The sequence below is a fragment of the Pedobacter sp. B4419 genome, assembly GCF_059693725.1.
Genome location: NZ_JCASSL010000001.1, coordinates 2,710,562 through 2,768,232, shown reverse-complemented (window position 1 = coordinate 2,768,232; position 57,671 = coordinate 2,710,562). Strand labels below are relative to the sequence as shown.

The following is a 57,671-nucleotide window of genomic DNA, read 5'->3' as shown; positions in this document are numbered from 1 at the left end:
GGTAATTCCCATCAAATCGTAACGCTTAAACTGGGGTTTCATCCGTTTGAGAAAGTCGGTATAGTTTCTTGTCTCTTTTGGGCTCCACAACATTTCGCTCAAGGCATCAAGGCGCGGAAAGAGCATGTATTCCGCTTTCGCAGGGTTGGCAATGTACTCTGACCACAAATTGCCCTGTGCGCCCCAAATATAAGGGGTTTGGCTTGAGCTAAGCACTGCCGGCACCGGTTCGTAATTATAAACGGTTTCTAAAGGCAGGTATTTGTTGGCCGCTAAACTGTCTTCCTGCAAAAACTGCTTATGGTTAAAATAGAGTTTTTCTTCAGTTGTCATAATTACTTTATGGCTTTCTTTAGCAGCGGCTATTCCGCCTTTTTCGCCACGCCAGCTCATTACAATGGCATTAGGGGCCAAACCACCATCTAAAATCTCGTCCCAGCCGATAATGGTTTTGCCTTTGCTGTTTACAAATTTTTCTATGCGGTGAATGAAATAACTCTGCAAGGCACTTTCGTCTTTCAGGTTATGGTCTTTCATGATCTGTTGCGCCACATCAGAACTTCTCCACCAAACTTTCGAACCCTCATCTCCACCAATGTGCACATAAGTAGAGGGGAAGAGAGCCATCACTTCGGCCAAAACGTCTTCCAAAAACTGGAAGGTTTTTTCTGTAGGTTGCAGCACATTGTTGTATTTGTTCATCATGCCCCAGGTTTGTGCAACTTCGTATTTTTTGTTGGGTTCGGTTCCCAATTCTGGATAAGCAGCCAAAAGCGCCATGCTATGCGCCGGCATTTCGATTTCTGGAATAATGGTTACATATCGCTTGGCTGCATAGGCTATTACCTCCTTGATCTGCTCCTGCGTGTAAAAACCACCGTGACGGATTCCATCGGTTTTGATGATCGCATCTTTCGGTGTGATCTTGATTTCTTTAGGCAATACCTCATATTTGATGCCTTCATTGCCCTTGCCTGGCCATAAACCAACGATGCTTCCATCTCTCCAGGCGCCAATTTCGGTTAGTTTGGGATACTTTTTGATCTCGATCCTCCAGCCATGGTCATCGGTTAAATGCCAATGGAAATAATTCATTTTGTGCATGGCAAGGTAATCGATGTATTTTTTGATGAAAGCGATATCAAAAAAGTGGCGGCTCACATCCAGGTGCATGCCTCGATAATCGAAGCGGGGGTAATCTGTAATCGTAAGTGCAGGGACTTTAATTTCACCAGCTTTGGTTGGTAATAATTGGATCAACGTTTGCACTCCATAGAAAACAGCAGCTTCAGAATTTCCTGTAATGGTAACCCCTTTGCTATTTACATCGAGCAGGTAGGTGTCTTTTTGGGAGCCTAATTTTTGGTCTAAAATCAAATTAATTACATTTTCCTTTGGGTGCAGATCAGAAGTGACGAGATAAAGCTTAAAGTACTTCTGAAGATAATCGTCCAAAAAAATTGAAGCATCCATTATCGATGGACTGTTATAGGTAATTTTAGAATTGGCATTGATCAGATAAGGTTTGCCTGAAAGTTTCAGATTGGTTGAAACCGGCTTGGGAATGATATTGATTTCTTGGGCTCCAAGCTTTAAAGAGAATAGGGTTAACAATAAAATGATTGCTTGTTTCATAGTTTTACTTCTTGCTTAATACTTCTAATGCTTTTTTCAGGTAGAGATCGTTGGTTTTGGTGCTCTCTTTAGCTTCGACCTTAAACTTGGGTGTTAGGCCTTTTCCGATTTCGCTGTATTCGTTTTGTAGGCGATCAATCGTGTTGCCCTCGGTAAGTACTATAAAAGCCCCATCGACCAATTTGTGTTCCTGGTTTCCAGAAGTTAGGCCAGCGGTATTTTCTCCTACAAAGCTCACGTTTTGTTGTCCTGCAAATGCAATGGCTGCAAATTCGCCAGAACTGGCGGTTCCCTTATTGATTAATATGGCAATGGGTTGTTTGATGGCCTTAAGTTCGAGTTTGGTGAGGTTAAAACGGTGCATCACGGTGTTGTTTTCGTATAGCTTTCCCTTTTTATAACCAAAATAGGTGAGCTTGCCTGTGGCATCTTTCATTCCTATTACCTTGGTATGGTCCAGAAATGGCGATATGGCCGCGTACATTGGGTAAAACATGCCGCCTTCGTTATCGCGGATATCGATGATCCATCCCTTTGGCTTTCTCTGTTGCAGTTTGGCTACTTTAAGGTAAAAAGTATTGATGTATTCGTTCCAGTCGCTAAAATTGTAAGAGGCTATTGCCGGAAGCGAGATATAGGCGTAATGATTGGCTAAAAAAGCAGTATCTATTACTGGAAACTTTTGGCCGGTTGCCCTGTAACCCAATAAATAAGCCTTTACCATTTCTGGCGGGAAGAATTTAGAATGTGCATCCTTTAACTGGGCCATCGCATTTTTGATGATCGGGTAGGTAGTCCTAATGGTTTTGGCATTTTTGGCTTCGGCCAAGGCGGTGGCATAAACTTTATCCCAGTCTACCTGGGCTTTATTAACCGAACGGGTTTTCATTAATTCTAGGGCATCCAGCACATAGGTTTTGATGCTATCGGCCTGCGCAAAAGATGTTGAGACGGAAAAGAAAAGAACAAAAAATAGTAGGGCGATTGGTTTCTTCATTACAGGTGGTAATTAATTTGGATGGCCTAATATACGCTTAAATCGGAATTAGTATAACGTATTGCGTACAACGTATGGCGTTTTAAGCAAATCCGGATATGAATTCCGCTGCAATCCGGGCTATTTAAATGGGTTTGTTCAAGAGACTTGGTACATTAGCTTATTGTTCATTGGTACCGAACGCAAGACGTTTATCGTCAACCCAGTGCAAAAAAAAAATCCCGATAACTTTCGCTATCGGGATCATATAAATTAAGCTGTTAAAAACTATTTAGATTTGTTTTTGCTTTCTTCGCCTTCCATTTGCTCTTTTAATTGAGCCAATACGCTAAGATCGCCTAAAGTAGATTTCTCTACAGAATCTTTTACTTTTTTAACTGCAGTGCTAGCTGCTTTTGCTTCTTTTTTCTTGCTTGCTCTTTCTTCGGCAACTGCCTCAGCTTTAGCCTCTTCCCAGATACGGGCATGAGAAACAACGATACGTTTGGCATCTTTGTTAAACTCAATGATTTTGAAGTCATTGGTTTCGTCAGCTTTGATTACAGAACCGTCTTCTTTAGCCATGTGTTTGGTAGGTACGAAACCTTCAACACCGTAAGGCAAAGCAATAACAGCACCTTTATCAGTTACTTTAACTACAGTACCTTGGTGAATTGAATCTAGGGTAAAGATAGTTTCGAAAGTATCCCATGGGTTTTCTTCCAATTGTTTGTGGCCTAAGCTCAACTTGCGGTTATCAACATCAAGTTCTAAAACAACTACGTCTAAAGTATCGCCAACTTTGGTGAACTCGTTAGGGTGGTTGATTTTTTTAGACCAAGAAAGATCAGAAATGTGGATCAAACCATCAATTCCTTCTTCAATCTCAACGAACACGCCGAAGTTAGTCATGTTTTTAACAACAGCTTTGTGTTTGCTTCCGATTGGATATCTTTCAGCAACATTTTGCCAAGGATCTTGGGTCAATTGTTTGATACCTAAGCTCATTTTGCGCTCGTCTCTGTCTAAAGTCAAAACTTCAGCTTCGATCTCATCGCCAACTTTCAAGAATTCTTGAGGCGAACGTAGGTTTTGCGACCAGCTCATTTCTGAAACGTGGATCAAACCTTCAACACCTGGAATGATTTCTAAGAAAGCACCGTAATCAGCTACAGTAACAATTTTTCCTTTAACTTTTGAACCAACGGTTAAGTTAGTGTCAAGGTTCTCCCAAGGATGTGGAGTTAATTGTTTCAAGCCTAAAGCAATACGTTTTTTCTCGTCATCGAAATCTAAAACAACAACGTTGATTTTTTGATCCAATGCCAATACTTCTTTCGGATGCTCTATGCGGCCCCAAGAAATATCAGTGATGTGCAATAAGCCGTCTACGCCGCCCAAATCGATAAACACACCGAAGTCGGTGATGTTTTTAACAGTACCTTCCAATACTTGTCCTTTTTCCAATTTAGAAACGATTTCAACTTTTTGGCTTTCTAGATCGTCTTCAATTAACACTTTGTGAGAAACAACTACGTTTTTAAACTCGTGGTTAATTTTAACAACTTTGAATTCCATTGTTTTACCCACGTAGATATCGTAATCGCGGATAGGTTTGATGTCGATTTGAGAACCTGGCAAGAACGCCTCAACTCCCATAATGTCGACAATTAAGCCACCTTTAGTACGGCTTTTTACGAAACCATTGATAATGGTGTCATTGTCAAGCGCAGCGTTGATGGTTTCCCAAGAACGTTGAGTTTTAGCTCTCTTACGAGATAGGATCAATTGACCATTCGCATCTTCCGGAGCTTCTACGAATACATCAACTGAATCGCCGATTTTCAAATCCGGCATGTCACGGAACTCTGAAGTAGATACCAAACCGTCTGATTTAAAACCAACGTTTAATACTACGTCTTTGTTGTTGATAGAAACAACAGTACCGCTAATGATTTCACCTTGGGTGATTTGGTTGAAAGTATCGGTATACATGTCTTCAAACTTTTTACGGTCTTCGGCATTGTAGTTACCAAATACTTTATCGTCTGCATCCCAGTCAAAATCTTGATCTGGTGTAGCCAACGATGATTTGATTTGTTCGATCGATACTGAATCAGCTTCTGATTCGATCGTCTCTTTTTCGGTCAGACGTGCGTCTGCACCTTGCAATTCGGCTGTTTTAGCCTCTAGTTCTTTTTCTGCTACTTGTTTTTTAGCCATTAATTAATTATCTCCTTTGTTCCCTATTTAGGGATTGCAAAGGTAGAAATTTCTTTTTTAAAAGAAAAGATTTTTTTAATAAATGTTGCTGATTTTTAACGCATTGGCCTATCGGTTCATTAGCTTATTCGCTGATTAGGCATGAGTCAATGGTCCATTGTTCTATTGCTGAATTGTTAAACCTGTTCAATTGTAAACTGAAAACTGGCACTGTTCAAAGATTTTGTCTTTGCAAGGAGAAACGATGAAGCACGCTGATTGATCAATTCATCTTCTATTTTTCATTCATCGCAATGGGATTGCTTCGCAGGCCCGCAATGACGATTTTTGAATTATAGGTTTTAAGCCAGCCCTTTCCATCTTCCATTTTACCTCTTCCACTATACCCGTCGAGAGAGATGATTGCTTCGCAGGCTCGCAATGACGAATTGAACTTTGCACTATCGACTATGGACTTCCGACCCCGGACTTCTGACTCCGGACTTCCGACTAAAACTACCAACTTCCGCCTGCACCGCCACCACCGCTGCTGCCACCGCCCCAGCTGCCACTGCTGCTGGAAGAAGAACTGCCTGAAGAAGAACTGCTGCTGCTTGATGATGAACTTTCGCGCACCAGCATGGCCAAGGTAATCCATCTTATAAATTCCTCATGCTTACAGTTTGTGCACCTCTTCAGTTCTTTGGCTTGGCCCTCGCTTGAGTAGGTGGCCTTTTTAACCGTGATCTCTTTCGGTTCGCTAAAAGTTTTGAAGTGGCATTCCGGACATTCGCTAAAATGGTCATATTCTTCGGCTGGCCATTGCTTAATGATGTGCTCTTTCTTGTCCTCGCTTTCCCAGATGTCGTAATCGTAAACTTTGCTCAATTCTTCATTGCGTTGGCCTTTTGTTAAAAAAGGACTGCCTTCTACATTCACATCACGGTCAACACGGGTCATTGGCTTGTTTTTACTGTCTTTAATAGGAGTAAAGCGGTCTACCGAACTACTTCGCATCCGCAAGTGTTTAAACCACATGATCAAGATCAGCGGAGAAAAAGGCAGCATCCACCAGTTTTTCCATTGGAAGGACCTGGCTGCATCCATGAAATTTTTGTCGTCGTTGTGCAGTTTTCTCAAATTGCCCAGTTGGTAGGTATAGCTGAAAAAGAATACAATGGCAAAGACAATATATAGGATTAGTGGCGCATCTTTCCATCCTAATTTATTGAAGAAGCCCAAGCTCCCTGCAAAAATGAAGATGAATACCAAGGCAATAACTATAAAAAAACTACTTACGCAACCTTTGATAAAGATCGAATCGTAGCTTGTTTTCTTTTTCTTGTCTTCGGCATTTAATTTGGGTGCCTGCCTGTTCAATAGCCTAAATACGATAAAGAACAGCAATACCACCAATACAGAATAGAGCAGATTGAATTTCCAGCTGTTCTCTTTTTTCTTTTCCTGGCTAACCAGCGATTGGATTTCGCTTCTGCTGCGGTCGTCGGTAAGTACATTATACACGGTATTAACGGCATTGAGAATGCCTTCGCTGTACTGGCCTTCCTTAAATGCAGGAACCAAGGCCTTTTCTCCAATACGCTTGAGGGTTACATCGGGCAGCAGGCCTTCTACGCCATAGCCGCTAATGAAACGGTATTTTCGCCTATCGATAGAAATAAAGAGCAATAAGCCGTTGTTGCTTCCCTTTTTGCCAATTCCCCATTTATTGAATAAGGCTGTAGCAAATTCGACATCTTCTTCATCTTCCTTGAAATTGCCCACCACAACCACGGCCATTTCTACCTTGGTCTGCTTTTCGAGCTTAATCAGCAACCTGTTCAGGCTGTCGATATTGCCAACATAGCCTTCGGGATCGCTTACGAAATAATCTTGGCCGTTCTTTTTGGGGTCTGGGATTTCGTCTAACGTATAATATTTTTGGGCAAAAGTGGTTAGGGCAAGTACAAAAAGTAAAACAGAAAGACTTAATTTTTTCATTGTGATCTTAGTTTATGGGCGCTGGCAACTGAACCTAGCCCTCTTTCTTCAGTTTTTCTACCATTTGGTTCAGTTTTTTTTGGTCTTTGGCATAAGGTGCCAAGTCGAACAGTTTTACGGTTCTGAACTCGATAGGGTGGCTCTCGCTTTGCAGTGAAATGTAGCCCGAAGTTAGGCGCTTGCCATCTTCTTTTGCCTTGGGATCGAAATTGGAAACATTGCCGCCACCGACTTGGGGTTTGGTGTATTCGAGCACTACTTCCTTATCGATGATATGTTGAATCAAAGAATCGCCTAAAACCAAAAACTCTGCAGTTACCCATTGGTCGCCATGGTAGGTTTTCGATTTGGAATCCAGGCAATGTGGCGTAAATAACTTATCTTGATAATAGATAGTGGTACCTGGTGTACAAACATTGCTGGTGTGACGTTCATGCTCGCCGTCGCCACCTAAAATCTGCCCTTCGATAGAAATGGGAAAATCCTGGTCTTTCAGCATGGTTTCTGGCGCTTGGCAGTGAAGCATTGCGCCACTGTTTCTCAAAGCCCAACCCGCACCGCCTTTGGCCTGTTCGCCTACAAAGCGATATTCTACCTTTAATAGGTAATAGGAGTAAGGTTTTTTATAGAAGATGTGGCCATACTGATCGTCAAAATTGCTATAGCCATCATAGCTCACTTTCATCAAGCCGTCTTCAACCCTAAAGGTATTGGCAAAATTGTCGTTAAGTTCGTGTTTGGAGATTTTTACTTTCCAGTCTTTAAGGTCTTTGCCATTAAACAGATTGATCCAGCCTTTTTGGGCCTGTACAGTTAAGCCACCTAGCATCAAGGCGAATAAGGCAATTGATTTTAAATAGGTCGATTTCATAAAAAATAGATAAACTGACCTAAAATAGGAAATTATTTGATAACCTCAGAAAATGCCAGAGTTGTTGGGTGAAATGATTACTTAGGCAAAAATGGTTCAACCTTTTCTAAGGCAAAAGCTAATTGTTCTTCCTGCGTAAGTTCGGTATTGTCGAGAATGATGGCATCTTCGGCTCTGGTTAGCGGACTTTCCACACGAGTGGTGTCGGCATAATCGCGGTGGGCCAGGTTTTCGAAAACTTCTTCCAGTGTGGTCGTCGTATCGCCTTTAGATAAGAGTTCTTTATACCTGCGTTCGGCCCTGATTTTAGGATCGGCGGTCATGAAAAACTTGACCTGGGCATCTTCAAAAACGGCTGTACCTATATCACGGCCATCCATTACAATGTTTTTAGACTTGCCCATGCGCTGTTGCTGCATTACCATATCGTGGCGTACCTGCTTGTTGGCCGAAACCTCGCTTACTTTTTCTGAAACGGGCATCTGCCTGATTTCATCAGAAACTTCTTCGCCGTTTAATAAAATGTGGGATTCGTAATCTCGAGAATGGAAATTGAGTTCGATGTGCTGCAATGCATCTTTTACGGCTGCTTGGTTGTTTTCATCAATCTGGTTACGGATAAAGAACAAGGTAACTGCCCTGTACATGGCGCCACTGTCTATATAAATGAAACCTAATTTTTTAGCCAAGGCTTTTGCCAAAGTACTTTTGCCGCAAGATGAATAGCCATCAATTGCTATAACCAGATTTTTTCTCATGCAGTGCAAAGTTAATGTTTTATAGGAGATATGAAAAGTTAGAAATGAGATTGGTGTACCAGTATTAAGTATCGGGTATCGAGAATCAAGAATCAAGTATCAAGTATCAAGACCATGAAATAAGAACAATTACGAAAGGCTTGGAATACAGTTGACGCAAGAATTGCTAATTTTGCCACATGGGACCTCTAAAAGAAGAGCTGATTAAGGAAGTAGTTGTTAAAACCTCGCGCAGTGGGGGCAAAGGCGGACAAAACGTAAATAAGGTTTCGAGCAAAGTAGAGCTGGTGTTTAACATTGCCATGAGTACGCTTTTTACCGACGAGCAGAAAGCATTGCTCCAAGAGCGTTTGGCTTCGAGATTAGATACGGAAGGCAACTTACATATCGTATCGCAGGAAGACCGGAGTCAGCTCCTTAACAAACAACGTGCGCTTATCAAATTAGACAGTTTGCTGGCGAAATCTTTATTGGTGCAAAAAAAACGCAGGCCCACCAAGATCCCGAAATCGGTTATCGAAAAAAGACTGCAAAATAAATCTGCCAAATCGGAGAAGAAGCAAAATAGAAAATCTCCTGACTATTAAGGGTTTAGTTGGTTATTGACATTCTGTTAGCTGTCTTTTCGCGCAATTGTTTGTGAAATAGGTGTTTACGGCCAACAGTTTTTGATATAACTGGCATTGAAATTGTCAAAAATCGATACACAAATAAAACACACAAATGAAAAAAGTTATCCTATCACTAGCAGTTATTGCTATGCTTGCTTCATGCAAGAAGAAAAATCCTGTCGAAGTTCCTCCTGAACCGGAAAAAGTAGAATTGGCCACAGATATAAATGTCTATATTTCCGGCTTCATTAGATTTACCGATCCATCCCCACAGGGAAGTGGTATTTATAATTTTTTAGGCTATGGTTATGATGTGACCGATAAGTACAATAGCCAAAACGCTGTAAGACTAAAAGTTATTGATGTATCTTCTTTTGCTGCGGCCAATCCTACTAGATTTGACCTGGGTAGGTCTTCGGCAGCTTACTCCATTAATAAAACCGCTACGGACGCTGCAGATTTGTCAAGCCAACTCTCTAACGATTTTGCTGCCACAAAAGGCTTAAAACTTTTTAGAAATACAGTTAGAGCTGGTTTTAATATAGACAATGCTTTTAATCAGAAATATGTTTACGGATATTACTCGAGAGTTATTGAGCAAAAAAGGGTAAAAATTAACTACAATGTAAGTAATGGCTATCTGAGCAGTATCTTTGAAAGAGATTTGGTTGCTTTAGATCCAGCCTCATTGGTTCAGAAGCATGGTACACATGTTTTACAGGATATTATGCTTGGCGCTAGCTTCAATGTCATTTATCAGGCCTCGACAACTGGAAAGGATAGGAAGAAAATAAGCGCTGCAGGTTTGAGGTATACCCTTAGCAAAGGCTTTGGGCTTTTTACCGGAGAATTGGATCCAATAGACTTAGTAGCTTTAAACGCTAATAAAGGGGCTACTATTTATTATGAAGCTACCGGTGGCGATTTGTCAAAACTACCATGGAATTCACGTTTGCGAATACCTTTCTTCTTTATTAACGATTGGCATTCGAGTGCAACAGAAGACAAAGCGAAATTGGTCCGTATTGCCGAAAATGGTCTTATTCCATTAGAAGATTTTATTACAGATGTGCAGAAAAAAGCAGCAGTAAAAGAATACATTTCCCAATATATTCAAGAGCACGAAACTAAGCTTCAAAATTAGCGTCGTATAAAAAGGTATACCACAAAAGGCAATTGAAAAATTGCCTTTTGTGGAGTATTGATTAAGGCTTGATTTCGATTCTAGTTCCGATCTTTACGGCATTGGCCAGTTCATCTACCTCTACATTTGTTAGCGCAATGCAGCCATTGGTCCAGTCAGAAAATCTTTGGAATTTTCCGATAAAGCCTAGCTTGTTTCTAAGTCCATGTATTTTGATGTCGCCACCTGCTGATTGGCCCATGGCCTTGGCCTTAGCTTTGTCAAGCTCATTGGGATAGGAGATGCCCAAATTGTTATGGTAGCCGCTTTTCGGATTTTTGGCATTGATCAAATAAACGCCTTCAGGAGTTTTTTCATCCCCCTCAATTACTTTATGTCCCACCGGGCTATCGCCTAACGAAATTTGATAGGTTTTTAGCAAACGTCCGTTTGAGTAGGCCAATAATTGCCTTTTTGATTTATTGACAAGAATATAATCAATGTTGCTCCCTTTAGGCAATCTTTGCTCAGGGTATAGGTTGTAAATAATTCCGATAATGACCAACAGGAAAACAACGATCAAACCCGATTTTGCTATTTTCTTTCCCATTGTCGATAGGTTTAATTGAACCTGTAGAACATCGAAATCGTACCATACTGGTGAGCCTTAGCTACGCTCTTGATCTCTTTCGATTTAAATAAAACGCTATAGTCGATGGTAAAACGTGGCGAACTGAAATTCACACCTAACTGTTGGGCAAACACCATGCGCTTTACGCCGAAAGTTACCGGACTATCATCGTTAAACACGCTTCCTTGCACGGTTGCATCATAAGCCACAAAATTAAGCTGGGGCTTGGCATAAAAGAAGAATTCGTTTTTAGTCAGTTTTTCTGTTTTGCCATTGTTGCCAATCACCGAATTGGTAGAGGCCGAGTTAAAAAGCTGATTGATTTTTCCAGCTCTGAACACTACTCCTGCACCCGCTCCGCTAAAGGTTGTTCCTAAATTGGCATAGCCCTCTACTGAAAAATCAGTGTGTTTATCGGCTGCACGATGCAACAATTGTGTATACTGCGCCGAAAGATTAACGGCCATTTCATTTTTGATCTGGTATTGCCAGCCGTCAATTTCATAAAAGCCAACAATTTTATGCAAAAGCTCCTGCGCCTCTTCGCCCAAGGCATTTGGACCAACAGTACCCACTTCAATACCAGCTTTTAAAATACGCTCGTTTTTGTAAAAGAGATTAACGTTTCCGCCAGCATATAAATAACCTGCAAAAGGACGGTCTTGTGTGGCCGGATCTGGTCTGTAACCCGATACCGGATTGTACATTTTCTGTCCCGCACTAATCTCGTAGGTTAGTTTTTCTAATTTACCTCCGAGTTTTTGCTGGTCTACGGCATGGCGAAAATAGATGAACAGTCCGTTGGTATAATAACGGTCTTGCCCATAAAAAAGATAGGCATCGTTATCGCTTTTAAAACCAAATTCGTTTTTGTACGATTGTGCAAAGGCACCCACAGTAAAGGCCATAAGGAGCGTTAATGCCAGAGAGAACTTTAATTTCATTAGTTCGAATTACTTGAAGCGATTTTTTTAACGGTTAAATCCTGCGCATTTTTCACCTTGTCTTTGGTCAATGCAATTTCAATAACGTCTTTCATTTCGCTAACATAATGAAATTTAAGGTCTTTAATATAATCTTCCTTGATCTCTAAAATATCCTTGCGATTCGATTGGCAAAGGATAATCTCTTTAATATTGGCTCTCTTGGCTGCCAAAATCTTTTCTTTGATACCGCCAACTGGCAAAACTTTCCCCCTAAGGGTAATCTCGCCGGTCATGGCCAAGTTAGATTTTACCTTGCGCTGGGTAAATGCCGATGTTAAGGCCGTCAGCATGGTAATACCTGCCGATGGACCGTCTTTAGGCGTAGCGCCCGCAGGTACGTGCACGTGTACATCGTATTGGTCAAACAAGTCATTTTCAATATTGAACAGATTGGCATGTGCCCTAAGATAAGCCAAGGCAATAATGGCAGATTCTTTCATCACGTCGCCCAAGTTTCCGGTTAAGGTTAGCTTTCCTTTTCCTGGACTTAAACTGGCCTCGATAAACAAAATATCGCCTCCAACTTGGGTCCAGGCTAATCCGGTAACTACACCAGCCACCTCATTGCCTTCGTAAAGATCCTTATCGTAAATCGGTGCGCCCAAAATACGCTCTACATCACCCAAATGCAAAACAGGTTCATAGCTTTCTTCCATGGCTATTTTAGTGGCAATGCCACGTACCAAAGAGCCTATTTTCTTTTCTAGGCCACGTACCCCGCTTTCTCGTGTGTAATCTTCAATTACTTTCTCAATCAACGCGCTTTTAAGCGTAATATCCTTGTTTTTTAAGCCATGGAGTTCCTTTTGCTTTGGCAATAAGTATTTCTTGGCAATTTCTATTTTCTCCTCGATGGTATAACCGTTTACTTCGATAATTTCCATACGGTCTAATAGGGCAGGCTGTATCGAACTTAAAGAATTGGCCGTAGCAATAAACAGTACGTTAGAAAGATCGTAATCGGTTTCTACATAATGATCATTAAAAGCATTGTTTTGTTCAGGGTCTAATACTTCTAGCAATGCTGATGAAGGATCGCCCCTAAAATCAGAACCTACCTTATCTATTTCATCCAATACAAAAACGGGGTTTGCGGCACCCGCTTTTTTAATCGACTGGATAATACGGCCAGGCATGGCACCGATATAGGTTTTACGATGGCCACGGATTTCGGCTTCATCCCTAACGCCTCCTAAGGCCATCCGTACATATTTACGGTTCAAGGCTTTGGCAATCGATTTGCCCAAAGAGGTTTTACCAACTCCCGGAGGGCCAACTAAGCATAAAATAGGGGCTTTCATGTCCCTTTTTAGCTTTAATACGGCTAAATATTCAACAATACGCTGCTTTACTTTTTCTAAACCAAAATGGTCTTTGTCTAAAATGCGTTGCGCACGTTTAAGGTCGAAATTGTCTTTTGTAAAATCGTTCCAAGGCAGGTCAAGCAACAATTCCAAGTAGTTCATCTGAATGGAATAATCGGGTGCTGCTGGATTCATGCGACCTAATTTTTCCAATTCCTTGCCAAAATGCTCGGCAACGGCCTTGGCCCATTTTTTCTTTCTGCCCCGGGTTTGCAAAGCCTCGTACTCCATATCTGAGGAGTTGCCACCCAATTCTTCCTGGATGGTTTTTAACTGCTGGTTTAAAAAATAATCGCGTTGCTGCTTGTCGAGGTCGGTACGTACTTTAGATTGGATCTGGTTTTTAAGCTCCAACATCTGTAGTTCAGTTGTAAGAAGCTCCATTACCATTTCTGCACGTTTGCGCAGGTTGCCCATTTCGAGCATTTTCTGCTTGTCGGCCACATCTGCATTCATGTTCGATGAGATGAAGTTGATCAAGAAAGAAGTGCTTTCTATATTTTTAAGCGCAATGCCTGCTTCGCTAGGAATATTTGGAGAAAGCTGGATGATTTGAGAAGACATTTCCCTAATCGAAGCCACCAGATTTTTAAATTCTTTATCGTTTTTGTGCTTGGTTTCGGCGAATTTTGCAATAATTACCTTGATATAAGGTTCTGATTGCACTTCTTCTACCAATTGAAAGCGTTGCTTGCCTTGTATAATTACGGTGGTATTGCCATCTGGCATCTGCAGCATTTTGATAATTTGTGCTACGGTACCTACGGTGTTCAGCTGTTCAAAAGTAGGGTCTTCTATCGAAACATCGCGTTGCGAAACCACACCGATTACTTTGTCGCCTTTATAGGCTTCTTTAATCAGTTTGATTGATTTGTCCCTGCCTACGGTAATCGGAATTACCACGCCCGGAAACAAAACTGTGTTTCTCAATGGCAGGATCGGCAGGATTTCTGGCGTTTCTTCATTGTTCATGTCGTCTTCGTCTTGTTGAGACATCAACGGAAAGAACTCTGTATCTTCGTTTATGATGGGTAGTGCTTGACTAAAATCGAATTGATCTTGTTTGCTCATTAAATAAGGCCTTTAACTATATAAAACGACAAAGTGACAGCATGCCGTTAAAAAAATATTAATTTTATGTTACAGGGTATATTTTCAACTCTTGTGCCAAAAAGGTAAATCGCTAAATTGCCTGTTAAAAAGTCAGCATTAAAAAAATTAGCAGACTTATCATATTTCAACTAAATTAGCGTTTACCTTAATATTTGCAAATGATATAAATTTGTATTTAATTGCCCTATTCATACTATTAACTACTAAAACAAATATTCTTCTTTTACGGAGAGGTTTGTAATTTTAACTTAAATAACAACGCTTAATGACTTATTTTAAAAGAACGGTTTTTTTTCTTTTTGTGCTCACCAGGGTTTCTGCCTCATTTGCACAGGGCAATTACGAAAATATGGGCAGGCAGGCCTTTATGAAAAGTGATTTTAAAGGAGCAATTGCCCAGCTTGAAAAAATCGACAATAACGAAGGCAATTCTAGTGTTTTAAAGATGTTGGGCTATTCTTATTTCCAATGTGGGGATTATGAAAAAGCAACCGAAGCCTATAGCCGTTTGATTACATTGAAGCCGAACGATTATTCATCTTATTACTACAGGGGCAAAGCGAGATTAAACATCGCCAATGCGCCAAAAGAATCCCTAAATTCTATGCGCGAAAACTTTTATGTTACCGCAATCAAGGATTTTACAAAAGCCATAGAAATTAACGGCGAAGACGATCCGCAAATTTTGCAAAATAGAGGGATTGCCTATAAAGATTATGCCATCTTCAAATCTTACAAGATTAAAAAGGCCCCTGAAAAAACAGCTTGTATTGCCCAGTTTAACAATGCCATTGCCGATTTTCAGAAAGTACTTACCGTACAGCCTTTGAGAAAAGATATCATTTCTTTGATCGATTACGTAAAGGCACAGATTTCTAGCTTGAAATAAACAGACCTTAAAGCAATAAAAAAAGCTCCCGATCAAATCGGGAGCTTTTTTTATTTGAATTTTCCGGTAATCTGGTACCGTTTTTCATCCATGAGTTTAATGTGCTGTACTTTTTTGATTTGGTACAAACTATCTGGGTAATAGCTGAGGCTATCGTTAGAAGTATAAAGATCGTTGGTATTGGTTACAAAAATCCTGATCATCGATACTTTAGCTCCGTTATAGCTTACTTCTAGCTTTTTGATAGGTATTTTGTTGCTTTGGCTGGTGTAAGTTTGGATATGATTAGCGGTATCCAAGGTAAAAGCGCCGCGCCAAGAAGCCTTATTGATATCGGCCTGCATAAAAAGATCGAATTCTTTTTCCCAGTTCTCGATTTTAACTTCCCTTGTTTCGCTTTTACCGTTTACCACCACGGTCTTGTTTACGAGTGGCTGTGCCTTTGCCAACCTGCCAGCTTCTTGCTTAAAATAACCCGACAGGTCAAAATAGGCTTTGGCATTTACCTTTTCCTGTTCTTTTAAGGTACAGGAAGCTAAAGCCAATAAAAAGCAACCAAAAATCAATCTTTTCATCTAGTTAAATATGTCTTTAGTGATATGAAGCCCTGCCTGCAGGTATCATTATACTAAACAGTTGCCTGTCATTACTTCTGGAATAGCGATTCCCATCATTTTAAGGATAGTAGGAGCAATATCACCCAATTTGCCATCTGCAATGCTGTGATAGTCTTCATCTATCAAAATACAAGGCACCAAATTGGTAGTATGTGCAGTATTTACAGAACCGTCTTGGTTAATCATATATTCAGAATTGCCATGGTCGGCCAAGATGATAAACGAATAGCCATTCGCCAAACCTGTTTCTACCACTTTTGATGCACAATAATCGGCTGTTTCTACCGCTTTTACTACAGCCTCAAAAACTCCGGTATGTCCAACCATATCGGGGTTGGCAAAGTTAAGGCATACAAAATCAGGCCATCCGCTTGCCAGTTCCTCATTAATGGCTTCGGTAATGCCGGCCGCGCTCATTTCTGGCTGCAGGTCGTAAGTAGCCACTTTTGGCGATGGAATTAAAATGCGTTTCTCGTTTTCGAATTCTTTTTCCCGGCCACCCGAAAAGAAAAAAGTTACATGTGGGTATTTTTCGGTTTCGGCAATGCGGATCTGGTTTTTATGGTTGGCTTCAAGTACTTCGCCCAAGGTATTGGACAAATCGTCTTTGGTAAAAACAACTTTTACGCCTTCAAAGCTTTCATCGTAGGTCGTCATGGTTACGTAGTACAATGGCAGTTTGTGCATTCCAAAATCAGGAAAGTCTTTTTGGCTCAGCGCCAAAGTAATTTCGCGGCCTCTATCTGTTCTGTAATTGAAGCAGATTACCACATCGCCAGGCTGAATGGTAGCTACCGGCGTACCATCGGGATGCGTGATGACCACTGGTTTTACAAATTCGTCGGTAATGCTGTTCTCGTAAGATCTTTTTATGGCTTCTTCGGCATTTCCAGCTTTCTCGCCAATTCCATTTACCATTACATCATAGGCGAGTTTTACCCTTTCCCAACGGTTGTCCCTGTCCATGGCATAGTAGCGGCCTACTACGCTAGCAAGTTGACCAGCCGAAGTTTTCAGATGCTCATCCAGGCTAGAAATAAAGCCAAGTCCAGAATTAGGGTCGGTATCCCTGCCATCTAAAAAAGCATGGATGAAAACATCCTTTAGTCCTTTTTCATTAGCTGCATCGCATAAGGCTTTGAGGTGGTTAATATGAGCGTGCACACCGCCATCAGAAACGAGTCCGATAAAGTGTACAGCTTTGTGGTTTTGTTTGGCATAATCGAAAGCGTTGACCAATACTTCGTTGTTGTGTAAAGTTCTATCGGTAATGGCCTTGTTGATGCGGCCCAGCTCTTGGTAAACCACTCTTCCGGCACCTAGGTTCATGTGGCCAACTTCAGAGTTGCCCATTTGTCCGGCAGGCAAGCCAACGGCTTCGCCAGAGGCTTCAAGTTTTGAGTTTGGATATTTTTTTAGGACAGAATCGAAGAACGGTGTATTGGCGGCATAGGCGGCATCAGATTTATCTTTTTTTCCATAGCCCCAACCATCTAAAATAAGAAGTACTACTTTTTTTGCTTTCATTATTTGAAATTATATGTTTAAACAACAATATTTGCAGGATTAAGTTGTTTGTTGATCCATTTATATTTACAAATATAAGCCTAATGATGCCTTTAAATGAAAGTTTTTACACTTTATGGTTTAATAAATGGCATAATTTTAGCTTGTAATTTACTGTTTGATATCACACATGATGAAACCTTTACTTGCGTTTTTGATGCTGCTGTTGCATTTTCCCACGAATCAGGCTTTTCAAGCCGATATTGTTGACGATTTATCTGCAAATTTCAGGGCAGGAAACTCAAAAGAAATCGCCAAAAATTTTGCTTCGTCTATAGAACTAATCATTATAGATCAGGAAGATGTATATAACAAAGCACAAGCCGAGCAGATCTTAAAAGATTTTTTTGTAAAGAACCCGCCTAACCGCACAACCGTTATCCATCGCTTAAGCAATAACCCCAATTACCGTTTGGGCATTCTTTCCCTAAACACCAAAAACGGCAAGTTTAGGGTTACCATTACCCTTAAAAAATCGGGTAATAATTTTTTAATCAGCGAGTTAAGGATAGAGCCGGATAAAGAATAGCATTTAACCCAAAAAATGCTAATTTTGTAACAAAAAAAGCCTTGGATAAACAATTAATTGATCTATTTATCAAAAATGCCATTGCCGAAGATGTTGGCGATGGAGATCATACCTCACTTTCTACCATACCAGCCGGAACACAAGGGAAGGCCAAGTTAATTGTTAAAGAAGACGGTGTTTTGGCCGGTGTTGAGCTTGCCCTCGGAATCTTCAGCCAAATCGATCCGGCATTGCAGGTAGAGCTCTTTTTAAAAGACGGCGACTCTGTTAAACAAGGTGATATCGCTTTTACTGTTGCCGGAAGTACCCATTCCATTTTGCTGGCCGAGCGCCTGGTACTCAACTGCATGCAGCGCATGAGTGGCATCGCCACCAAAACCAATCGCATCGTAAGTTTGCTTAAACCTTATAAAACCAAAATTCTGGATACACGCAAAACCACTCCAGGCATGCGCTATCTAGAAAAATGGGCAGTGAAGATAGGTGGCGGGGTAAACCATCGCATAGGTTTATATGATATGATCCTGATTAAAGACAACCATGTTGATTATGCAGGTGGAATTGCCAATGCAATTGAGGCGGCAAACAGCTATTTGGCAGCCCAAAATAAGCAGCTCGATATAGAAATAGAAGTGAGAAACCTAGCCGAGCTGAAACAGGTATTGGCTACAGGCAAAGTCAATCGCATTATGTTGGATAATTTTGAGCCAGCCTTACTTAAAGAGGCGGTTCAATTGATCAATGGCCGTTTTATTACTGAGGCATCGGGTGGTATTGTTGAAGACAATGTAGCCGAATATGCGGCTTGTGGCGTTGATTATATTTCGATGGGCGCGCTTACCCATTCGGTAAAAAGCCTTGATTTGAGTTTAAAAGCATTCTAAGACCAAATTCTGCCCACGTGAATCTGAATTTTTTAGTATAATTGTAGGTCATGATTTCGATCTATTCCATTTCCGCACTAATATTTGCCTACCTTCTGGGATCTATACCAACAGCAGTTTGGTTGGGCCAGGCTTTTTATGGCGTTGATGTGCGCGAATACGGAAGTGGCAATGCAGGTGCAACCAATACGTTTAGGGTTTTGGGCAAAAAGCCTGGTATTGCCGTTATGCTTATCGATATTTTTAAGGGCTATACAGCTACACAACTTGCCCATTTTATCGGACTATCCGTTACGGGGCCGCATAATTCTACCCAATTTGTAAACTATCAATTAGCCTTGGGCGTAATTGCCGTTATGGGCCATCTGTTCCCGATATTTGCAGGGTTTAGGGGCGGAAAGGGAGTAGCCACACTTTTTGGAATGGTTTTGGCTGTTAACTTTCAGGCGGCTATGCTTTGCGTTATTGTTTTTGTAGTGGTTTTATTGATCAGTAAATACGTTTCCCTTAGTTCTATCTGTGCAGGCTTTGCCTTTCCGATCGGGATAGTGTTTATATTTCACTCTTCAATTAAATCAGAAGTACTTTATGGAATTTGCGTGTGCATCCTTATTTTGGTTACGCATCAAAAAAATCTCGAAAGGCTACTCAAGGGCAAGGAATCAAAGGTTTACCTTTTCAAAAAGAAGCAAGCTTAAAAGCATCGCCGAACGAAACTATTATTGCCTTTAATTGTTAAGGGAAATGGTTAGGAACAAAAACTAAAAACTTTAAAAACTGATGGGCCCTTAGCCCAGATTATACTCATTATAGATGAAAAAATTAGCGATTTTGGGCTTAGCAGCAGGTATGTTGACGATAGCCGCCTGTACAACAGTTCCATTAACCGGCAGAAGCAGGTTGAGCATAGTAGATGATAGCCAGTTGCAGCAACAAGCGGCAATAGGTTATGCACAGCTATTGAGCGATCCAAGCACAAAAGTGGTTTCTTCCAACTCTGTCGAAACGCAGCGGATCAAGCGTATCGGAGCCAATATCGCGGCTGCGGTAACCAAATACATGAACGATAATGGTTTTGGCGACCAAATCAAAAATTACAAATGGGAATTTAACCTTATTCAAAGTGCCGAAATCAATGCTTGGTGTATGCCAGGTGGTAAGGTTGCGGTTTATACAGGCATTTTGCCCATCACCAAAGACGATGCAGGTTTGGCGACTGTTATGGGCCATGAAATTGCACATGCCATTGCCCAGCACTCTGCAGAGCGTGCCTCGCAGATGGTAGCAGCACAAGTTGGTGGACAAGCCGCTGGAGCGGTAGTTGGCAATAAATCGCAAACCACGCAGGCAATAGTTAACCAGTTATACGGCGTGGGTGCACAAGGCTTGTACATTTTGCCTAATTCGCGCAAGCAAGAACTGGAAGCAGATAAAATGGGGCTTTCGTTTATGGCCATGGCGGGCTACAATCCGCAAACTGCAGTTGCCTTTTGGCAAAGAATGGCAGCGGCCAGCAAAGGCGGAGCTAAGCCACCCGTATTTTTAAGTACGCACCCTACAGACGAAAGTCGCATTGCGCAGATCCAAAGAGATTTGCCAGAAGCAATGAAATATTATAAAGGCAAGTAGGCCTAATAAGGTAGAAGGTATAGGGTGTAAGGTTTAGGCTTTACACCTTTTTATTTATAAAAAAATAATATCTTTCGACATGATAAACCGTAAATTTTCGCTTTCTATTATTGCAATATTTGGCATATTGTTATTTTTGGCATGTGGACGAAATATCAAGAAAGTAGATCAAGCAACAATGGCAAAATTTGAAGATTTTAAAAACAAGGAAAAATTTCTGGAAGACCAAAAAACATATTATCCAGGCATTGGAAACCCGGCTCTAAGACCTGCTTTAACTGAAAAAATCAATCTTGCTGCGGATGATTTTAAAAATCTAGCACAAAAAGGTGATGCAAGCGATAAAGATTATCAAGATGCAATAAAGACTGGGTTAGGTAGGTTTTCAGCTATTTACAATGATCTTGATACAGAGGATAGAGAGCGGGTTTGCTCTTACTTTGAAGAATTAATGGATTTAGTAGGACTTGAAAGTTCTGGCGGACACTTAAATAATTTTATGTACGGCTTTAATCCGTCATAAGACCAGACACTAAGATGTAACTCAATTTGTTTTTTGAAAGCAGGGACAATTCCAACTACTAACAGCAGTCCCGCTATTCTTACAAGTCCTCGCCTCTCGGCTCCGGGCTTTTCATTCTATCGGGTTGAGGTGGCAAGGCTGGTGCTGCTATTTCTGGTTGCACAGGCCCAAGTTAAATAGCCCTGATTGGAGCGGCATCCTTTTTTGCCACTGAGGCCAAAAAGATATAGTGGAAAGCAGGCCTGACGTCAATCCTGGCTAAGGGCACTGAGCTTCATATTAATCAAAACCTACAAAATGTACAGCTCGTTCGTAGGCGCCAATCGCAATACGTCTTACCCAATACGCAGTACGCCATACGCAATACTCAACACGCTAATCTCCCAACACCTTCAAAATAGCAGAAGCTTTTAATAGGCACTCTTCGTATTCTTCGATGGCATTGGCGGCATAGGTAATGGCTCCGCCAACCTGAAAGGAGAGGTAACGGGTAGATTCATTGTATAAAATGCTCCTGATGATGACATTAAAGTCGAAATCGCCAGTAGGACTAATGCAACCAAAAGATCCCGAAAAAGCACCTCTTTTGCTTTTTTCATATTGATCGATCAGTTCCATCGCCTTAATTTTCGGTGCCCCCGTCATCGAACCCATCGGAAAGGTGTTTTTAATGGCATCTATCAAATGAATACTCGGGTCGAGTTCGCAACTGATGGTAGAGATCATTTGATGTACCTGAGGGAAGCTGTAAATGCCAAACAGCTCATCTACCTTTACCGTTCCCTTAACAGCGCTTTTGGTCAAATCGTTGCGCACCAGATCTACAATCATTACATTTTCTGCCTGCTCTTTGATGCTCGATTTTAAAGCAAGCTTTATCTGTTCATCTATAATTGGATCACTGCTTCTCTTGGCCGTTCCCTTAATGGGCTGCGAAATCAACCTGTTGCCTCTTTTGCACAAAAACCTTTCGGGTGTGGCCGATAGAATGTATTGGCCATGCATTTTAAAGAAACCCGAGAAAGGGGTAGGAGATATGGCGTTTAAGGATTCGTAAACCGCCAATGGATCGATAAAGGCGTTTTTGGCAAAGAACTCCTGGCAAAAGTTAACTTCATAAATATCGCCCCGCTTAATGTGCTCCTGTAGGTCTTCAACAGTTTTGATATAGGCTGCGCGATCAAATCGTTTTGCAATAGCGAGTTTGGGATTTGTTGCTGGGGTGATTTCAAGCTGCTCAATCTGCTGGATTAGGCTTTCATCGCCCTTAAGTACCGTGACCGAATTGCCTTGGATAGCCAGCAGGTATTTGGGTACAAAAAAGAACAGATCGGGGAAATGGAGCTCGTCTTGGTGTGCGCTGCTTAACTGCTCGATTTCATTTTTAAGCTCATAGCTGAATAAACCGAACATCCAATCTGGATGTGCTTCGTAAAATGAACGCAATTGCAAAAAGGCAGTGCCTACATCGGCCTTTAGCTGCTGTTCATGCACAGCTGCAATAAGGCAATCGTATTGCGCATAAGGATCGGTATAGTTGTTGGAATCTAAACAGCAACAAACTTCGAAAGAAGTGGCCCATTGCTTGGCCTTTTGTTTAAATAGGTTGATATCGCCCTTGTTCATTTTGGCCGTAAAGGTATTAAATGAGAAAGAAAATTGGGCAATTAGTTTGGGGTTTTATATCATGATGCAACCATAAACCGATTCTCGTCGTCTGTTTATTAAATACGATTGTTGGCAGTAATTTTTAAAGACATCTCAAATGAAATGGTTTTTTTGTTTTAATTTTTTCTTTATTAATATTCTTTGCTACGGGCAAAACAAAATTGATAATATTATTACGGATGAGTATGGGAGAGGGCATTTTAATGGCTCAGCTTTAGTAGTAAAAGACGGAAAAGTAATAAGTAAGATAAGTAAAGGATACGCAAATTTTCAATTTAAAGTTCCTATTGATTCCAACACTCGATTTCCAATTGCATCAATTACCAAATTGTTTACTACTATTGCGATCTTGCAACTCAATGAAAAATCGCTTATAAATTTTAATGACAAAATTTCAAATTACATTGATAGTCTACCACCAAATTGTAGGAATATTACGATTAATGATCTTTTAATTCATTATTCAGGTTTAGCGAACGAACCAGTAAAAGCATATAAATCAAAATACAACATTGATGAATTTATTAAGCTTTTTGTGTCCAAAAAGCAAACCGGCGATACAATAACATTTAACTATAATAATGTTGACTATGTTCTATTGTCGAAAGTTATTGAAAAAGTAACCAATAAAACTTATGTAGAAGCCATTCAAACTCAAATATTGGGGCCTGCAAAAATGATTAATACCGGCTTTGTAAATGATGATATTATTATTCCCCATTTGGCTTATGGCTATCACAATTATTCTTTTGGTAATGGAAAAAAGGGAGATACTTTATACAATGACCATAGATATTTATCCAATTATTTTGGGGCAGGTCAGATTTACTCAACTACTCAAGACTTATATAAACTATTAATCGCACTTAAAGGGAATAAATTGGTGTCGCAAACGACAAAAGATAATTATTTAACAAAAGTTCAAAAAATTATAAACCTTGATTGGATTGGAGGGGAGCCTACTTATGGCTTTTACTATAACGCCGAAACTTATAAATTTTCAACTTTAAGACGAGATGGAAGTATTAACGGATTTAATTCGAGTATTTTTATCGACCAGAACTTTAGTAGAATTGTAATTATTTTATGTAATACAGATATAGCAGACTTAGGCAAATTAAGTAAAAGAATATTTGCAATGATTTAATAAAGCTGCCACTAACTAGGCAAGACTGATGTAATTCCGTGAAATATTTATGCAAGATTCAATGGCAGTAATTCAATGGATTTTATTGCTAAAATTCTCCTTAAACAATACCTTGGCCGAACCATATCTTTGATTGATTTAGGGCATTTGCTTGCCTATTGCGGGTGTGTAAGGGCTTATTGTTGAGGGGTTTTGAATGTGGATTGCCAGCCTTTTAAAAATAATGATTAGGCTTGCAACCAATTGCTGCTGCCTTTCGTCTACCTATTAACTAACTTAAATTACCATTCCTAAATGAACTGATCCCATGAAACGAATCTTATCTATTTTAAGCCTTTTACTGTTTACGGTGCTATTGCATGCGCAAACCAATCAGCAAGCTACCAATCAAGCTAAAGTGCCTTATGGCGATAATAAAGCAGTAGGCAAATACGCCAAGATACGCGGCATAAATATGTATTACGAAACTTATGGCGAGGGCAAACCTTTATTGATCATCCATGGGAACAGTGGCTCTATTCGCGACTTTGAAAAACAGATCCCTTATTTCGCCAAAAAATACAAAGTGATTGTAGCCGATAGCCGCGATCATGGCAAAACGCTAGACACCCTAAATATGTTGGATTCGCTGAGCTATGAACAGATGAGCGACGATTATGATGCTTTGTTAACTCACCTCAAAATAGATTCGGCCTACGTGTTAGGCTGGAGCGATGGCGGGATCAATGGCTTATTGTTGGCCATGCGCCATCCTGAAAAGGTGAAAAAACTGGCGGTAACCGGCGCTAACTTATGGCCTGATACCAATAGTGTTGAACCTTATGTGCTTAAATATTTTGATGGCCTTAAAAAATACTACGACAAGCAAAAGCCTTCTATAGAGCGCACCGTTTTGTTGAGGCATTTTAACCTCTTGTTAACCCAGCCCAATATCAAGCCCGCTGCATTGGCGAAAATCAAAGCCCCAACCTTGGTAATGGCTGGCGATCATGATGTAATCAGGCCAGAGCATACCTTGCTGATTGCCAAATCTATTCCCAATTCCAACTTATGGATTTCGCCCAATTCGGGCCACGGATTTTTAGTGCTCAAAAGCGTAGATAAATTCAATACCGAAGTAGACGAATTTTTTCAAAGGCCGTTTAAAAAAATAGCCGGGCGCGATCTCTTCCAAAACTAAATAAGCTTGACAACAAGCCATCTTTGAATAAACCAAACCAACAAAAAAGCCCCGATAAATTATCGGGGCTTTCTTTTATATCGTATGATCTATTTTAAAGTTAAAGTCTGTGTTCTATCTGGTCCAACAGAAAGGAATTTGATAGGCACTTCCAGTTCTTTTTCTAGGAAAGCAATATAGGCATTCAACTGGCTTGGGATTTGATCCGTTGAGGTAATCTTGGTCAGATCTGTTTTCCAACCGTCAATTTCTTTTAAAACAGGTTTAGGTTGAATAGAAATAATATCATAAGGCATATAGTCGATGGTTTCGCCATTGTACTCGTAATGCGTGCAGGCATAGATCTTGTCAAAGCCATCCAATACATCTGCCTTCATCATAATCAATTCGGTAACGCCGTTCAGCATGATGGCGTATTTCAATGCTGGAAGATCGATCCAGCCACAACGACGAGCACGGCCTGTTGTAGCGCCAAACTCATGGCCAACCTGACGCAGGTTTTCACCTACTTCATTGTCAAGTTCGGTAGGGAAGGGACCTCCTCCTACACGGGTACAATAAGCTTTGAAAATACCATAAACATCGCCCACTTTATTAGGTGCAATACCTAAGCCGGTACAAGCGCCTGCAGTTGTGGTGTTTGATGAAGTTACAAAAGGATATGATCCAAAATCTACATCCAACAAAGTGCCTTGTGCACCTTCTGCCAATACTTTTTTGCCTTCTTTAAGGTAGCCGTTTACAAAGTGCTCGCTATCTACATGAGGAATGCTTTTGATAAATTCGATGGCTTCGAAGAAGGCTGCTTCTTTTTCAGCCAAATCATATTCAAACTCGTAGTGAGAAAGGATATCTTTATGTTTTTCTACCAGTTTGGCATAACGGGCGGCAAAGTCGGGCAGGGTAGTATCGCCTACGCGCAAACCATTGCGGCCGGTTTTATCCATATAGGTTGGACCAATTCCCTTAAGGGTTGATCCAATTTTGCCAGCGCCCATTTTTTGCTCGTTGGCAGCATCTAATAACTGGTGCGTAGGCAAAATCAAGTGTGCCTTGCGCGCCAATACCAATTTGCCGGCTGCAACTGGGTCGTGGCCTGCTTTTTTAAGATTGTCTAATTCTCTTTTTAAAATAATTGGATCGATTACTACCCCATTACCGATAAGGTTCATGGTTTTTTCATTGAAAATGCCTGATGGAATGGTGTTCAGTACAAATTTTTTACCATCGAACTCTAACGTGTGACCAGCATTTGGACCGCCTTGAAAACGGGCTATCAAATCATATTGTGGACTTAAAACATCAACAATTTTTCCCTTGCCCTCGTCGCCCCATTGCAGGCCTAGTAGTACGTCTACTTGCGTCATTATTTTAATTTAAGAATAAAAGATTATGGATTGGATAATTAGTTAGCGTGTTGTTTTTGTGAGTTGTTCGCTTTAATGGCAGCTGCTGCGCTACAGTCGAAACAAACTCCATAAAGATTTAAAGAATGGTGCTTGATGTCGAACTTTAATAAGTCGCCCACCATACTTTGAATTTGATGAATACGCGGATCGCAGAATTCAACCACCTTGCCACAGTCGATGCAGATCACGTGGTCATGCTGATGATAGCCATAAGACTTTTCGAACTGCGCCATGTTTTTGCCAAACTGATGCTTGGTTACCAAATCGCAGGAAACTAAAAGTTCTAAGGTATTGTAAACCGTAGCCCTACTTACGCGGTACTTTTGGTTTTTCATGTGAATGTAGAGCGTCTCCACATCGAAATGGTCATCTCTAGAATAAATTTCTTCTAAAATGGCAAAACGCTCAGGGGTTTTTCTCAAGTTTTTGTTTTCGAGGTAGGCTTCGAAGATTTTTCTCACCAACTCGTTGGTATTCTGTCCAGACATAGTTTTAAACTCCTCCCAAAGGTATAGAAATGATTACAGACATTAAAGTGTTTCACTGATTATTTTAAAGATGATTACACTATCGTTATATTCTAGCACTTAATTGTTTAAACGTTCAGATTGTTTAAGTGCCTCATTGTTTCAGTTGCTTAACTGAAAACTAACAACTGAAAACTGATAACTGACAACTAATAACTGACAATTGATAACTCCCTAGGCATCAAACCTCGTTACGCCGGTTACGCCTTTTACTTCCAACAAGTTCTTGATCAGGTTATCCAGGTGATCAGTATCGTTTACAAACACCATAATCGAGCCATCAAAAATGCCGTCATTGGTATCAACGGTAATCGAACGCATGTTTACTTTAAAATCTCCAGAAATTACTTTGGTGATGTTGTTGATCAAGCCCACGTCGTCAATTCCCACAATGTGGAGGCCAGTTAAGAAAGTCAGCTCTTTTTGGCCGTTCCATTTTGCCTTCACAATCCGGTAGCCATAATTGGCCATTAATTGGGCCGCATTAGGGCAGTTGGTGCGGTGTATCTTAATGCCTTCGTTAACCGTTACAAAACCGAATACGTCATCGCCAGGAATAGGGTTGCAACAGGCCGCCAGGGTATAGTCTATCTTTTGCAGGTCTTCGCCAATCAGTAAAATATCCGATTCCGGACCTTTTACCTTATTCAGCAATGCTTCTACCTGCCGGCCATCGGTTTTAAAATCGTTGCCCCTGTTTTCGATTTCCTTTTCGCTGGTTAAATATTCTCTGAGGTCTTTAAGCTCAATTTTGCCATTCGCTACTCCAATAAACAGGTCTTGGGTTGATTGCAGCTTAAAGAAATAAGTCAGCTTGTTTAAATTATCGGTGTTGTAGGTGATTTTTAACGATTTAAGCTTCCGTTCCAAGACCTCTTTGCCTGCTTCGGCAACTTTTCTCTTCTCCTCTTTTAGCGAAGACTTGATTTTAGACTTGGCTTTGGCGGTTACTACAATGTTGAGCCAATCTTCTTTAGGTACCTGTTTACCCGAGGTGATGATTTCTACCTGATCGCCATTTTGCAATTTATGCGATAGGGGAACCAGTTTGTGGTTTACTTTGGCACCAATACACTTCGCGCCTACATCTGTATGAATTTCAAAGGCAAAATCTAGCGCTGTTGCACCCAATGGCAATTGCAATAAAGCGCCTTTTGGCGTAAAGATGAAAATCTCGTCAGAGAATAAATTCATCTTGAAATCATCTAAGAAATCGAGGGCATTAGCTTCCGGATTGCTCAGCATTTCCCTCACTTTTTGGATCCATTGGTCTAAACCATTGTCATTGCTCGATTCTTTGTATTTCCAGTGCGCAGCAAAACCTTTCTCCGCAATTTCGTTCATGCGCTGCGTGCGGATCTGCACCTCAACCCATTGTCCTTTTGGACCCATCACGGTCGTGTGCAACGATTCGTAGCCGTTTCCTTTTGGCGAAGACACCCAGTCGCGCAAACGATCGGGGTTAGGCCTGTACAAATCGGTTACAATAGAGTAAGCTTTCCAACAATCGGCTTTTTCGCGTTCTGGCGGACTATCTAAAATAATTCGGATGGCAAAAAGGTCATAAACTTCCTCAAAAGGAATGTTTTTCTTTTTCATCTTGTTCCAAATGGAATGGATGGATTTCGGCCTGCCGTATACGTTAGCCACTAACCCTTGTTCGGCCAAAATTTCGTTGATCGGTTCTACGAAAGCCTTGATGAAGGAATTTCTTTCCGCCTTTTTTTCGTTCAGCTGAGTAGCGATAAACTTATAAGTATCTGGCTCCAAATATTTCATGGAAAGGTCTTCCAATTCCGATTTAATGGCATATAAACCTAATCGGTGGGCCAGTGGAGCATACAGGTAAATGGTTTCTGAAGCAATCTTCAGCTGTTTTTGCCTCGGCATAAAATCCATTGTACGCATGTTGTGCAAACGATCGGCTAGCTTAATGAGGATCACCCTTACGTCATCGGCCAGGGTAAGCAGCATTTTCCTGAAATTTTCTGCCTGCAGAGAGCTGTTATAGTCGAAAACGCCAGAAATTTTGGTCAAGCCATCAATAATCTTGGCGGTTTTTTTACCGAATTCGCGCTCAATGTCATCCAAGGTAATATCGGTATCCTCTACCACATCGTGCAACAAGGCACAAACAATAGAAGTAGTGCCCAGTCCAATTTCTTCGGCTGCAATTTGGGCTACGGCAATCGGATGGTAAATATAGGGCTCGCCAGATTTGCGACGCATGTCTTTATGGCTGTCGAGAGCCATTTCAAATGCCTTTCTGATCTCTTTCTTGTCTCCTTTTTGTAAAGTTGATTTCGAAGCTCGTAAAAGGGCGCGGTATCTTTTAAGGATTTCCTGTTTCTCTGCCTCTAAATCAATTACTAAAGTGTTCTTCATTTGTATTTTCTAGGTAAAATTATAGTATTTTCAGCTATAAAAGATTATATTCGATTATCGTTGAAACGAATATATAAAATTAGCTTTAACTTTGCTCAGGCATAAATTTATGAAATATTCACGTTTTTTTATTCTGTTTATTGTCATGTTTCTCGGCGTGTCTGCCCAGGCACAGGAAACAGGCGTGCCTCCAATTTGGCCTAAATTGGGTAAAAACGATACGATTCGTGTGGCAGCCACAAATGACAATGGCTATATGATCCCGTGGATAGGACTGAATGAAGTAGTAATTTATGGACAGCGCATTTGGAAGTCGGCAGCAGATCAGGCAGCCTATAACCGATTAAGATACAATGTGTTAAAGGTAATGCCTTATGCCCTGTTTGCCAAGAGGCGATACGAACAGCTGGAGCGAGATTTAGCTACAGTTTCTGACAAAAAAGAACAAAAAAGACTAGTTAAAGAATGTGATGCCGAAATCAAGCGCATGTTCAATACCGAAATAAAAGAGCTGACCATTACACAAGGACAGATCTTAACCAAATTGATTGATCGCGAGGTGGGACGTACCACTTTCGACATTGTAAAGCAAACTAAAGGTGGTTTTGCAGCGTTCTCTTATCAATTAATAGCAAGAGTAGTCGGCCATAATCTCAAAAGCACCTATGATCCCAATGTAGAAAGGGACATCGAGTCGATTATTGTCAGCTCCGGCTATTACCAAAATTAAATTCATGAATCCTGACCAAACCATATACCCATTTAAAGCAAAATTGTTAAGTGGGGCCGATAAAAAATTAGCAGATTACAAAGGAAAAGTACTATTGGTGATCAACACCGCCTCAGGTTGCGGCTTCACGCCACAGCTGAAAGAACTTCAGGAATTGAGAGAGGCTTATCAGGATAAAGGCTTCGAAATTTTAGGCTTTCCTTCTAATGATTTTGGTAAGCAGGAACCGCTAGACGGCAATGCCATCGGCGAATTTTGCGAGGTAAACTATGGCGTTCAATTTCCTATTTTCGAGAAGATCATGGTGAGGGGCGCACAGGCACATCCCTTGTTTAAATTCTTGAGCGATAAAAAACTGAATGGACACTTGAGTTCTACCCCCAAATGGAACTTTCATAAATACCTGATCAATAAGGAGGGCGAAGTAGTAGATTATTTCTATTCGTTTACCAAACCAAGCTCTTCAAAAGTGAAAAAGAAAATCCAACGTTTGCTAGATGAGAAGGCAGAGGGTGGAAGGGTATAGGCGGAAGATAGCGGTTTGTAAGGTGACAGGTTTTGGTGATCTGTTACTCATTCAAAATTCAATCATGCGCTCATTCAAAATTAATAATAGATGAAATTAGATATACTTGTTTTTGCTGTGCATCCCGATGATGCGGAATTAGGCTGTTCTGGAACAATTTTAAAACATATTGCCTTAGGAAAGAAAGTAGGGATCGTTGATTTTACCCGTGGAGAATTGGGTACGAGAGGCTCTGCCGAAATACGTGATGAAGAAGCGGCAGAATCTGCCAAAATACTAGGGCTTCATGCCAGAGAAAATCTGCGGTTTAAAGATGGTTTTTTTAAAAATGATGAGGCCCATCAATTAGAGGTGATCAAGATGGTGCGCAAGTACCAACCTGAAATCATCTTTACCAATGCTTTGCACGACCGCCACCCAGATCATGGCAGGGCAGGAGATTTGGCCAATGATGCCATATTTTTGGCAGGCTTGAGAAGGATCGAAACCGAACTGGAAGGAGCCAAGCAAGAGCCTTGGCGCCCGAGACTGGTATTGCAATACATTCAAGACAGGTATATTGAGCCAGATATTCTGGTGGATATTACCTCGGTGATGGAGCAGAAAATTGCTTCGATCAGGGCTTTTAAAACCCAATTTGATAGTCCGGATACGAGTGAGCCACAGACTTATATTTCTTCGCCAGAATTTTTGGAAGCCGTGATTTCCCGCGCCCGTGAATTTGGCAAGAGTATTGGTGCCACTTACGCCGAAGGCTTTACCTCAAGAAAGCTGTTGGGGGTAGATAATTTGTTTGATTTAAGATAAGGTTTAGCGCCTGTTAAATTTTTTTATTTTTGAATATTCTGGTGGCTGGGAGTACCTGCCGGTAACATCTCTAGAGGCGGGTGTCCCCACCGGCCTTAGCTATAAGTAAAATATTTATTGGGCCTCTTACTAATAGAAAATGTCCGATTCAATTTTTGAATCGGACATTTTCTGGTTTTGGCGGGTTAGTTTAATAACCTGGATTTTGGACTAATCCCTTATTGGCACTCATTTCACGGTCTGGAATTGGGAAAACCAATTTTGGACTGTTATAAGGAAAAGCTCCAATAGCACGCTTGGTTCGTTTGTAATCATGAAGTCTAAAGCCTTCATAAGCCAGTTCTTTGTCTCGCTCGGTTAAGATGAGATCCAAGGTAGGCACAATGTTGCCCAGTCCTGCTCTGCTTCTTAAAGCGTTAATATCGTCGGCTGGTGTAGCACCTATTGCAGTGCCCAGCCTGAAATTAGCTTCTGCACGGATCAGGTATTGCTCTGTAATTCTACATACTGGGATATTGTCGAAGAAATTATACCACTTTTTGGTAAAGAGACCTGCTTTAGCACCATTGCCTTCATAAATCATCTCTGTTCTGCGTTTGTCGGTAGTGCTGTACGAATTGTAAAAAGTGGTATTAACACTGGCATCCCCGCGCCCTACCTTTCCTCCTGTAGGGTTGAGGTAGCTCGAATAAAAGGTAGCTAATCCATCGTTTGAAGAGCCCGCATTGCTTTGGTCGTTTTGCTGGATTTCGAAAATACCTTCGTCAGAATTCTTAACCCTGAACGGAGTTTCTAATGAGGTGGTGATCAAGCTATAAGGGCTATTGGTAATGATGTCATTGGCCAAATCCCTAGCCAAATCATACTTGCCTTCTTGTAGATAAACCCTTGCCAAGAATGCCATCGCTGCGTATTTGTCATCTACGGCACTCAGTTTGGTAACGGCAGCTTTCAAATCGTTTTCTACGGCTGTATAAACCTGTGCAACTGTACTGCGTGGAATATTGCTAATTATATCATCGGTTGTTTTAATAGCCTTGGTCATGATAGGCACACCAAGATTAGCATTGGGCGTAGCTGGGTCATAAGGCAATCCCCATAATCTTACCAGTTCAAAATGCATAATGCCACGGATAAACAGCGCCTTGCCCTCTATCACGTTTTTGGTATTGGCATCGGTTACTACGTTTAAGGCACCAAGTACTGTATTGGCCACATTAATGGCTTTATAGGCAGAATTCCAGGTACGGCTTACATCGGCATTGGTGGCAATGATCGATTTATTGGAAATATCCCTATAGGTACTGAAAGAACCGGTCCAATTGAGATAGCCTTCATTGGCATATATATCTGGTACAAAAACAAGGTTATTTCCATATAAATCGCCGGTAGCTAATACAGTATAGGCACCTATGAGTGCGTTTTGTACATCAGCAGTGGTACTGAGCGCAACGTCAGACGAGATAGACTGCTTAGGCTGTATGTCTAGTTCCTTTTTGCAAGACGCGAAGCCTAATAGGAGCAGGCCTGCAATCAATAAGTTTTTATTATAGTGTTTCATAATTCAAGTTTTACATCAATTAAAATCCAACATTTAAACCAAAAGTAATGGTGCGTGCCTGTGGCGGGGTGTAAAAATCATGCCCAAGCTGTACGTTGCCTGCAAACGTGGTATTGATCTCTGGATCATAGCCGGTATAATGAGTGATGGTAAATGGATTTAAGGCAGAAACATATACCCTTACGCTCTGCATTTTGTATTTGTTTACAAAAACCTTAGGCACATTGTAGCCAAAAATGATGTTTTTTACCCTCAGGTATGAACCCGATTGTACATATCTTGAAGATGGCCTTGTACCATTCGAATCGCCAAAGCGAGGCTGCGGAATTGAGGTGATCTGTCCTGGAGTTTTCCAGTAGTCCATTTGGTCTAAGGTTTGGTTATCGAAATAATCGCCATTGGCCGATTGGAAACCGCCTGCTGCATTATACAAATCATTGCCATACACAAACTGGGTCTGGATATCAAGATCGAAATTTTTATAAGAGAACCTGTTGCCAAATCCGCCAAAAAATTTCGGATTCGGATTGCCTATCTTCTGGTCTTCGGCATCACTGTACTCATTGGTAGTAGTGGTACGACTGGCATCAACATAATAAAGTGCATCTCCATTTGATGGATCAACACCCGCATAGGCTTTGCCATAGAAATAGCCGAATGGTTCGCCCTCTGAAATCCTGCCAAGGTATCTTCCGCCAGGGAAGATCGGCTGGCCTGCCAATCGGGTGATTTTGTTTCGGTTAAACGAAATATTAAATGAGGTTGACCATTTGAATGCACCAATAAAGTTTTTGCTGTTTAGCGAGATCTCCAAGCCTTTGTTTTCCAAATCGCCAACGTTCTGGGTAATCGAAGTGAAACCATTGGTTGCCGGAATAGGCACATTTAGCAAAAGGTCGCTGGTTTTTTTCTTGTAAATCTCAAAAGAGCCACTCAAACGTTCAGAAAATAAACCAAAGTCTAGGGCAAAGTTAAGGTCTGAGGTGTTTTCCCAAGTTAGGTTAGGATCGCCCAACTGGTTAGGCAAGGTACCGGCTGTACCGGCATAATTTACGCCGCCGTATAAGGTACGCGAGGCAAAGTTCCCGATTTCGGCATTACCCGTTAAACCATAACTGGCCCTCAGTTTCAACATTGAAATCCATTTGGCATTTTTTAAGAAATCTTCTTCGTTCATGATCCAGCCCAAAGAACCGGCAGGAAAAGTTCCGTACCTGTTGTTGCTACCAAACCTAGAAGAACCATCTGTTCTGATCGAAGCCCCTACAAGGTATTTTTCCTTGTATTTGTAATTGGCCCTGGCCAGGTAGGATATAAAAGTATAACCAGTTTCGAATGAACTACCAGCCGATATTTTGGCTGCACTGGCTATTTTTTCAAAACGATCTGAAGGAAAGCCTGTTCCGGTAACTGTTCCGTACCTGAATTTGGTGTCTTGGAAAGTAAAACCAACCAAAGCATTTAAGCTATGGTCTTCATTAAATACTTTGTTGTAGCTTAAAGTATTGTTGGTGTTAAAATTGATCGATTTTGCCAAATAATTATAGCTATACCCTGCGGTACCTCCTCCATCTTGGGTTTTAGCGCCCAAGTACTGCTCTTCTTCCAGGTTATTGAAATCAAAACCGTATTCGCTTTTCAGCACCAGATCTGGCGTTATTTTTAAACTCGCATAAGCCGTAGCTAAGGTTCTGTAGGTAGTAGACAAATTGCTGCCATTAACCTGATCTATCAAACCGTTATAATATACGGTATTGCCATTTAGCTCGCCGGTAGCAGGATCGTAGATCGGCTGGATAGGCGGCAATGCATTCAATTGCAACGGATTGGAGAATAAGTTGTCATTCGATACCCTGTTGTTGTCGGTTTTCGAAATATTAATGCTTCCTCCCAAATCCAATATTTTAAAGGCGTTGTGCTCTATACTGGCCCTGCCACCCGTACGCACAAAGCGGTTGCCTATAATGATACCGTCATTATTGTTATAGTTACCCGATACCATAAAACGGGTTTTGGCATCGCCACCGCTTACATTGATATTGTACTGCTGGTTATGGCCACGCCTAAAAGCTGCGTTGGCCCAATCGGCATCAGCATTGTTATCCCAGTCATTTACGGCATTGTTATCAGCCCAGAATTCGGAGGCATTGGCATAACCAGCGTAGCCTACGTTTTTAAGTGCTTCTTCAAGCAATTGTCTATACTGTGATGCATTTAAGAATTTGCCTTTTTTGGTAGGATCGCTAAAGCCGGCAAAATAGTTCAAATCTATCTTGGTTTGTCCGGCCTTTCCTTTTTTGGTCGTAATGATGACCACACCATTCGAAGCCCTGGCCCCATAAATGGCCGAAGCATAAGCATCTTTTAGTACTTCCATCGACTCGATATCATCGGGATTGATGGCCGCTAATGGATTGTCTGGTTCGGTATAGCTACCCAGTGCATCAGTTACTACAGGTACGCCATCTATTACAAACAAGGGCTGATTGTTAGCTGAAATAGAGGAGATACCACGTACACGAATTTGCAGGGCCTGGCCTAATTTACCACTGCTCGAGTTCACAAAAACGCCTGGTGCATTTCCCTGCAAGGCACTTTCGATCGTAGTTAGGGGTTTGTCTTTGATATCGGCTACACCAAGTTTAGCAATAGACCCAATTACGTCTCTTCTGTTTTGTGTACCATAACCAACTACCACTACCTCGCTAAGGTCTGAAGCTTTTTCTCTTAGGCTTACATTTAAAGTATTAGCTGAGCCTAATGCCTCTTCCTGATCGCTAAAGCCGAGGTATTTAAATACAAGGATTTTTGTATTCGCATCTACTGAGATGCTGTAATTTCCGTTAACGTCTGTCTGAACGTTCTGGGAGCTGCCTTTTACCGATACGGTTACTCCAGGAATTGGATTTTTATCATTCTCGCTGGTTACCTTACCTGTAATGGTTCGATTTTGAGCTATGGCAATACTACTCAAACTGCAGAGGATTGCACATAACAACAGTAGTTTTCTTTTCATAAAGGTTTTTTTTAGTTGATGTTATAGGACAATTAAGTAATTCAATTTACGGAAAATAGGTGATAAAAATGTTACAATCCGTCGAATGAAAAGAAACTGAACAACAAAAAGGGGTAAAATCTGTTATCATTTTTAAACCCCTTTGTTATGTCTAATCTTTTTTCCTCTTTAAAAAATGCGTATCAACTCTTTAAATCCGTTGATTTTGACAAACTGAATGCCTTGTCAAAAAAGGTGAATTTGGCACAGATGCTAGATGCAGCTGGTAACCTGGATGATGAGCAATGGCAGGGTTTGATGAAACTCATGTCTTCAAAAGGCAAAAAAAAGTCCTTGCCAGCCATCGAAGGAGATTTTTATCATTTGGGAGATGAAGCGTTAAAAGATTCCGATAGAGCCTTGCAATTGGAAGTAAGGGCTTTTTTAGAAAAGGAAGTAAAACCTATCGTTAACCAGTATTGGTTAAAAGCCGAATTTCCATTTGAACTTATTCCAAGAATTGCTACGCTGAATATTTGTGGTTTAACCTATCAGGGCTATGGATGTGCAGGCAAGTCTAATGTAATGGAAGGTATTTTGGCAATGGAAATGGCCAGGATTGACACTTCAATCTCTACTTTCTTTGGCGTGCAGAGCGGTTTGAGCATGGGCTCTATCTATTTATTGGGTTCTGAAGCCCAAAAGCAGGAATGGTTGCCAGAAATGCAACAGTTTAAAAAGATTGGTGCATTTGGATTGACTGAACCCGAGGTAGGTTCCGGCACTGCAGGGGGCTTGGGGACCACGGCAAAAAGACAGGGCAACAAATGGATTTTAAATGGGCAAAAGAAATGGATCGGCAATGCCACATTCGCAGATGTAACGATAATTTGGGCAAAGGATCTCGACGATAACCAAGTCAAAGGATTTTTGGTGAGGAAGGGAACCAAAGGGTTTTCTGTAGCCAAAATAATGGATAAAATGGCTTTGCGTATCGTGCAGAACGGCCTTATTACCTTAGAAAACTGCGAGGTTGACGAAGCGGACCGTTTGCAAAACGCCAACTCGTTTAAAGATACAGCCAAAGTACTGCGGATGACAAGGGCAGGGGTAGCTTGGCAAGCGGTGGGCTGTGCCCGTGGAGCCTATGAAGCTGCGCTGGCCTATACCCAAAAACGGAAACAGTTTGGCAGGCCCATTGCTTCTTTTCAGCTTATCCAAAACCATTTGGTAGAAATGCTTTCTAACTTAACCGCCATGCAAACACTGTGTTTTCGTTTGTCGCAATTGCAAGATCAGGGTATGCTTACCGACGAACATGCTTCTTTGGCCAAAGTGTTTTGTTCGATGCGCACCCGCGATATTGTGAGCAGGGCGCGCGAGGTAATGGGGGGCAACGGAATTTTGTTGGAATATGATGTAGCCAGGTTCGTAGCCGATGCAGAAGCGATTTACTCTTACGAGGGTACCAAGGAAATCAATACGCTTATTGTAGGCAGGGCCATTACTGGTTTTTCTGCTTTTGTTTAATTATTTTTAACGTATGAATTTACGTTATCTCCTCTTGTTTAGCCTATTATTAATTGGCCTATCGGGCTTTGCCCAAAAAGAACTGATTCAAATTGTTCCAGAAAAACCGCAGATAGGGCAAAAACTGACCATTAGTTTTATGCCTAAAATGCCTGTGCTCAAAGACAAACCGATACTGGTATGGAGCTATAGCAATTTTTATGAAATGCCTACCGCTTTAACGTTGGCGCAAAATGGCGAACGCTGGGAAACTTCGTTCGTTATTCCAAGGTATGCCAAATACGCCTCTTTTTATATCAAACAGGGCGATAGCATTTACAGACCAGATGCCAAAAGCCACTACGATCTGATTTTTTATAAGGATGACAAGCCGGTATTTGATACCTACTTGTATAAATCGTATAGCCTAAGTGCGCAGATGGGAAAATCAGATTCGATAAAAATCAAGACCAATCAGTTGATTAGTAAGGAACTGGAGCTTTATCCTCAAAACTATGCCGCCAAATTAAGGCAGTTGGCTAATCGGATGGCTGATGACAAAATTAATGCCCAAAAATACCTTCAAAGTGCTTTGGCTATCATCGAGCAGAAATTAAATGAAAATCCAACGGATATGGGTAACGTTAATCAGGTGACCATGGGTTATTTAATCATGGGTGAAAATGCAAGGCTGGATACACTAAGGGAGCAATTGCTCAAAAAGTATCCGCGGTCTGAAGTAGCTTATGAGTTTTTATATGAAATCGCCTATAAAACCAAAGACGAGCGAGAAAAGGTAAAGAAACTAGAAACGTTGCTGTCTTACACAACCCAAGGCGAAAGCTCTAGTGTTTCGGGTATACACCAAAGCCTTTTTGAACACTATGCCAAAGCTGGGAACGAACAAAAAGCACTATTGCATGCACGTGGCGTAGCAGCCGTACAAAACCCTTGGTTGCCTAGGGAACTGAAAGAATTGGCAGTAACGCTAACCGAAAATAATCTGGCCTTGGATACGGCTAAAATGTATGCAGAAATGTCGCTTGGAAAAGTAAACGATTATCCTTTTGGGGTAATCAGGTATTTTCCAGAATATGGCTATATCCCAGGCTATGTAGCCAATAAGGAAACTCTGGTTGAGCAGCAAAAGGGAGAAATCCTATCAATTATCGGTAGCATTTATGTAAGGCAGCAAAAATATGATTTGGCCGAGCAAACCTTAAAAGAAGCCTTAAGCCTTTCAAAAAATATAGCGGTGTATCAGAACCTGGGTTATTTGTATGAGCAAACCGGACGTTCGAGACTGGCGTTTGATGCCTATCGCAAAATCTTGCTGCAGATGCCTGTTGATTCTGCCGTGCTCGCTAACTTTAAAAGAAATTACATCGCCTACAATGGCAGCACCACAGGCTTTGAAGCACAATTGAGTTCATTACAACGCGATTGGGAAAGCGAAAACCTGCCAAAGCTGCAAGCTACCAGGATAAACAAACCAGCGCCAGCTTTTGGCAATGTATACGATATGAAAGGAAAGCTGGTAGATCCTACACAATTAAAAGGCAAAACCATTGTCTTGGATTTTTGGGCCACTTGGTGTGTGCCTTGTATCGAAGGCTTTCCCTACATGCAAAAAGTATATGATCGATATAAAGACCAGAAAGATGTGGTATTTATGATCATGAATTCAGGTTCGAAAAACTCATTGCAAGACGCCATGAACTGGGCAAAGAATGCGTCCTTTACTTTTCCGATTTACTATAATGACCGTAAGCTGGCAGAAGCATTTAATGTAACTACTATTCCTTCAACTTTTGTTATCGATGCTGAAGGGAAAATCCAATATCGTACCGTAGGTTTCGAAGGTCCCATAATGGAATCCAAACTTGCCTTAGCCCTGAAAGATGTAATTGGCAAATAAAATTTGGTTTCTGCTTTGCAGTTAAAATTTCTTTAAAGGCACTTTTTTGTGCCGATTTTCGCGATTCTTAATGCCTTTTGATTCATAAAACGTTTTATGGTGCTGTTTTGACGAATATTAATCGCTTTTTTTAGCTTTTGGCAAACATTTGTGTGGAAGAGAAAACGGCGGTCACAATACAATTTGGCCTAAATATGCATTTTAAGCATATTTAACAAACGTTTGCGTTAAGTGTAGGTTTAACTTTATTTCCTTTTAATTGATTAAGGATGTTTTGTTTTACTCATTCGAAAATGTGCGCTTTGCAAAAAGTCATTCTCCGATTTGCATTCCCCAAAAAAATACAAATGCCTAGGCATTGTCAAAAAATCGAACATATCTTCCAGATTTCTTCACTAAGTACTTCAATGCCAATGCGGTAAAATAACCGCGGATTGATCGGCTAGAATGAAAGTATTTTAGCTTAAAGCGGTAAGATATTAACAAACGTTTGCGTAGTATCCAATGAATATAAAATTGTTTTTAATAAACAAATTGCAATATCAAATGAAAGTAAAATAACTGTTGGTTAATTATTAAATGACAGTAAGCGACACATTCATTTGATGAAGAACCACGAACCAACCAACAACCAACTTAAACTAAATCCGATATGAAGAGAAATCTACTTTCCCATTTTACATGCTTTTTTATTGTACAGCCCTTGCTTAGGCCAGTGTATAGTTTGCAACGCTTAAAATAGCGCCAACCCCTAAAAGGACTTCAGTTCTTTCCATTACGTACGATCCACTTATTAATAAAAAATAAAAATGACTAAAATTTTTACGTGCATTTGCTGTTTCTTTTTAGTAGCTGTTTTTGGACCGATGACCGTATATGCCAATTATACAAGTCATCACGTAGCCAAAGCTTATTTTGCTTTTCAGCAGGATACTTCCAAGAAAGCCAATGCTGCTACTTCGCAATCGGTCGATACCATTGGCCAAATGATCAAAAACCTACAAAAATTTAAAGCCAACCGCGATACGATCAATATCCGTTCGTCTGCCCCGGTTCCAAATTTGTCTTTGCAGCAGATTATTAAAGGAAGCTTGGCAGGTGTATATGTTCAGGAGCCCAATGGAGAGCCAGGAACGGAGCAGAGTATGATTGTTCAGGGCGCCTCGGGTTTGCTGTTCGCCAAAAAAGACATTTATGCCTTGCAACCCGCCGTTTATTTGAACGGGGTGCCTTTGGTTCAAGACAATCCCTTTGCTTTTGATATCCAAAAATATGATTACAACAGGGTAGGCCCGGCAACTAACCTGCTATCTCAGGTTAATATAGATAACATCCAATCAATTGTTGTAGTGAAAGACCCTTACGAATTGGCCAAGTTGGGTCCAAATGCGGCCAATGGCGCCATTTATATTACAACCAAAAACGCAAAGGCTGGGGTGAGAGACATTAGCTTTAACTCTTATTTTGGTTATGTAGCCGCGCCAAGTGTAAATACGGTAAACGGGGTTTATGAAAATAATTTTCGCAAGCCTTTTTACCAGAAATATGCCAATGCTTCAAATTATGCAAGCTATGCCTCTTATTTAAGGGATTCGACAAACACCGCTTATTATGGTCCTTCTAACTGGAATGATTTGTACTATCAAAGTACGCCAACCTTCTCGGCGGATTTAGGAATTACCGGTGGTAGCGAACGTGCCAATTTCAGATTCTTTGGTTCGGGAACTAAAAACGCTGGTAATGCCGATGACACTAATATCAACAGGTATAACTTGTTTTTTGGTATCAACATGGCTCCTTTTGAATGGCTTACCGTATCGAGCACGATAAATACAGCTCGCTTGGATAGAAACAGGAACAAAAGTTTAAGAGATCGTTTTGCAGAAACTAGGTATATTCCTGATTTGAGTAGCCCGCTTTCTCCAAATGCCTCTATTTATTCGGGCTATTTGGACGAAAGTGCCCGCAATGTTGATGATAACCGCTCTAACATTTTAAATGGAAACCTGACGCTGAGCGCGAAAGTAAATAAGATCGTAATTACTTCGAGCCTCGGATTCGATTACAACGAAGGGATCCGAGATTACTTTACTCCGTCTACCTTAATGGATGGCGTGAGTTATGTGTCTAACTACTTTGGTTACAGCCAGCGTTTGTTGCTAAACAACTATGCTACTTATCAATACGAGGTTAATGCCCAACATAGCATCGATTTCGAAATAGGCCAAAGTTTTCAGGGCGATACTTATAAATACAATTATGCCAGGGCTTACAATGGACCTAACGACTATGTGAAATTGAACATTGTTGAAGGCAATGCTGGCGATGATGACTATTTAAATACTTTGGCGAGAGATGGTTTTTATGTATTCAGGTATATCGATAAAGAAAGAAACAATTTGTTTTCTCTTTATGCTTCGGCAAAGTACAAGTATAAAAACCTGCTTACCTTGAGTGCATTGTTAAGGAGAGACGGTTCTTCTAACGGTCAGCCAGACAGCAGGTGGGTAACTACGCCCGCCTTTAATGCCCAATGGAATTTAAAGGAACAGTTTTTTAAAGACAAAACCTTCTTTGACAATTTGCATTTGAGTGCAGGTTGGGGTCGTACGCTTAGGATTTTCCAAGACGACCGTTTTGCTGCTGGACCACAGTACCGTTCGGAAAATGGATGGTTTGAAGAACCTACCATTCCTGGCTACGGTGGCCGTTTGGGTATCAACAGGCCCTATGACAGCGGTTTTATCGGTTATAACATTAGCCTTCCTTATGCCGATAGAACCAACTTAACTATCGATGCTACTGCACTGAAAGGAAGATTGAATGCCGCGATTACGCTTTATAACCGTAACGATAAAAATCAGGTTATCGGTTTGCCGGTGCCGCTTGAAAACGGATACACTGCCAATTACCAATCGGGCATGGACATTAATAATAAAGGTGTAGAGCTTTTATTGAACGGCGTAATTATCGATCAGCCAAAATCTTTCAGCTGGAGTACGGGATTAAATTTTAATTATAACAAAAATGAGCTTGCTGCATTGCCAAACGGCGTAAAGGAACTCATTTACAATACCGATAACAAATTGGTGGTGGGCAAGCCTGTAGGCAGTTTCTGGCTGTATACTAACAATGGCATTTACAACACCAATGCCGAAGTGCCAACAGGAATGACTTTTAACGGCATTCCAATGAAAGCCGGCGACCCGAAATGGGTTGATTACAATGGCGATAACAGGATAGACAACAAAGACAAAGTTTTAACAGGCGATAGGTTGCCAAAATTTGTTGGTGGCTGGAACAATACCCTGAGCTATAAAAACTTCGACCTTAATTTCAATTTCATCTTTGCCTTAGGCCAAAAATCAATTAACCAATTCGAGGCCACCCGTTATGGTTTCGTGAACCGCGAAGCTGGCAACGACATCAATTCGGTTAAGGAAGTTTCTTCATGGCAAACCTTTGACAACGAAAAAACCTATCCGATCTATAACCCATGGAGCGATGTGGATGCTTACCGTACCGATCAGGATTTGTTCTTAGAAAACTCGTCGTATCTGAAACTCAGATCGGTAACGCTTGGCTACGATTTTAGCAAAACTTCACTTTTCAACAGGAGTTCGGGCAAAGGCATAAGAAGGGCTTACCTCTATGCTACGGCAATGAATTTATTTACCATCACAAAGTTTACCGGTGTCGATCCAGAGCTGATCAACTATAACGGCTTTTATGATGGAGCTAATTTAACGATCCCAAGAACATTTGTACTGGGCTTAAAACTGGATTTATAAAAATATTATAGCGATACGATATGAATAATATGATCAATAAAAGGAACGGTTTTTATAAAATCTCTATTGGAATGCTATTGTTCCTTATTGGTTTGGGCAATTTCTCTTGTAAGAAAATTGACGATGTACAGTCGACCAGACTGGCAACCGAAGAAACCAACTGGAAAACCTTAGAGGATGCAAAAGCCAATTTGCTCTCTGCTTATGGCTTGATCCGTTCGGCAACGGTATCAGATAATACCCATTGGCTAATGGGCGATTTGAGACAAGGAGATTTTACGATTACCAATCGTGCGGATTTAAAAGCGATTGTTAATGGACAGCTGAATGCATCTTATCCGGTAATTAATCGAATTACCAATTGGAGAAGGTTTTATGCAGCGGTAAATGCGGCAAGCTTGTTCATCGAACGTTCGAAAGAGATTGTGTCTCGCGACCAGCGCTATACCGAATTAAACAACAATGTAGATATTGCACAAGCCAGGATGATCAGGGCCTTTGCCTATTTCTATATGGTAAGGCTTTGGGGAGATGTGCCATTGTTGACCTCCTCACATGATGGCGACTTTGTAAAATTGCCACGAACGTCAAAAGACAAGATATTGTCGTTTTGTACCAGTGAATTGTTAGCAGCAGCAAAAGTAGCTCCGTTTAGGTATGGCGGTACCGACCCAATTATGCCAGGTTTATATTATGGTGCCAACTGGCCGAGCTGGAACGGTATTGTTTTTACCAGAATTTCAGCTTATGATATATTGGCGCACATTGCAGCTTGGCAAGGCAACTATCTAGATTGTGAGCAGTACACCAGATTCTGTACCGAAAATTATGCCATGTCAAGCGGAGATGGCAGTTATGGACTGGGTTATATCGGTATGGGCGAGTTGACAGAAAATGAGTACAACAGTCCTTTTGCCTATAAAAGGGCCACGTTGATTGTGGGATTTGCATTTGAGGCAGGTAGCGGACTTTCTACCGCCAATGGCCATATCGAACAATTAACCCTGGCTGCCCCATATATTCCGAAAGTACAGCCAGAAATGTTTGTGCCTAAAGATAGCATCATCAAGATCTTTACCAATCCCGACGATCTTCGCTTTAGCTATGACTTTATTACGAACACTTATAGGAAAAACTACTTCACCAACTTCGAATCGGAACAACCCGTATTTAGTAAGATTAAGGTTATCTATCCAAGCAATACATCGGGCAACGTAACCTTGTTCAGTTCATCAATGGTATTTAGCCGAATGGAAGAAATTACCTTGCTCAGAGCTGAAGCCTTAGCAGTTTTAGGTCAGCGCGAAGCGGCTATTAGTGCTTTAAACAAAGCCGCCGACCAAAGAGGATTTGAGGTTTATCAATCGAGCTCTAGCGAAGACCTGATCGATGCCATTTTTAAAGAACGCAGAAGGGAGTTGATGGGCGAAGGCTGGAGATGGTATGACATTATAAGGTATAATCGGATCAAAAACTCCAATGGAACTTTTGCCACTAAGAATGGCGTGCCAATGACTTTTAAGCAGTTTGAGGCAGCAGGGGGCATTTATTGGCCGGTATCGCAAGATGTAATCAATGCCAATTCCTTAATCACTCAAAATCCATATTGGCAATAGTTGACAGATAAAATAGATGACAATGAAACCGTCATACAAAGAACTTAAGTCATGACAGCTTCATTACCACTGAAAAAAAACTATAAAAAAATGAAACATACATTATATAGAAATTGCGCATTTGTTCTTTTGGCTCTGTGCTGCCTATACATGAGCGCCTGTAAAAAAAGCGAATCGGAGTTTTATGATTATAAAAATACGGTTCAGACTTTTAATGGTTCGGCATTTGATTATTTGAAGTCGCAACCGGGCACTTTCGATTCGCTATTGCTGGTTTTAGAGCGTATTCCAATTTTGAAGGATTCTATCACCAGCGGCAAAATTACCTTGTTTGCACCAGTAAACAAGAATTTTGAGGCCTCTATCAAATACCTGAATTTACAACGTAAGGCTGAGGGCAAGGATCCTATCTATTTGAGCACAGCCGACATTAATGAATTAGGCTTTATGACCTGTAAATATATCATCAGGGGTAATAGAGGCTCAGATGCATTTATTAACAGCGCCGACGGGTTATTGCTGAATTCGATCATCATCAACTATCCGATGCACATCAGGTACATCAGACAGAGCTCTTCTGGCTATGTTGGTGGCGGTCCGGCGGTATTAAATTTTAGTGATACCTATGGTTCTAACTTCCAGGATTTTTGGACCACCACCACTACCAATGCCGTAAATATCAAAACCACTAATGCAACCATCAATATCCTAACCCCCTTGCACAATTTTGGTTTTGGCGAGTTCACAGACAGATTAGATCAATAGCCTAAGAATGATGAAAAATACGAGATACTTATTACAAGCACTATTAACCTTATTGGGAGGGAGTATGCTTTTCTTATCGTGCAAGAAGAATCTGCCAGATGCCAGGTTATCAATAGCTAACGATACACAGTTTATACAATACAACTATCAGCCGGTTTTAGGCAGAAATACGCTCTTTACCAATAATTTTCAGTACGGCAATTCGAGTAGGCCATTGGATTTCAAGATTGTAAACATGCGTACTTTTACTGGAGAGCCTGCACCAGAGTTGACTAACTTTTACCCGGTAAAGGTTTGGAAAACGGCTTATGACGGTACCGAAAAATCGCTGGCCGAAATTGAAGCCAAGCGCACCACAGAAAACCATCAGCTTTTCGAGATCCGTCCGCACTCTGGAGAGTTTATGATGTGGGCCGCAGCCAATTCGAACATGATCAAGGCACAGCCCGATTCGGGTTATGTGTTCGATGTAGAAATGTCGAATTCTGGAGGCAGAAAATATTTTCAAAAATTCCGCTTGTCTCCTTTAAGAGAACGCCCTTACGAGCCCTCTAACCTAGATCCGGTTACTGGCCAGGCTACTTCGGTTTCGGTTAATCCAACCGGAATGAATATCACGGGTACGAGATCTGGTCAGCCATTAAATTCAAACGACGTACAGGTGTTGTTTAACAAAGTGGGCAATGGAAACAGCGTGAAATTCAGGTTTGTAGATACTTTGTTCAATACGATCAACCCCGACAAGTTTGCCGCTACAGATTGGGCCAACGTAGTTCATGGCTTTAATCTGATCAAAGATGCAACAGGAGCAAAATATGATGTAGCCTATCCAATTCCTTGTACCAGCTATCCTACCAAATATACCACCACTTCGGGCGAACAGGCGAGGGCAGTATTCAGGTTCAACAGACAGGCTTTTGGTAACGTGCAGCAGCAATGCTATATCGCACTCAACTTTAATATTTATGAGAAGGGCGACTGGGAGATCATCTTCTGGTTTAAGAGGGACAAACCAAAATTCGACAATGATTAATGAAAACAAATAGATCACAACAAAACATATTTCCGATGAAGTATTTTTACAGCATAGCTATTTTATTGGTTTTTGGTTTTCAGCAGCTTGCCTTTGCTCAGCAGAAGATTGCGGTTACAGGTACAGTGGTTGACGGCAGCATGAAATCAAAAGAAACCATACCCGGGGTGAGTATCCTCGCCGATGGCAAAGTAGTAGCCCAAACAGATCCAGATGGCAAGTTTAGGGTTACGGTAGATCCAAATGCAGAACTGGTCTTTAAATATATCGGCTATAAAACTGCAGTTATTAAAGTGGGTGGCCGAACCAATATTACGGTAACCCTAAGCGCAGACAATACGACCTTAAAAGAAGTAAATATTACCTCTGCGGGTTATATCAGCAAGTCAAAAACCTTATCAACAGGTTCAAGTGTTAAGATTTCAGGTAAAGAGCTCCAAGGGCAGCCGGCAGGCGACGTAATTTCGCTCTTGCAGGGTAAAGTTGCCGGTTTGAATATCCAAAATAATACGGGTGCACCAGGTTTTAGGGGCTCGGTTGTAATTCGTGGTATTTCTAACATCAGCTTATCAGGATCTGGTAACTCCACCTTCCTTACGCCAACCTCACCGTTGTTTGTAATTGATGGGGTTCCTGTTGATGACAATACCAATTATTCTTACGGCTTCCAACAAGCAGGTCCGGGTGTTTCTCCAGCCTCTCAAATTCCGCCAGATGACATCGAAGACATCGAGGTGTTAAAAGATGCAGCGGCTACCGCCTTATATGGTTCTCGCGGTGCCTATGGTGTAATTTTGATTACCACCAAACGTGGTAACTCTAAAATTCCCGTGGTTCGCTACAATGGATCGGCCTTTCTTTCAACCGTGCCTCAGTTGCGTTCGGTAATTGGTGGCAAGGGCGAGCGTTTGTTGAGGATTGACCAGATCATGCGTTATGATACTACAGCCAACCATGCCATCGGCTTAATTAATGGTACGCCGTTTTTGGCCGATAGCTTAAATGCCTATTACAATAACTCTACCAATTGGCAGTCTTATTTTTACCGCCCTACATTTAATCAAACCCATAACCTGAACGTTTCTGGGGGAGATGTAGCTTTTAACTATAAGGTAGCTTTGGGTCTTTATGATGAGAAGGGTATCCAAGAAAATACGGGCTATTCTCGTTACAATGTAAACATGAACATGACCTATAACCCTACCAGAAAATTTAAGCTGATAGGTCAGTTGAACAACTCCATACAGAAGCAGCAAACGGGAAGTGGCAATGGATTGATCAACAGTGGAGTGGCATCAGGGGGCAGCTCGTCTTCGCTCTTGCCATCACCCTCGCTCTATTCATCGGTTAACTCGGTATTGGGGGCTTTAACAACCGATAACGACAACAAGATTTTAAACACTTTTGCTACGATTAATGCCGAATATGAACTGATACCCAATTTAAAATTGGCCACGTTCTTAAACTATACCAACCAGTCGAGCACAAAGGATAATTTTTCTCCGGGTGCTTTAAACAGCAACCAATCTCAGTACTATACCTATAACGATCGTTCTACGAAACTATACAACCGTAGCCAGGTGCAATATGTATACTCTATTAAGGAAAAGGATGAAGATGCACACAACTTTGCAATTTTCGCCTTTACAGAATTGAATGCCTCTTTTTTTAAGGCCGATGCGATTTTGAACCAGAGAGGGGTAAACGACCAGTTGAGAGGGCCATTGACCAATATGACAGATTATGTGACTTCATTGGGCGGAACGATAGACTATAACGATTTTAGGTCGATTGCATTTGCCGGCCAGTTTTCTTACAACTACAAGCAAAAATATGTATTCGACTTTAACTATCGTGCAGATGGTGTTTCAACAAACGGACCTAACACCGGCTTTAAACGTAATCCGGCAGTAGCTGTGAAATGGAATTTTGATAGGGAGAAATTCATGAGCGGATTTAAATGGTTGAATTTTGGTGATATTCGTTTGAGCTACGGTTCTAACATTCAGCCAGTTGGTAATATCTACGATGCGTATGGCAGGTATAATGCAGGCGATAGGTACAATAATTCAAATACCGTAATCTTAGAAGTGGATAAGCTGCCTAACTTGAGCTTGCAGCCAACCAAGTCTACCACCTATAATGCGGGTTTTGATATCGGTGTTTTTAACAATAGGCTTTCCTTTACTTTCGATACCTATTATAAACAAACCGATAACCAATATTGGGAAAAAGACCTGTCTAATACCAATTCATTCTCTAAAGTTGCCTCAAACGAAGTGAGCAATGTAAACTATGGATGGGAATTTCAGGCAACAGGCCGCCCGTTAAGCAGCACAAGTCCATTTAAATGGAGCATTTCGGCCAACTTGAGTATCAATAGAGAGGTTTTGGCAGCGCTTCCTGATAAGTTAAGAGAGAAAATTTACGAAGATATATCCAACTTAGATCAGGATACCTATTACAGGTTAGGGATCAGTTCCTTGTCTAACTACTTGTTTAATACAAAAGGTGTGTATAGAACAAACGCCCAAGTACCTGTCGATCCGATTACTGGTTTGCCTTATAGAGTGGGCGCCAATGGCAGGTTAAACTACTTTAAGGCTGGCGATCCGATCTTTACCGATGTAGACGGCAATTATGTACTGAACGATTACGATAAGGTGATTGCCGGTAACTCTCAACCGCAGATTACTGGAGGTATCAACTCTTTGTTTCAGTATAAAAACTGGAGTTTAGAAGTGAATGCATCTTTCACCTTCAAGCGCGATATCCTGAACAATGCTTTGGCCAGTCAGTTTTTGAACTTTAACAACCCAACTACCTTGGGTGCATTGGTGCCACTTTCTGAGTACAACTATTGGGTAGCCAATGGAGGTAATGCAACCTATGCCAATCCGCTTGATTTTGTAAGGTCGAGTATTATCAATCCGTTCAGGTATTCGCAAACCCTGTTTCAGGAAGACGGCTCTTATTTTAAACTGAATGCAGTTAAGCTGTACTATAACCTGAACCAGAAATTTAGCCAAAAATTTGGAATGAATAGGGCGAGCATCAATTTTACCGCTTCGAATTTGGGCTTTATTACCCGCTATTCTGGTCCAAACCCAGAGAACGTAACGAGTGCGGGAAGAGATAGTTCGGGTGGCTATCCGCTTGCTAAGCAGTTTACTGTTGGCTTAAACGTTGAGTTTTAATCTTGGAAATTATGAAAATGAAAAATATTAGATATGCATTGGTGCTGGCCGTAATGGTCTTTGTAACACCAGGATGTAAGAAATTTTTGAATGTGGAACCGATTGATGCCCTTTCTGGAAATAATTTCTGGAAAACCAGGCAAGATGCCGAAGGCTTTACCAACGGCATTTACACCCTGTTTAGAAATAAAGTGGCAAGCGGAAGCGACCGTGTGTTCTTTCCGGCACTCGATATCAGGTGTAACTTCGTAAAGGTGGTGAGCATGGAAAACGACGGTACAAATCCTTTTAACAACCTCATTAGCAATAACCTTAAATCGGTTGTTTCTGGTACTACCAGGTATGACAATGCCTTTAAGCAATTGATGGACTGGAAAGGTTTTTACGATGTGATAGCAGCTTCAAACATCCTTTACAGCGAGATTGATAAAGTGCCTTCAAACAACCTATCGCAAAGCGAAAAACTGCGCTACAAGGCCGAAGCAGTTTTCATGCGTAACCTGGCCTATTTGTTTATTTGCAGGCTGTATGGCGATGCGGTTTACTATACCGAGGCTTACCATAGCTCGGCATTGCCTCGTACCCCACAGGTAGAAGTAATGAACAAATGTATTGCCGATATGACGGCCGCCAAGAACAACCTGCCTACTGCATATGCTGATGCCTCATTAAATGGCTTTAGGCCAACAAGGGCAAGTGCAGTGGCGCTATTAATGCATTTGAATATGTGGGCCGCCGCCTGGGATACCTCAGATAAAACAAAATACTATAAAAACGTATTGTTGCTGGCCGAAGAAATGGCAACCTATACCAATTATAAAGTGTTGCAGGTAACTCCAGAAAATACACTCAGAATTTTTAAAGGACGCAGTTCAGAAAACTTGTTCTCGGTATTGCAGGAAGCAAATTATGGAGAGGGTTTTTCATTAACCGCCAACTACTCTTATTTCTTTTCGCATTTCCCTTACCGTGGTACGGTATCAAAAACCGCAAGTTTTATGACTTACGAAAAAGACTACATCACCAAACTTTTTCCTTCGAGCTCAGATGCAAGATTGGCCACATGGTTTGAAAATTACAATGCGGAAAACGGAAGTTTCCAGTTTAAAAAATTCATCAATACCTATACCACTGGTACAGGCTCATCAATCTCTATTACAAATGATGACAGTGCGGTTATTTTTAGGTTGCCAGATATGTTGTTGTTGGCTGCAGAAGCGGCAGCGGAGCTGGGCACAGAAGACGTAGCCAGAGGATATGCCAACCAAGTAACTCTTGCATCTGCGGCAACCCCGATTACTTCAACGGGTGAAGATTTGAAAGCGGATATTTTTAAGGAAAGATGTAGGGAATTAATAGGAGAAGGCCAGTTTTATTTCGATTTGGTACGTACCAAAAGAGTAACCAGTTCTGATTTTGCCAAAAACCCAATCGGGGTGGGCAATTTCAATGCGGGTGCCTGGACTTGGCCTTTAACCATCAGCGCAGCCGAACGCTCCGCAAATCCTTATTTGGTTGGAAATAATTATTGGAATTAAAATATTAAAGAGATGAAGACGCAAAACAGAAATAAAATAGTAGTGCTTATGCTTGTTTCGGCATTAATGCTGTTGGCAAGCTGCAAAAAGTATTATTTTGATACTGGTGTACATGATGCAAAATACAATGGCAGCATCTTGCAGTATTTAAAATCCAAACCAGCTTTGTTCGATACCACGGTAAGGGTCATTAACCTGGCTGGGATGAATGATGTGATCGACAAGGAAAACGTGACTTTCTTTGCACCACCAAGCGGTTCGATATTTAAATCAGTTAAAAGATTGAATATCTATCTGCGAACCAATGGCAAGGATACCGTGTCTAAACTAGAGCAGATCAAACCCGAAGTATGGAAAAATACGCTTTCGCAATATGTTTTTAAAGGTTCGTACCTGCTCAAAGATTATCCGCAACGCGATACGCTATCGTACATCGCCTATCCGGGGCAGGGATATACTTCTTACAGTGGCCGTATCATGAATATTGGTGTCATCTTTAACGATGCTGGAGGTGTAGCTTATGCAGGCTATCGCCAGTTGTATTTGGCCTATATCCCAGATTTGTCAAATCCGCAGGTTGCATTGGTTAACATTCCGGTTGCTACATCAGATATCCAGCCTACCAATGGTGTATTGCATGTACTAAACAGAAACAAGCATAATTTCGGTTTCAACACCGACACCTTTATAGAACAGGTGATTTCTGCCGGAATATTGCCCCCAAGTCCATAGATCTTATTACCGTAAACTCATAGAAAATGTTAACTCATATCAAATATAAATCTGCTCTAGCCCTCTTAAGTGTGTTTGCGCTTATTTTGGTAGTCGTTTCTTGCCAGAAAGACAATGCAATAGGGCCAGATCCCTACGCCGGCGGAAAGCAGGCATTGGGCATTAACTTCATCTCTAAATCTACAGATCCAGATATTGTAACGGCTGGTGCCACATTAAGCCTTAAAGTAAACGGGCTGATGAAATTCAAAGACAACTTCAAGTTGTACGTGAACGAGATCGAAGCCGAAGTTTTGAATTATACCGACAGTACTATTGCTTTTAAAGTGCCATTAACCGCCAGTACAGGTAGTTTGTGGATTACCGCACAAGGACAAAGCTTTTTTGGACCTATAATTAAAGTGGGTGGAAAAGTGGTGGTCGATGATCAATTTAAAATAGTAAATGGTGCAAGCAATACCAATGGCTCAAGTACGGTTTACGACCTAGAGCAATTGCCTACAGGACGGTTTTGGGTAGGTGGTGCATTCAATAGCTTCGAATTAAAAGGAACCGACAAAGTGCCAAATGGAGGTATTGCCCAAATTGATGCCGGTGGTGCTTACATTACCAACGATATCAATTTTGGAAAAGGAGCTGGTGGTGGTGCCAAAACCATTTATTCGATCAACAGGATTACAAGTGGAGCGCAAAACGGAAAATATATTATTGCCGGAAATTTTACCAGTTATAATTCTACCCGATCTAACAGGCAAACCTTAAACAACATTGCCAGGCTAAATGCCAATGGAACATTAGATACCATCAGATCTATGGATAAAGATGCGGCTGGAAACTCTTTGGTTCCTATTGTTAACCCTAAGCCAGAACAAACCTGGAAAAATGGAGATACCATTTCATCCTTTAATGCAGGTGTGGATGGAACAGTGAGAAAGACATTTGTATTTGGAGAGCAGGTATATATCATCGGTAACTTCCAGAACTTCAAAAGGATGTACATTCCAAACTCTTCTTACGACGAGAAAGTATATGACGTAACCAGAATGAAGCAATTGGTAAGGGTAAATGCCGATGGCACTATGGATTCGACATTTCATTACAATAAAGCTACCCGTCAAAGTGCTGCAGGTGCGAATGGAGCCATTATGGATGCCCTAATGCAGGCCGATGGCAAATTGATCCTGGTAGGAGGCTTCAGTACTTTTAATGGAATTCCTGCCAATCATATTGTGCGTCTTAATTTAAATGGAAGCGTAGATAACAGCTTTTTAGCTGGTGCAGGAGCCGATAACGATGTCTATTCGATCAGGTATAATGCCACTACCAATAAAATCGTAGTGAGCGGTACTTTTGCCAATTTTAATGGAAAAGCAGCTTCAGGCTTAGCCTTGCTTAACGCCGATGGCAGCAACCTGAGCACTTTTACAGGGCAGGCCATTACAGGTGGTACAGCTACTTTCGCCGCACAGCTGAACAGTGGCAAAATCTTGGTAACCGGTTCTTTCAGCAAATATGGCGATTACCTGCGCCAGGGATTTATGGTGCTGGAAGCAAATGGACAATTGGCCGTGGGCTATAACAACACCGGAGGTTTTCAAGGCCGTGTATATGATATGATCGAAACGCCGGTAGCCAATGGCTCGCAGGTGATTTTGGTAGGTGATATCCTGAGGTTTAATACCGTACTGCCTCACAATGTACTCAGATTGATCATCTCTAATTAATGGGCTCTTAATTTATTAAAATATGAAAAGAATTATAAGATCGGTTTTTAATTTAAAAACATTGGGCATTGGATCCCTGTTGGGCTTCATTTTGCTAAACGCAGCCTGTAATAAAGATTTTGATAATGTATTGCCGCAAACGTTCAAAAACGATACGGCAGGAATTGGCAATGGCACTAAAAAGGTTTTATATATCATTATAGATGGCGTGCGTGGTTCGGTAGTGAGAACAATAGCACCACCTAATTTAACGCAGCTGACAAGCAAAGCCATTTATTCGTATGATGGTTTGGCCGATTACCAGCTCAACCCTATCACCAATGCAGCAGCATGGACCACCATGACAACCGGGGTAGATTATACAAAACACAATGTAACCAGCGAAAGCTTTGCCGGTCTCAATGTACAGACTACGCCAACCATTTTTACCCGACTAAAACAAAGCTTGGGTAATGTAAGGACGGTTTCTTTGGCATCTACCGCGGCCTTTAATGATAATTTGGCTGCCGATGCAAGCGTAAAGCAAAACTTGCCCGATGATAAATCGGTTAAAGACGCTACCATAAATGAATTGACAAGTAACGATCCTTCTGTATTGGTTGCCCAATTTCATGGCGCCGAAGCCGCAGGTGCAGCCAATGGCTATACCGAAAGTACACCGGCTTATACCGGTGCAATTAGTACTTTAGATGGTTACGTTGGGGAGATATTGACAGCGTTAAAAGCCAGAAAAGGCTATGCTAACGAAAACTGGTTGGTGATTGTCGCCTCTAATAAAGGGGGTGCTAGCATTTCTGGTGGCTTGCCAGGTTACAACATCTTTAACGACGCTTCGAGAAATACCTACTTGGTTTTTTACAACCCAAAATTTAGTCCAAATCGGGTAGATCAGCCTAGTGTCAATAGCTTGCCTTATACAGGCTTTGCCCCAAATTTTTCAGGAAACAATGGAAGTTTTACTGCTGCGACGGCCAATAATAATACCATTGGAGATTTTGGTACCAGTGGTGATTTTACGGTGATGCTAAAAGTGAGAATGGATCATTCTTCAACAGCTTACCCTCCGTTTATAGGAAAGACCCCTGATTTTAAAAGTGGTAGCGGTACCTCTGGCTGGGTATTCTTTTCGGCAGGAGACACCTGGACGATGAAGGTAGCAGGTACAGGAACGCAAATTGGCGGAGAGAAGGTAAGAGATGGCATTTGGCATACGTTGGCGATGCGTATTTATAACAATAGTGGTCGTAAAGCCAAAATATACACCGATGATAAAATGAGCGTGGAATTAAATCTGGGTTCGGCTAACATGTCTGCGCCTACAGTTCCATTTACGCTTGGCCATATTAATTCTACAGAATCTAACGGAACAATTAATGTTTTGATTAAGGACGTAGCCATTTATAATATTGCTATTCCCGAAGCAGATCTATTGCCTTATATGAGAAAAACGATAAAGAGGCCAACGGATTTATATTATGGCAATCTCCTTGGCTATTGGCCTTGTGATGATAACCAAGGGAATATAATTAAGGAGGCATCAGGTAAAGGGGTTGACCTAAACTATATTGGGACTCCGAACTGGAAAACCTTTAGCGATATCTCTCCAAACATTTCTCCTGAAATTTCACAGGCGGCTTATATGGCAGTACCTAACGGAGTTGATATTCCGGTTTTGATTTACAACTGGATGAATATTGCCGTTCCCGCACAATGGAATTTAATGGGCAAGGCCTATATCCCTACAGTTAACTATCCAACTAAATAATAAAACTAAAAAGAGATGAAACTTAATCAGTTCACTAAATTGTTTGTGCTTGTTTTATTATTGGCTACTGCAGCCTGTAAAAAATATGGCTATAATATTCCAGATGGCTATCCTGATAATTCTGGTAATGAAGCCACTGGTAAAATAGATACCAATATGGCATTGATCGATAAATCGATGTATGCTAAGGCTAGGGTATTTCCGGGTTTGGTAGACCAGGCCGAACCTCGCGTTAAAGACGCCAAATTTACTTTAGATCTAAACTTTACCGATCAAACTACAGATAACCTGCGGATTTCTGTGGCACCTCAGCCTCAGTTCAGTACAGGTTATTATGCCGCTCCTGGTGAGTTGGTGAAAATCGTTGTTCCGGCAGGTATCGAAGGCTTGAGCGTACAGATTGGCGGTCAAACCGATAACCTGGGCGGTAAATATCCCTTGTTAAGAGATCCGGTAATTTTTACGCGCAAACAATTGTATGCCGGCGTAAACTATATCCGTAACCTTTATGGAGGTACCATTTACATCAACGCTAGTTTTGCCTACCCTAATCCAGTAGAATTTACTATTTCTAATGCGGTAGTTTCTCCAGATTTTATCTTGGGCCAAAGCACCGATGATGATTGGGTGGCCAAAGTAAAGGCTTCGAATGTGCCATGGTTGGAATTTAGAAGCAAGCGCGTAATCTTCCTGATGCCAAGAGCAAAGGTAATCGCTACTTTCAGCTCTGCTGAACCTTTAACCAATCCAACCGCAGTATTGACCAAATGGAATGATGTATTTGACCTGGATTACAACGGATGGATGGGCCTATCGGATAATGCATCTGATGTGAAAGACCGTAGTCCGCAAGGACCATGGAGAGGGGTATTGGATATTCAGTTGTCGGCTGGATATGGCCACTCAGGTTTCCCTTTTGTAGGAACTGATGATGCCGAATGGTTTGGCAGCTTCTCCAGTCTGAAAAAGATTTCTACCAGCCAAGGCATGTGGGGCAGCTACCACGAATTTGGACACAACTGCCAGCAAGGCAAAGTATGGAGCTGGAGCACACTAGGCGAAACTACCAATAACCTGTTCAGCTTTAAGGTAGCGAATAGAATTGGTGCCGATTACAATATCCTGCACCCGGCGGTATCAAGCGGTTTTCCTCAAGCTATTGCCTATGCCTCGGGTGGTGGTGTCAAAAACTTTGATACGGATGCCGCGATGAACGATCCGTTTAAAAGGATGACCCCATTTGTGCAGATCTTTGAAAAATATGGCTATGGTGCAATGACCTATTTATACTCGCAGGCAAGACACGCCGAGCGCTTGAATAGCAGCGACATTACCATGCACAATTTTGTATATGAAAAGCTCTCTGATTACGCGAAAACTGATCTATATCCATTTTTTTATTCTTGGGGGATAAATGTAAGTGATGCCGTAGTAACAAAGGTTTCGGCTAAATACCCTCTTTTAAATACGCGTCTATGGACCTATAATCCTTTAAATAAGACTGGAGGTACGGGCGCTTTTACCTGGCCGATAACTATTACAGCCAGTTCTGTTGAGCCAGGAGCAGAAGCCTCTGCCATGACAGATGGTAATAACTCAACCATATGGCATTCTAGATGGTCGAGTGCTCCATTGGGTGCTTATCCTTATACTTTAAACATTGATGCCACTGTAAGCCGTACCATTAAGGGTATCTACTTTGTGCCAAGAGGAGACAACAGTAATGGTAGACCAAAGGATATAGAAGTATTCAGTAGCATAGATAATGTAACCTATACATCAATAGGAACTTATCAAATTACCAATGGAACGGCAAAGTACACCTATACTTTTCCGAATCCTATCAAGGCCAGATACTTCAGGGTAGTACTTAAAAATTCATGGCCAAATACGCAAAATGCTGCATTGGCAGAACTGGGAGTGGTTGAATAATAATTTTAAATTTCTAATAGATGAAAGCTATAAAAAAAATAATGCCACTAACATTGGTGATTACGATTGGCCTAGTGATGGGTGGTTGCAAAAAATACGACAATCCGCCACCAATATTCGAAGAACTAAAGCCTGTTAGCGATGTGCAAAGAAAAGTGCTGGTCATCAGTATTGATGGTGTGACCGGAAGTGAGATCAAAACCATTGCGCCACCCATCATCACAGAGTTGCGTAAAACATCTAAATATTCTTACGAGATGCTCAAAAGTGGGGTGGGTACCGATGCTTCTTCATGGGTGAGTATGGCA

The 57,671-nt window shown here is 41.3% G+C and carries 43 protein-coding genes (2 of these 43 running past the window's edge); 26 read left to right on the top strand and 17 right to left on the bottom strand.

Translation table 11 applies throughout. From position 1 onward, the window contains the following. The 6 genes from AC570H_RS11495 to cmk all read right to left on the bottom strand — a co-directional run. On the bottom strand, window positions 1-1,635 hold the 5' portion of the coding sequence (locus tag AC570H_RS11495) for a beta-N-acetylhexosaminidase (protein WP_497354840.1). 27 nt of this gene lie to the left of the window's left edge; only the first 1,635 of its 1,662 coding nucleotides appear in the window; the start codon lies at window positions 1,633-1,635; its stop codon lies off the left edge, out of view. Window positions 1,636-1,639: 4 nt separating this feature from the next. Then, window positions 1,640-2,632, bottom strand: a complete 993-nt coding sequence (locus tag AC570H_RS11490; RefSeq protein WP_497354838.1) for a S41 family peptidase — start codon at window positions 2,630-2,632, stop codon at window positions 1,640-1,642. 267 nt (window positions 2,633-2,899) lie between these two features. Further along, window positions 2,900-4,834 (bottom strand): 30S ribosomal protein S1, encoded by a 1,935-nt coding sequence (rpsA, locus tag AC570H_RS11485; protein ID WP_497354836.1) that lies wholly within the window; start codon window positions 4,832-4,834, stop codon window positions 2,900-2,902. Between the two features lie 495 nt (window positions 4,835-5,329). Further along, on the bottom strand, window positions 5,330-6,814 hold the full coding sequence (locus tag AC570H_RS11480) for a TPM domain-containing protein (RefSeq protein WP_497354834.1): 1,485 nt from the start codon (window positions 6,812-6,814) through the stop codon (window positions 5,330-5,332). A 34-nt stretch (window positions 6,815-6,848) separates the two neighbouring features. Then, a complete protein-coding gene (locus tag AC570H_RS11475; RefSeq protein WP_497354832.1) occupies window positions 6,849-7,685 on the bottom strand; it encodes a 3-keto-disaccharide hydrolase in 837 nt (278 codons plus the stop codon). A 77-nt stretch (window positions 7,686-7,762) separates the two neighbouring features. Then, complete coding sequence (gene cmk / locus AC570H_RS11470; RefSeq protein ID WP_497354830.1) at window positions 7,763-8,443, bottom strand: (d)CMP kinase; 681 nt, start codon at window positions 8,441-8,443, stop codon at window positions 7,763-7,765. Between the two features lie 179 nt (window positions 8,444-8,622). On the opposite strand from cmk, the gene arfB reads away from it, so the two are divergent. Then, the gene (arfB, locus tag AC570H_RS11465; RefSeq protein ID WP_497354828.1) at window positions 8,623-9,030 is read left to right on the top strand and encodes an alternative ribosome rescue aminoacyl-tRNA hydrolase ArfB; all 408 of its coding nucleotides are present in this window, start codon (window positions 8,623-8,625) and stop codon (window positions 9,028-9,030) included. A 136-nt stretch (window positions 9,031-9,166) separates the two neighbouring features. Next, window positions 9,167-10,198, top strand: a complete 1,032-nt coding sequence (locus tag AC570H_RS11460; RefSeq protein ID WP_497354826.1) for a hypothetical protein — start codon at window positions 9,167-9,169, stop codon at window positions 10,196-10,198. Window positions 10,199-10,259: 61 nt separating this feature from the next. Here the strand turns inward: AC570H_RS11460 and AC570H_RS11455 are convergent, their stop codons facing one another. From AC570H_RS11455 to lon, 3 genes are read right to left on the bottom strand one after another with little or no spacing between them, the layout of a single operon-like run. Continuing rightward, a complete protein-coding gene (locus AC570H_RS11455; protein ID WP_497354824.1) occupies window positions 10,260-10,787 on the bottom strand; it encodes a L,D-transpeptidase family protein in 528 nt (175 codons plus the stop codon). A gap of 11 nt (window positions 10,788-10,798) precedes the next feature. After that, window positions 10,799-11,752 carry a lipid A deacylase LpxR family protein gene (locus tag AC570H_RS11450; protein ID WP_497354822.1) on the bottom strand — a complete coding sequence of 318 codons (954 nt, stop codon included), beginning with the start codon at window positions 11,750-11,752 and terminating at the stop codon, window positions 10,799-10,801. Further along, on the bottom strand, window positions 11,752-14,229 hold the full coding sequence (gene lon / locus AC570H_RS11445) for an endopeptidase La (RefSeq protein ID WP_497354820.1): 2,478 nt from the start codon (window positions 14,227-14,229) through the stop codon (window positions 11,752-11,754). The genes AC570H_RS11450 and lon overlap by 1 nt, the downstream gene beginning before the upstream one ends. 307 nt (window positions 14,230-14,536) lie before the next feature. On the opposite strand from lon, the gene AC570H_RS11440 reads away from it, so the two are divergent. Continuing rightward, window positions 14,537-15,160 (top strand): tetratricopeptide repeat protein, encoded by a 624-nt coding sequence (locus AC570H_RS11440; RefSeq protein WP_497354818.1) that lies wholly within the window; start codon window positions 14,537-14,539, stop codon window positions 15,158-15,160. 50 nt (window positions 15,161-15,210) lie between these two features. On the opposite strand, the gene AC570H_RS11435 is transcribed toward AC570H_RS11440, so the two are convergent. Together AC570H_RS11435 and gpmI are read right to left on the bottom strand one after the other, a co-directional pair. Continuing rightward, complete coding sequence (locus AC570H_RS11435; protein ID WP_497354816.1) at window positions 15,211-15,735, bottom strand: hypothetical protein; 525 nt, start codon at window positions 15,733-15,735, stop codon at window positions 15,211-15,213. Between the two features lie 48 nt (window positions 15,736-15,783). After that, the gene (gene gpmI, locus AC570H_RS11430) at window positions 15,784-17,304 is read right to left on the bottom strand and encodes a 2,3-bisphosphoglycerate-independent phosphoglycerate mutase (protein ID WP_497354814.1); all 1,521 of its coding nucleotides are present in this window, start codon (window positions 17,302-17,304) and stop codon (window positions 15,784-15,786) included. A gap of 169 nt (window positions 17,305-17,473) precedes the next feature. Here gpmI and AC570H_RS11425 point away from each other — a divergent pair, with 169 nt between their 5' ends. From AC570H_RS11425 to AC570H_RS11405, 5 genes are all read left to right on the top strand, one after another. Further along, a complete protein-coding gene (locus tag AC570H_RS11425; protein WP_497354812.1) occupies window positions 17,474-17,872 on the top strand; it encodes a DUF4783 domain-containing protein in 399 nt (132 codons plus the stop codon). Window positions 17,873-17,913: 41 nt separating this feature from the next. Beyond that, entirely contained in the window at window positions 17,914-18,756 is an 843-nt protein-coding gene (nadC, locus tag AC570H_RS11420; protein ID WP_497354810.1) for a carboxylating nicotinate-nucleotide diphosphorylase, read from the top strand. Window positions 18,757-18,806: 50 nt separating this feature from the next. Then, on the top strand, window positions 18,807-19,454 hold the full coding sequence (gene plsY / locus AC570H_RS11415) for a glycerol-3-phosphate 1-O-acyltransferase PlsY (protein WP_497354808.1): 648 nt from the start codon (window positions 18,807-18,809) through the stop codon (window positions 19,452-19,454). Between the two features lie 115 nt (window positions 19,455-19,569). Beyond that, window positions 19,570-20,385 carry a M48 family metallopeptidase gene (locus AC570H_RS11410; protein WP_497354806.1) on the top strand — a complete coding sequence of 272 codons (816 nt, stop codon included), beginning with the start codon at window positions 19,570-19,572 and terminating at the stop codon, window positions 20,383-20,385. Between the two features lie 79 nt (window positions 20,386-20,464). Further along, on the top strand, window positions 20,465-20,908 hold the full coding sequence (locus AC570H_RS11405) for a DUF4844 domain-containing protein (protein WP_497354804.1): 444 nt from the start codon (window positions 20,465-20,467) through the stop codon (window positions 20,906-20,908). A 375-nt stretch (window positions 20,909-21,283) separates the two neighbouring features. On the opposite strand, the gene AC570H_RS11400 is transcribed toward AC570H_RS11405, so the two are convergent. Further along, the gene (locus AC570H_RS11400) at window positions 21,284-22,534 is read right to left on the bottom strand and encodes an anthranilate synthase component I family protein (RefSeq protein WP_497354802.1); all 1,251 of its coding nucleotides are present in this window, start codon (window positions 22,532-22,534) and stop codon (window positions 21,284-21,286) included. A gap of 139 nt (window positions 22,535-22,673) precedes the next feature. On the opposite strand from AC570H_RS11400, the gene AC570H_RS11395 reads away from it, so the two are divergent. Together AC570H_RS11395 and AC570H_RS11390 are read left to right on the top strand one after the other, a co-directional pair. Then, window positions 22,674-23,723, top strand: a complete 1,050-nt coding sequence (locus tag AC570H_RS11395; RefSeq protein ID WP_497354800.1) for a serine hydrolase domain-containing protein — start codon at window positions 22,674-22,676, stop codon at window positions 23,721-23,723. 307 nt (window positions 23,724-24,030) lie between these two features. Continuing rightward, window positions 24,031-24,903: an alpha/beta fold hydrolase gene (locus AC570H_RS11390; protein WP_497354798.1), complete on the top strand. Its 873-nt coding sequence runs from the start codon at window positions 24,031-24,033 to the stop codon at window positions 24,901-24,903. Window positions 24,904-24,992: 89 nt separating this feature from the next. Here the strand turns inward: AC570H_RS11390 and AC570H_RS11385 are convergent, their stop codons facing one another. The 3 genes from AC570H_RS11385 to AC570H_RS11375 form a co-directional block, all read right to left on the bottom strand. Then, window positions 24,993-26,270 (bottom strand): adenylosuccinate synthase, encoded by a 1,278-nt coding sequence (locus AC570H_RS11385; protein WP_497354796.1) that lies wholly within the window; start codon window positions 26,268-26,270, stop codon window positions 24,993-24,995. Window positions 26,271-26,308: 38 nt separating this feature from the next. Then, window positions 26,309-26,800, bottom strand: coding sequence for a Fur family transcriptional regulator (locus AC570H_RS11380; RefSeq protein ID WP_497354794.1), 492 nt, complete (start codon window positions 26,798-26,800; stop codon window positions 26,309-26,311). A 213-nt stretch (window positions 26,801-27,013) separates the two neighbouring features. Next, complete coding sequence (locus tag AC570H_RS11375; protein WP_497354792.1) at window positions 27,014-29,224, bottom strand: RelA/SpoT family protein; 2,211 nt, start codon at window positions 29,222-29,224, stop codon at window positions 27,014-27,016. Between the two features lie 109 nt (window positions 29,225-29,333). Here AC570H_RS11375 and AC570H_RS11370 point away from each other — a divergent pair, with 109 nt between their 5' ends. The 3 genes from AC570H_RS11370 (at window position 29,334) to bshB1 (ending at window position 31,287) form a co-directional block, all read left to right on the top strand. Further along, window positions 29,334-29,954 carry a DUF4294 domain-containing protein gene (locus tag AC570H_RS11370; RefSeq protein WP_497354790.1) on the top strand — a complete coding sequence of 207 codons (621 nt, stop codon included), beginning with the start codon at window positions 29,334-29,336 and terminating at the stop codon, window positions 29,952-29,954. 4 nt (window positions 29,955-29,958) lie between these two features. Further along, on the top strand, window positions 29,959-30,480 hold the full coding sequence (locus tag AC570H_RS11365) for a glutathione peroxidase (RefSeq protein ID WP_497354788.1): 522 nt from the start codon (window positions 29,959-29,961) through the stop codon (window positions 30,478-30,480). A 90-nt stretch (window positions 30,481-30,570) separates the two neighbouring features. Then, window positions 30,571-31,287: a bacillithiol biosynthesis deacetylase BshB1 gene (bshB1, locus tag AC570H_RS11360; RefSeq protein ID WP_497354786.1), complete on the top strand. Its 717-nt coding sequence runs from the start codon at window positions 30,571-30,573 to the stop codon at window positions 31,285-31,287. A gap of 190 nt (window positions 31,288-31,477) precedes the next feature. On the opposite strand, the gene AC570H_RS11355 is transcribed toward bshB1, so the two are convergent. Both AC570H_RS11355 and AC570H_RS11350 read right to left on the bottom strand, forming a co-directional pair. Beyond that, window positions 31,478-32,848, bottom strand: coding sequence for a RagB/SusD family nutrient uptake outer membrane protein (locus AC570H_RS11355; protein ID WP_497354784.1), 1,371 nt, complete (start codon window positions 32,846-32,848; stop codon window positions 31,478-31,480). 19 nt (window positions 32,849-32,867) lie between these two features. Further along, entirely contained in the window at window positions 32,868-35,864 is a 2,997-nt protein-coding gene (locus tag AC570H_RS11350) for a SusC/RagA family TonB-linked outer membrane protein (RefSeq protein ID WP_497354782.1), read from the bottom strand. Between the two features lie 147 nt (window positions 35,865-36,011). On the opposite strand from AC570H_RS11350, the gene AC570H_RS11345 reads away from it, so the two are divergent. The 13 genes from AC570H_RS11345 to AC570H_RS11285 form a co-directional block, all read left to right on the top strand. Continuing rightward, window positions 36,012-37,373: an acyl-CoA dehydrogenase family protein gene (locus AC570H_RS11345; protein ID WP_497354780.1), complete on the top strand. Its 1,362-nt coding sequence runs from the start codon at window positions 36,012-36,014 to the stop codon at window positions 37,371-37,373. Window positions 37,374-37,386: 13 nt separating this feature from the next. Then, entirely contained in the window at window positions 37,387-39,270 is a 1,884-nt protein-coding gene (locus tag AC570H_RS11340; RefSeq protein WP_497354778.1) for a redoxin family protein, read from the top strand. 809 nt (window positions 39,271-40,079) lie between these two features. Further along, on the top strand, window positions 40,080-43,061 hold the full coding sequence (locus tag AC570H_RS11335) for a SusC/RagA family TonB-linked outer membrane protein (RefSeq protein ID WP_497354776.1): 2,982 nt from the start codon (window positions 40,080-40,082) through the stop codon (window positions 43,059-43,061). A gap of 20 nt (window positions 43,062-43,081) precedes the next feature. Further along, complete coding sequence (locus AC570H_RS11330; RefSeq protein WP_497354774.1) at window positions 43,082-44,677, top strand: RagB/SusD family nutrient uptake outer membrane protein; 1,596 nt, start codon at window positions 43,082-43,084, stop codon at window positions 44,675-44,677. A 90-nt stretch (window positions 44,678-44,767) separates the two neighbouring features. Continuing rightward, window positions 44,768-45,442, top strand: a complete 675-nt coding sequence (locus AC570H_RS11325) for a hypothetical protein (protein WP_497354772.1) — start codon at window positions 44,768-44,770, stop codon at window positions 45,440-45,442. 7 nt (window positions 45,443-45,449) lie between these two features. Then, window positions 45,450-46,475, top strand: a complete 1,026-nt coding sequence (locus tag AC570H_RS11320) for a DUF5007 domain-containing protein (RefSeq protein WP_497354771.1) — start codon at window positions 45,450-45,452, stop codon at window positions 46,473-46,475. A 35-nt stretch (window positions 46,476-46,510) separates the two neighbouring features. After that, complete coding sequence (locus tag AC570H_RS11315; protein WP_497354769.1) at window positions 46,511-49,672, top strand: SusC/RagA family TonB-linked outer membrane protein; 3,162 nt, start codon at window positions 46,511-46,513, stop codon at window positions 49,670-49,672. A gap of 17 nt (window positions 49,673-49,689) precedes the next feature. After that, window positions 49,690-51,210: a RagB/SusD family nutrient uptake outer membrane protein gene (locus AC570H_RS11310; protein ID WP_497354767.1), complete on the top strand. Its 1,521-nt coding sequence runs from the start codon at window positions 49,690-49,692 to the stop codon at window positions 51,208-51,210. A gap of 12 nt (window positions 51,211-51,222) precedes the next feature. After that, window positions 51,223-51,942 carry a fasciclin domain-containing protein gene (locus tag AC570H_RS11305; RefSeq protein ID WP_497354765.1) on the top strand — a complete coding sequence of 240 codons (720 nt, stop codon included), beginning with the start codon at window positions 51,223-51,225 and terminating at the stop codon, window positions 51,940-51,942. Window positions 51,943-51,968: 26 nt separating this feature from the next. Continuing rightward, window positions 51,969-53,666, top strand: a complete 1,698-nt coding sequence (locus AC570H_RS11300) for a DUF5008 domain-containing protein (RefSeq protein ID WP_497354763.1) — start codon at window positions 51,969-51,971, stop codon at window positions 53,664-53,666. Between the two features lie 22 nt (window positions 53,667-53,688). Further along, window positions 53,689-55,431: a hypothetical protein gene (locus AC570H_RS11295; RefSeq protein ID WP_497354761.1), complete on the top strand. Its 1,743-nt coding sequence runs from the start codon at window positions 53,689-53,691 to the stop codon at window positions 55,429-55,431. 15 nt (window positions 55,432-55,446) lie between these two features. Next, window positions 55,447-57,363, top strand: coding sequence for a M60 family metallopeptidase (locus AC570H_RS11290; protein ID WP_497354759.1), 1,917 nt, complete (start codon window positions 55,447-55,449; stop codon window positions 57,361-57,363). 20 nt (window positions 57,364-57,383) lie between these two features. Beyond that, window positions 57,384-57,671 carry the 5' end (the start) of an alkaline phosphatase family protein gene (locus AC570H_RS11285; RefSeq protein WP_497354757.1) on the top strand. It continues 1,416 nt past the right edge of the window, so only the first 288 of its 1,704 coding nucleotides appear in the window; its start codon is at window positions 57,384-57,386; its stop codon lies off the right edge, out of view.

Excerpts from the sequence above, each read along its gene's own strand:
- AC570H_RS11435 (WP_497354816.1), bottom strand. The coding sequence starts at position 15,735 with ATGAAAAGATTGATTTTTGGTTGCTTTTTATTGGCTTTAGCTTCCTGT.
- AC570H_RS11405 (WP_497354804.1), top strand. The coding sequence starts at position 20,465 with ATGATAAACCGTAAATTTTCGCTTTCTATTATTGCAATATTTGGCATA.
- AC570H_RS11290 (WP_497354759.1), top strand. The coding sequence starts at position 55,447 with ATGAAACTTAATCAGTTCACTAAATTGTTTGTGCTTGTTTTATTATTG.
- AC570H_RS11340 (WP_497354778.1), top strand. The coding sequence starts at position 37,387 with ATGAATTTACGTTATCTCCTCTTGTTTAGCCTATTATTAATTGGCCTA.
- plsY (WP_497354808.1), top strand. The coding sequence starts at position 18,807 with ATGATTTCGATCTATTCCATTTCCGCACTAATATTTGCCTACCTTCTG.
- AC570H_RS11410 (WP_497354806.1), top strand. The coding sequence starts at position 19,570 with ATGAAAAAATTAGCGATTTTGGGCTTAGCAGCAGGTATGTTGACGATA.
- arfB (WP_497354828.1), top strand. The coding sequence starts at position 8,623 with ATGGGACCTCTAAAAGAAGAGCTGATTAAGGAAGTAGTTGTTAAAACC.
- AC570H_RS11425 (WP_497354812.1), top strand. The coding sequence starts at position 17,474 with ATGATGAAACCTTTACTTGCGTTTTTGATGCTGCTGTTGCATTTTCCC.
- AC570H_RS11320 (WP_497354771.1), top strand. The coding sequence starts at position 45,450 with ATGATGAAAAATACGAGATACTTATTACAAGCACTATTAACCTTATTG.
- AC570H_RS11330 (WP_497354774.1), top strand. The coding sequence starts at position 43,082 with ATGAATAATATGATCAATAAAAGGAACGGTTTTTATAAAATCTCTATT.
- AC570H_RS11335 (WP_497354776.1), top strand. The coding sequence starts at position 40,080 with ATGACTAAAATTTTTACGTGCATTTGCTGTTTCTTTTTAGTAGCTGTT.
- AC570H_RS11480 (WP_497354834.1), bottom strand. The coding sequence starts at position 6,814 with ATGAAAAAATTAAGTCTTTCTGTTTTACTTTTTGTACTTGCCCTAACC.
- AC570H_RS11400 (WP_497354802.1), bottom strand. The coding sequence starts at position 22,534 with ATGAACAAGGGCGATATCAACCTATTTAAACAAAAGGCCAAGCAATGG.
- AC570H_RS11385 (WP_497354796.1), bottom strand. The coding sequence starts at position 26,270 with ATGACGCAAGTAGACGTACTACTAGGCCTGCAATGGGGCGACGAGGGC.
- rpsA (WP_497354836.1), bottom strand. The coding sequence starts at position 4,834 with ATGGCTAAAAAACAAGTAGCAGAAAAAGAACTAGAGGCTAAAACAGCC.
- gpmI (WP_497354814.1), bottom strand. The coding sequence starts at position 17,304 with ATGAAAGCAAAAAAAGTAGTACTTCTTATTTTAGATGGTTGGGGCTAT.
- AC570H_RS11475 (WP_497354832.1), bottom strand. The coding sequence starts at position 7,685 with ATGAAATCGACCTATTTAAAATCAATTGCCTTATTCGCCTTGATGCTA.
- AC570H_RS11440 (WP_497354818.1), top strand. The coding sequence starts at position 14,537 with ATGACTTATTTTAAAAGAACGGTTTTTTTTCTTTTTGTGCTCACCAGG.
- lon (WP_497354820.1), bottom strand. The coding sequence starts at position 14,229 with ATGAGCAAACAAGATCAATTCGATTTTAGTCAAGCACTACCCATCATA.
- AC570H_RS11370 (WP_497354790.1), top strand. The coding sequence starts at position 29,334 with ATGAAATATTCACGTTTTTTTATTCTGTTTATTGTCATGTTTCTCGGC.
- AC570H_RS11390 (WP_497354798.1), top strand. The coding sequence starts at position 24,031 with ATGAAACGAATCTTATCTATTTTAAGCCTTTTACTGTTTACGGTGCTA.
- AC570H_RS11455 (WP_497354824.1), bottom strand. The coding sequence starts at position 10,787 with ATGGGAAAGAAAATAGCAAAATCGGGTTTGATCGTTGTTTTCCTGTTG.
- AC570H_RS11310 (WP_497354767.1), top strand. The coding sequence starts at position 49,690 with ATGAAAAATATTAGATATGCATTGGTGCTGGCCGTAATGGTCTTTGTA.
- bshB1 (WP_497354786.1), top strand. The coding sequence starts at position 30,571 with ATGAAATTAGATATACTTGTTTTTGCTGTGCATCCCGATGATGCGGAA.
- AC570H_RS11355 (WP_497354784.1), bottom strand. The coding sequence starts at position 32,848 with ATGAAACACTATAATAAAAACTTATTGATTGCAGGCCTGCTCCTATTA.
- AC570H_RS11305 (WP_497354765.1), top strand. The coding sequence starts at position 51,223 with ATGAAGACGCAAAACAGAAATAAAATAGTAGTGCTTATGCTTGTTTCG.
- AC570H_RS11375 (WP_497354792.1), bottom strand. The coding sequence starts at position 29,224 with ATGAAGAACACTTTAGTAATTGATTTAGAGGCAGAGAAACAGGAAATC.
- AC570H_RS11395 (WP_497354800.1), top strand. The coding sequence starts at position 22,674 with ATGAAATGGTTTTTTTGTTTTAATTTTTTCTTTATTAATATTCTTTGC.
- AC570H_RS11345 (WP_497354780.1), top strand. The coding sequence starts at position 36,012 with ATGTCTAATCTTTTTTCCTCTTTAAAAAATGCGTATCAACTCTTTAAA.
- AC570H_RS11365 (WP_497354788.1), top strand. The coding sequence starts at position 29,959 with ATGAATCCTGACCAAACCATATACCCATTTAAAGCAAAATTGTTAAGT.
- AC570H_RS11295 (WP_497354761.1), top strand. The coding sequence starts at position 53,689 with ATGAAAAGAATTATAAGATCGGTTTTTAATTTAAAAACATTGGGCATT.
- AC570H_RS11315 (WP_497354769.1), top strand. The coding sequence starts at position 46,511 with ATGAAGTATTTTTACAGCATAGCTATTTTATTGGTTTTTGGTTTTCAG.
- AC570H_RS11490 (WP_497354838.1), bottom strand. The coding sequence starts at position 2,632 with ATGAAGAAACCAATCGCCCTACTATTTTTTGTTCTTTTCTTTTCCGTC.
- AC570H_RS11350 (WP_497354782.1), bottom strand. The coding sequence starts at position 35,864 with ATGAAAAGAAAACTACTGTTGTTATGTGCAATCCTCTGCAGTTTGAGT.
- AC570H_RS11325 (WP_497354772.1), top strand. The coding sequence starts at position 44,768 with ATGAAACATACATTATATAGAAATTGCGCATTTGTTCTTTTGGCTCTG.
- cmk (WP_497354830.1), bottom strand. The coding sequence starts at position 8,443 with ATGAGAAAAAATCTGGTTATAGCAATTGATGGCTATTCATCTTGCGGC.
- AC570H_RS11380 (WP_497354794.1), bottom strand. The coding sequence starts at position 26,800 with ATGTCTGGACAGAATACCAACGAGTTGGTGAGAAAAATCTTCGAAGCC.
- AC570H_RS11460 (WP_497354826.1), top strand. The coding sequence starts at position 9,167 with ATGAAAAAAGTTATCCTATCACTAGCAGTTATTGCTATGCTTGCTTCA.
- AC570H_RS11450 (WP_497354822.1), bottom strand. The coding sequence starts at position 11,752 with ATGAAATTAAAGTTCTCTCTGGCATTAACGCTCCTTATGGCCTTTACT.
- AC570H_RS11300 (WP_497354763.1), top strand. The coding sequence starts at position 51,969 with ATGTTAACTCATATCAAATATAAATCTGCTCTAGCCCTCTTAAGTGTG.